The following is a 57,671-nucleotide window of genomic DNA, read 5'->3' as shown; positions in this document are numbered from 1 at the left end:
AATAAGTATTAGTGTTTGATTATATTTTTTAGCTGTAAACTTTAATAATTCCATAACATCTTTTGAATTTTTAGTATCAAGATTTCCAGTTGGTTCATCTGCAAGTATTATTGATGGTTTATTAAATACAGCCCTACCAATTGATACCCTTTGCTGTTGTCCCCCTGATAATTCCGATGGAAGATGATTTTTTCTCGCCTCTAGTCCAAGTACCTTGATTAAGTCCTCTAAATAAACTTTATCCACTTTATCATTGTCGAGTAGCGCAGGAAGAGCTATATTTTCTTCTACATCTAAAATAGGAAGTAGGTTATAGAACTGAAATACAAAACCTATTTTTCTACGTCTAAACACTGCAAGTTTTTCTTCCTTGTAATCATAAATACTTTCTCCATCAATAACTACATTTCCCGAAGTTGGTCTATCAAGTCCACCCAGCAAATGAAGAAGTGTACTTTTTCCAGAACCTGATGCCCCGACAATTGCTACAAATTCACCCTTATTTATTATTAAATTTATATTTTTAAGTGCCTCCACCTTATTTTCACCGGTGCCATAAGTTTTATTTAAATTTTCTACCTTTAAAATCTCCATTTATCTCTCTCCTTTTTTCTTTTCTGATTACCATAAACATATTATACAACTGGCACATCCTTCACTCCATATCACTTTACTTACAACTAAAAAATTAATCTTACAATCTAGTAAGATAACTGCTTAAAATAGCCGCTCGCACTATTGGTTATATTTAAAAAAATTAGTATAGATAATTTCCCTGAATTGTTTGTGTAATCCTTGTGATTATAATATAATATATGTAATTAGTCTTATTTGAAAATAGACTATAATAAAAGACTGTATAGAAAAAAGAGTATATAAAAAGGAAGTGATTAATTTAGTGAGTTATAGTACTTTTGTACTTTTGGTGCTTTAGTACCTTGCAAGCTAAAGATAATATATGAAAATTGTAGATGTGATAAATCAAATAAATAAAATAGGTGAAGAAACGAAAGATAAAACTGCTCCTTTTCAAGTATTAAAAACATTCAAAAGTGGTCGTTCTGAGGCCGGAGTATTTATGGTTGAATATGGACCTGCAAACCGCGTAGGTATTTTAAAGGTAACTAAAAGTAATGAAGGAAAGGTATTTCAGAAAGCTTATGAATTGGCATCAACTAACAATATGCAAAAATATATTGCCAAACTTATAGCTAGTTATAAAATTCAAGATAAAAACAAAGCTATATTATATGTTAACTTATATGACTTAGCAGGAGATGATATATACAATAGTGAGACATTTTTGGACAAAATTCTAAATGAAGATGAACTTAAAGATAGTATAATATCTTCAATAACTAAATTTTTATTTACTTGGAATAAAGAACATGTTAAAAAATTCATTTCCCCAATAGAAATCATTAAAAATGAACTTTCATATAGATACATGGATAACAAATATGTACAAGCTTTTAAATCAATTGGGATAAATAAAAACATAAAATGGATATCTTTAGATGGAACTGACGTTATACTCCCTAACCCCTATTATTATTTTAATAATGAAAATGTTTGGGGTGATTTAACGGTAACTTGTCTTACTGCATATGCACATGGAGATTTTCAAGGAGATAATATTATTATAACTGAAGATAAACCTGTTATAATTGATTTTTGTGATCTTATAGAAGATTGTAACGTTTTTCATGATCTTCGATATCTTGAGTCTATAACTCTTGGTGATTGTTTAGAAATTGATAAAGAATGCGATAGGGAATTATGGAGTAAAGTTTGTGAGAGTTTAAGTTTTGGAATAACAGATATAGACCTTCCTCAAGGACGTGGTATGAGTCTTATAAGGCAGCTTATGTCAAAGCTTAGACAAAACGTAAAATTAATTGTATCTGATAGTCGTAATAGTCTTTATGATCCATCATTTCATTTAGCTGGTACAGCTTCAGGGTTAATTAATATGAGAAAATACACAAGTGTTAATAAGAAAAAAGCTGCTTTCATATATACAGCATTTAATCTTAAAATGTTCTTAAAAGATGAAGCTGTTAATATGTATGATCCTAAATTAGATTCATGTGTAGTCTTTAATTGGAAAAATCAAAAATTAGGAAACAAACATGTTGTTTTAGAGCCTTGCTCTACTACAGTAAGCTAGATAAGATAATATAAATGAGCAATAATATTTCTTTAATTATTGCTCATTTTTTATTTAAAAGTTGCAAGTTTGTCAAAATATAATAAATTCATTATCAGTTGGAATATTTTTGTTAATTTGGCACATACTATACCTAGAGGCACAGCTATAATTATATGATTGTATCTCCAAACTAATAACTATTAAAATTAAAAGATATTCTAATTATTTTTCATAAAAGTTTACACATTAACTATAAATTACAATTTAAATATAAAAATATGTAACTTAAGCAGTTATTAGGTTATATTTGCACTAATCATTTTAATAAAATTAGTTGTTTTGGATTTAACTTTACTATATACTTGTTTTGTAGATTAATTTAAATTATGTATACCTTTACGGCGATCTTAAGACTTCATTATATTGGGATATGATAGGAGGGTTTATTATGAACTTAGATTCATTAAGTGAAAACGTTTTAGTATTTAGAAACCTAGACCTTTCAACTAGTACTGAAGTTTTAAATTTCTTGTCCTCAAAACTATATGAAAGAGGTTTTGTAAAAAAAGAATATCAAATAGCTATTCTAGAAAGAGAGAAAAAATATCCTACTGGGCTACCATCTATAGATATTAAAATAGCTATACCTCATGCAACTCATACTTTAGTAAATAAAGCAGCCTTATCTATAGGCATCCTTAAAACCCCCGTAGAATTTAAATCTATGGGTGATAGTAATATTAATTTAAATGTACAAATTATTATAATGCTAGCTCTAAAAGAACCTCACGGTCATATTGAAATGTTACAGAAGATAGTTAAACTTATTAAAAATCCCGAAGCATTAAAATCAATTGTTAATGCTTCCTCAATTGAGGAAGTTTTAAATACATTAAAGCCATATTTAATTAATAATAAAAAGTTATCATAACTTAGGAGGAATTTAAAATGAAAAAAATATTAGTAGCTTGTGGAACTGGAATAGCAACCTCAACGGTAGTTGCAGTTAAAATTAAAGAAATTTGTAAAAAGGAAGAGATCGATGTAATTATAACTCCCTGTAAACTTACAGATGTTCAATCAATAGTCCCAGATTATGATTTATTAGTAACTACAGGTACATTTGATGTCTCAGAAATGAATGTTCATATAATAGCAGCTATATCTCTTCTAACAGGCGTTGGTGAAGAAGATACACTTAATGAAATTATAAAAACATTAAAAGAACAATAATCAAACCATATATAATAAGCCGTACCCTAATTTATTTGGAGGGTACGGCTTATTTAAAAAGTAAACTGCTCTATAGATTTGTTTTAATTTTCGAGCAGCTACCTCTTTTTATAATTTTTGTTGGTATAACTACTTTTTTAGCTATTTCTCTTTCATCTTTTAATTGCTCAATTATTAACTCTACAGCAGTTTCTCCCATAAACTCCATATATATTTTTACTGTAGTTAAGGGAGGTACTATAAACTGTGATGTTATATTATCATTATATGATATTACACTTATATCTTCTGGTATTCGGAGGTTAGCTTCACTTATAGCTCTATAAGCTCCTATTGCCATAGAGTCATTAGCTACTATATAAGCAGTTATATCATTTTTATCTTCTAATGCCTTTTTCATGAGTTCATAACCACTTTGTGGTGTAAATTTACCTATATACAAATTAGTTTTGTAATCTATTCCTCTAAGTCGCATTTCTTCTTTATATGTTCTCTCACGCCTATCCACAAAAATATCTTTACCATCATTAACGTATTCTATTCCACTAATAAAGCCAATATTTTTATGTCCCAGCTCCTCTAAATAATTTAATATATTAATAGTTGCATACTTTAGATCACATACTACAGAATCATAAACATCACTTCGTGGTGATGAGTCAACAAATACTATGTTCTCTGATACTGTTCTAAGCTTTTCCAGTTCCATAATCCCAAATTTACCAATAGCTATAATTCCATCTACTTCTTTTAAACCTATATTAAAAAGTGGTGATAATTTTACCACTTCTATATTTTCACTAGCACATTTTTTCTCCACAGCTAGTCTTATAGATAAATAATAAGGATCAAGCACTTCCTCTTTTTCAGTATACCAATTTGCTATAGCTAGCTTAAATGTACTTTTCTTAATGTTTTTATCATTTTTTTTAACATAGTTTAATTCCTCAGCAACTTGAAATATTCTTTGTTTTGTAATATCAGTTACATTTAATTTTTCATCAAAGTTTAATACTCTGGACACAGTAGCAATTGATACTCCAGCGCTGTTTGCTATATCTTTTATTGTTACCATTAATTTCACACTCACTTGCCTTTTTGTTATTTTGACAATACTAAAATGTTATATCTCTATAAACTAACAATAAATTTATTAAAAGCTTGTTTTCCTTTAACATCCGGTTTAAATACTCCAGCCTGTTCTAGAACCTTTGAAAATACAATACCTATTTCTTTTTTTAATATTTCATCAACATTTTTTTCATTAATATCCGAATATTTTTGAGTAAGAGCTATCGCCCATTCTTTATGTTTTATAAGATCCTCTTTATTATCTAGTTCACTAAAGATATCTTTATCTTTATTATTTACTAAATAATAACTTAGCTCTTTTATCTCTGTTTTTAATCTTGCTGGTAAAACTGCAAGTCCCATAACCTCGATGAGTCCAATATTTTCTTTTTTTATGTGATGTAACTCAACATGCGGATGAAAAATTCCATCTGGATACTGATCTGATGTTCTATTATTTCTTAGAACTAAATCTATCTCATATGATTCTCCTCTTCTTCTGGCTATAGGTGTTATTGCGTTATGTGGGGCATCATCAGTAAATGCACTTATGTTCACGCTCTCATCAGAATAATTCTTCCAAGCTTTCAAAATATGATCAGCAAGTTTTATAAGTGTTTCCTTGTCTTTAGCATTTATTCTAACAACACTCATAGGCCACTTAACTCTACCAATTGTTACTCCCTCGTATCCTTTAACATTAAATTCTTCCTCTATAGGTGCCTTTGCCATAGCAAATTCATAATTTCCACCCTGGAAATGATCATGACTTAAGATTGACCCTCCAACTATAGGAAGATCTGCATTAGATCCTACGAAATAATGTGGATATTGCTCCACAAAATCTAGTAACCTTTTAAATGTTTCCTTACATATTTTCATTGGTACATGTTCACCATTTAATATTATACAATGTTCATTATAATAAACATAAGGAGAATATTGTAAAAACCATTTGTCTTTATCTAACATAACAGGTATAAGCCTATGATTTCCTCTAGCTGGATGATTTATTCTACCTGCGTAACCCTCATTTTCTTTACAAAGTAAACAGGAAGGGTAAGCACTTGATTTTAAATTTTTAGCTCTGGCAATTTCTTTTGGATCCTTTTCAGGTTTAGATAAATTAATAGTAATATCTATATCTCCATAACTTGTTTCTGCTTTCCATTTTAAATCCTTTTGCACTCTTTCCCATCTTATATAATTTGAACTTATACTTAATTTATAAAAATAATCCGTTGCTTTTTTCGGACTTTCCTTATAAAGCCTCCTAAATTCCTTTATTATTTCTGATGGTCTTCCTATTAAACAAGCCATTATTTTTGTGTCAAATAAATCCCTGGCAATTATGCCATCATCGTTTATTACTTTGTTCTCAAAAGCCCAAGTTGTTATATTATCCAAAATTTGTTGCACTTCATATTCTTTATCTTCAATATTTTCTTCCTTAATTTCATCTAAAGCTAAAGTTTCTAGAAGTCTGTTTTTTGTATATATTAAATCCTCTTGAGTTATTAATTGCTTATTTATTGCATAATAAAGTAATTTTTGAATTTCACTTGAAATGTTTACTGCCATATTATCATCTCCTTGGGTGCTGTTCATCTTCTTCGAAGCTGCATCATCTGTGAATCTGTTATAGTTTTCTTGCACCATCACCTATTTGAGCTACATAAAAGACTGCTTCGTATCCTATTTTCTTATTATATTTTTCTCCAACATTTTTAATGAAATCATCTACAAATTCATCTTTAACTATACTTACTGTGCATCCACCAAAACCAGCTCCTGTCATTCTTGACCCAACTACGCCTGGCATTTTCCATGCAATTTCAACTAAAGTATCCAGTTCTATTCCTGTAACTTCATAATCATCTCTTAGTGATATATGCGACTTATTCATTAACTCACCAAATAATTTTATATCTTTATTTTCAAGTGCTTTTACAGCTTTTAAAGTTCTTTGATTCTCATAAATTGCATGTTTTGCACGTCTTGCACAAACTTCATTTTTTATAAGATGTCTGTTTTTTTCAAATACATCTTCATTTATTTCACAAAGAGCATTAATTTTAAGTTCACTTTGTAAATCTTTAAGAGCAGTTTCACATTCTGATCTTCTTTCATTATATTTAGAATCAGCAAGACCACGTCTTTTATTCGTGTTTGATATTACTATAGATGCTCCGTCAAGCTTAATGCTTGAATATTGATATTTTAATGTATTTGTATCTAACAATATAGCATTATCTTTTTTACCCATACCTATAGCAAATTGATCCATAATACCACAATTTACACCTACAAATTGATTTTCTGCTTTTTGACTACACTTAACAATATCAATCATACTAATATCAAAATTATATAAATCCTTTAAAATAACACCAGTAAGTACTTCTATAGAAGCTGAAGAAGACAACCCTGCACCATTTGGTATATTTCCGTAAAATAATATATCAAATCCACTATCTATTTTCATTCCTATACTCTCAAAAGCCCAAATTACTCCCTTTGGATAATTTGCCCAATCGTGTTCTTTGTTATATTCCATTTCATCTATATTTATTTCCATTATTCCTAGTTCTTTAAAATTATCTGAATAAAATCTTATTGTTTTATCATTTCTTTTTTTTATTGATGCATAAGTTCCAAAAGTTAATGCACATGGGAAAACATTACCACCGTTATAATCTGTATGCTCTCCTATTAAATTTACTCTACCTGGAGCGAAAAAAACCTTTTCAGCCTCGCATTTATAAACCTCTTTAAACATATCTTTTAATTTATTAATCATAATTAAATTCCTCCTTATAATAAATAGTTTTCGTGTTTCTCTATATGTATAGGTTATCATTGTTTTAGTAAAATTTCAATAGTTTTAGTAAAATAATTATTTTTTATTATATCATTATTAAATTTCACAAAAAAAATCACCCCCTTAATGGATATCCAACTATTTTTTAGTTGTAACCATTCAATAGGATGATGTTATCTATATCTATAATCTTATGATTAAATTCTAATCTATTTTGTTATTATTGTTCCCGCTAATTCCCTTATAGCATCCTTAGCTTTTTCAAGAGATGTTATAATTGCTTTTCTACCCTCTTTTGCGGTATCCCGTTTATATGCAAAACATAGTTTGTTATATAATCTTTTAAAAAATCTTATTTGACTTTAAATTTGTTTATTTCTGTATCTAATCCCTCAGCTAATATTTGAAGTTCACTAAAATGTTTTGTAAATTCCTCCATAGTTGCTGTGATTTCTTCAGTTGAAGCTGTTACTTGCTCTGACGAGGCTGCTGTTTGTTCTGATATAGATGAAATATTCTCAATTTCTAGAACTGTAGATTCTTTTTTCTCATTTACATTAACAATCGATATTTTTACCTCATCAACTTTAGTAATCATTATATCAATTGATTCTAAAATTTTGCTGAATATATCTTTAGTTTCACCTACCGTCAAATCCTGTTCATTTACTACTGTTTGAGTAGATTTAATAGCATTTACAGCTGCAACAGATTTTTTCTGTATATTTGCTATAATTTTCTTTATTTCTTCTGTTGAATTCTTTGATTGTTCAGCAAGTTTTCTTATCTCTCCAGCAACTACTGAGAAACCTTTACCCGCTTCACCAGCACGTGCAGATTCTATACTTGCGTTTAGTGATAGAAGATTAGTTTGTTCTGTAATACTTACTAATGTTTCAGAAATAGCATTTATTTGCTTAGTGCTCTCATTCATATCTTGAATTATTCCATTAACTGATTTAGTAGATGATTTAGTTTTATTTGATTTTTCAATTAAAGTGCCTATCATAGACAGTCCTTTCGATCCTAAATCTTTAGTCCTACTTGAAATCTTATCCATTTCATTGGAGTTAGCGCTAATTTTACCTAACCTGTTTGATAAATCATCCATTGCCAATGCACCATCTTGAGCATTTTGAGCCTGTTGAGTTGCCCCTAATGACACTTGCTCAATTGCACTTGAAACTTCACTAATAGAAGCCGTTACCTCCTCCGACATACTTGCAAGAGTTATGGAGGTTTCCGATACCGTCTTTGATGAGTTTGTAACATTATTCATAATGCTTAATATATTTTTCATCATTAAATTAAACGATGTAGCTAAATCTTCAAATTCATCTTTTGTTGAAGCTTTAATAGATACCATTAAGTCTCCATTAGAAGCCTTAGCAAAAACCTCTTTTAACTTTTGAATATTATAAGCTATACCCTTACTTAATACTAATGACATAACTATAGAAATCAATCCCATTATTAATATTATTAATAATGTTGTATGTATTATAGATTTTGTGTCATTGGATAGTTCACTTTCATCTAAAGTAGCCACTAACTTCCAACCTGTTAATTCGTTTGTTTGATATACTCCAAACTTCTTTGAGCCTTTATCATCATAATTAACAAACCCACTATTCTGTACCCTTGCTGTATTCCAAAATGGTAACTTTGAAGCCGTATTTGTATTAATAAGCATCTTTACAGGGTGGGCTAAAACCTTACCTGATGCCTCCGAAATAAACACATACCCTGTATTCCCTAACTTTTTTGTGGATATTTGTTCTGCTAGTGTGTTTAATGTTAAATCTATTTCTACAACACCAACCACTTTCCCATTTTTTTCTACTGTTTTGGCAAGTGTAATAATGCTTTTTTTAGTTCCAGCATCTACATATTCAGGTGTTATTATAACTTGTCCTTTATGCTCTAAAGCTTGCATATACCAAGAACTTTTAGTTGCATCGTAACCTTTAGGCATTGTAGCATTAGGATATGTACTAAATTTGCCCGTGGTAGTTCCATAAGATATATCAAGTATATCTTTGTTACTTTCTGTTACGCCTTTTAATAAATCAGGTATATATTTAATATTATCACTTACATCAACATTAACAAAATTATAATTTTCAGATGTCATCGAAAGCATATTTGAAAATTCATTTAAATAATTTGATAATCCATGATTTATTTCCGTAAGTGTTTGTCTACTTGTTATTGTTAATTTATTATTAAGAATTGATTTCGACTGAGTATAAGAACCAACTCCAAGTATAATTAATGGAATTATACAAATTGCTACCAGACTAATAATTAATTTATTACGAATAGTGTTTAGTCTTAACTTTTGAATTTTAATTACCCCCAACCCATTATTATTTTAATTCCCTTACTACTTAATTATAGGTGCATACTTATTTCTCATATTCACTAATCATTTTTTTAACCTTTTGTATTATCTCTTTTGTATCTTCTTCTTTTCTAACTAAAATAAAAACAGTATTATCCCCAGCTACCGTTCCTACAATGCCATTGAATTTCAAAGAATCTAAAGCTTCTGCCGCTGCGGCTCCAGCTCCTGATATGGTCTTAAGTACTATAAACTTATCTACATGATCAACATACAGAACAGTTTGAGAAAAAATATTAGCTAATTTATTAGATAAAAAACTGTCACCCTGAGAACTAGTAACATATCTGTAAGTTCCATATGCATTCACAACCTTAATTAATTTTAGTTCGTTTATATCTCTAGAAACAGTTGCTTGAGTAATATCAAATCCATTGTTTTTTAATTCTTCTGCTAACTGTTCTTGAGTTTCAACCTCTTTAGCCTGTATGATCTCAATTATTTTTGCATGACGTGATATCTTCATCTTTCTCTCCCTCACAATCTGTTGTTTTAGAAATTATTTTTTCTCAAAATACCAACATAATTATAATCATAGAATTTAACTAATTTACATTCTTTGTCTGAAACTTTCACTAATATTTTGTTGAAACTATTTAGCATTTTTGTCATGCCTACTATTAATCTAAGTATACCATTCCTTCCAAATAAACACTTTCAATCTTAAAATATTAGAATTTTTTCCAAATACAATCATATTATATCATCTTCTTATAACTTTAATAATTGTTTAATTGTTTTTGCTGCTGCATTATCTTTTTTACTGAATTGTATCATATAAATCATCTCCATTTACTTTAGTAAATTAATGTCTATATTACTAATTCGAGATAAAAGTTTAAAATCATTTTTGTGAATTTTTATAAAACAAATGCAAATTTGTAAGTTTTTAATTTTGTATATCTAAATTACGAATTGAAGGTGATGCTTCATTAAATAGTGTAGCATCACCTCTTAATTATCATATCTAAATCATATTGTATACACAAAGCAATAGGACTACCACTTTTCTTGTCATATTCTTCAGGTGTATATCATTCAAACGCAACAAAGTCAGGTACTTCTTCTTCGAACCCACCTTTTTTACATTTAAAAAGTATCATTTTATAACTTTCTTGTGGTTGAAATGGTATACTATCCTTATTCAGTACTTTACGTTTAAAAATTCTTTTAATACGTTCCTATATCATATATATACCAATAATAACATAGCTTTTAAACGATACTCTATCCGAAAATGCTCCAGTAATTAATACTGGAGTGATAACAGCAAACATCTCTTGAAAAAGAAAAAAACTAAAGTAGCACTAAATAATACTAAGTCTGTATCACCTAAATTAATATATCTCATATAAAAAATTATTTTATATGCGCATTTGTAGCTATTTTGTCATCATATAATTTATATGTAAACTAGCTTATGATGACTGTTCCTGCTGCCCCACTTATTGCTTCTTTAGCTTTTTCAAGAGATGTTATAATTGCTTTTCTACCCTCTTTTGCTTCTACGAATATAAGAGCTGCTTTTATTTTCGGAAGCATAGAACCAGGAGCAAATTGACCTTCTTTTATATATGTTTTAGCTTCTTCTACAGTCATTCTTGAAAGATTCTTTTGGTTTGGTTTGCCAAAATTAATAGCAACCTGCTCAACTGCTGTAAGTACAACAAGAAGATCAGCATTTATTAATTCAGCTATTTTACAAGAAGCGAAATCTTTGTCTATTACAGCTGGTACTCCTTCGAGATTACCGTTTCCTTTGTCAATTACAGGTATACCGCCTCCACCAACAGTTATAACAATATGTCCAGCCTCAACTAATGTCATAATAATAGGCTCTTCTACTATATCAATTGGTAATGGTGAAGCCACAACTCGTCTCCAGCCTCTATTAGAATCTTCCTTCATTGTATATCCCTTTTCAGCTGTTAATTTCTCAGCCTGTTCCTGCGTAAAAAAAGAACCTACTGGTTTAGTTGGATTCTTAAATCCTGGATCCTTAGGATCTACTATTACTTGAGTAATCACAGTGGCAACTTCTTTATTTATTCCTCTTCTTCTCATCACTGCCCTAATACTTTGTTGTAGATGATATCCTATATAACCTTGGCTCATAGCACCACATTCAGGGAAAGGCATTACTGGACTATTTTCATTTATAGATGCTGCTGCTTCATAATTAGCTACAATTTGGCCTACTTGAGGTCCATTACCATGAGCAATAATTATCTCATGGCCTTCTTCGATTAAATCTACAATAGTCTCTGAAGTTTCTCTTGAAGTTATTAATTGTGCCTTTGCAGTAGTATCTTTTGGGTTTGCTTGAAGGGCATTCCCCCCAAGTGCAATTACTATTCTTGACATATTCATTTCTCCTTTTATATTTAATATGAAATGTAATATTTTAATAGAAAAATCATTTTAAATTTAGTTATTTATCAAACTTTCTTAAATAATCAGATAACTCTTTTAATCCATTTTTTAATATCTCTGTGTGTGTACAATATCCTAATCTAGCATGTCCAGGAACATCAAAACGATTGCCAGGTACTAACAGGACTCCTTTTTCTTTTAAAATATCTATACAAAATTGCTCAACATCAATAGGTATATCTAATTTAATAAATGATGTAGAAACATATTTTGGAAATACTAATGAAACACGAGGCTCATTTTTAACCCATTCCTTAACAATCTCTAAATTCGTATGAACAATTTTTTTATTTCTATTGTAGACTAATTCTTTATTTTTTAATATATGAACAGCTAGATAATCATCAAAAACACCTGCACAAATCATAGTGTAGTCACGATATTTTCTAAATAAGTCTGCTAATTCTTTATTGCTGGCAATCCAACCAACACGTATTCCTGGAACTGAATATGTTTTTGATAAACTATTTGTGGAAATTCCTTTATTGTATAAATCTACAATTGAAGAAACAGAACTAGTAGAATCTAAAGGTTTATATACTTCATCAACTAAAATATAAGCACCAACATTACTCGCAACTTTTACTATTTCTTTAAGAAAGTCATCATCAAATATTGTTCCAGTAGGATTATTTGCATTATTCAAACAAATTAATTTTGTATTTGGACGTATTAATTTTTTTAGTTCATCGAGCGTTGGTAGCCAATCATTCTCTTCATAAATTTCCCAAAAATCTACCTCTGCGCCAAAAGACTTTGGAATATCATATAATTGTTGATAGCTAGGATGCATGGAAATTACATGATCACCGGGCTCGATTAATGAGTATAATGCTAAAAGATTTGCACCTGTTGCTCCATTTGTTTGTAGAATATTTTCAGGTGGAACATTTTTATATAATTTGCTAACTTCTTTTTTAAACTCTGGCGAACCTTCTATCCACCCATAATTCATTTTTGTTTTTAATAATCTATCAAAAAATTCCTTTGGAGTTGTACCATCTATAGATATTATTTCTTCTAATGAAAATGATGCAATCGAGCTTCCTGCTATATCATAAATAGCATCATTTTCCCAAACATTTAACCATTCTTCAACGCCAAAACTTGCAATATTCATATTAAATCATCTCCTTTGCAGCTGCACATCTCTACACGAGATGCATTAACGACTTCAGAAGGAGATTTATATTCCCACTGAAGTTTTATTTTTACTAAGGTAGTTAGCTTCCACTTGTAAAAATGGGGAATTTTCCTTTTGAAATGTCATTAAAAACCTCTTTTCGATAATTTAAATAGCAACTTTTCCTATAGCTAATTGGTAAATGATATATATTGATCCTATAACAATTAAAGCAGTCAATATAGCTTGTCTCTTTGTTAGCAATTTCTTTTCACCGTTTTCTTTTCTAGCCATGGCAAAAAACACAATTCCAGGAATATAAGCTATAAGGCAGAGTAAAGTATAGTTTAGTCCTGAAACTACGATTGCCCATATTTCAAAAACCACAGTAATTAGCCCTACTAATATTTGTTTTATTTGTCCCTTTTCATGTCTGTTTAAATAAGATATTTTAAATTGGTACAATCCAACAAATAAGTAACATACGAGTATTGCAGCAGTACAAAGAGAATAAGCAAATTGATATGCCTTATCTGTAAATAAGAAAGTAAAAATAAATAATTGGGTTAAGGCCGCTGTGATAATCAAAGAAAAAGTAGGCGCACCAGCTTTATTTACTTTACCAAATATTTTTGGCAATAGTTTTGAACGAGCCATTAAAAGAGTTGTTTCAGATGGTAACATCGTCCAAGATAACCATGCACCTGAAATTGAGATTATTAAACCTACGTTTATAAATGCAGCTCCCCAAGGTCCAACAATATCTTTTAAGATATAAGCCATTGAAGGAGTAGCTAATTTCGCTAACTGATCTTTACTCATAACACCATAAGGAATCATGGAAGCAAGTATATAAATAATTAATAATCCTATCAACCCAAGAATAGTTGCTCTTCCAGCTTCAGATTTTTTATTAGCACGAGAAGATAACATAGAAGCTCCTTCTATACCAACAAAAACCCACATCATTACCATCATACAACTTTTAACTTGTGAGAATATATCTGATAGATTAAAATTAGTAGATATGTTTCCCCAAAAATGATTGGTGAATAAATCCACCTTAAAAGCTACAATACCTATTACTATGAATAAAAAGATAGGTATTAATTTAAATATGGTGACTACTGTATTTATAACAGCAGCTTCCTCAACGCCTCTATTAACTATATATGTAAGTGCCCACATAATAATACTAGCACCAATAATTGAGGCAACATTTTGACCGTTTCCAAATACAGGAAAAAAATAAGAAAGTGTACTCATAAGCATTGTAGCAAATGCTACATTACCAAGCCATGCGGATAACCAATACCCCCATCCACTAATGAACCCTCCAAATTTTCCAAAACCATCTTCTGCATAGCTAAATATACCATTCAATTCAGGTTTTTTTAATAATAAATTGTTAAAAGATAACGATAACATTAAAATACCAAAACCAACAATTATCCATGCAATAATTGCAGGTCCTGCAGCAGCACCTGAGGCTAAATCTCCAGATATATTGAATATACCAGCACCTATTGAGGAAGTAATAACAAGTGCTGTTAGTGAAAATACGCCTAATTTTTTATCCTTTTCCATCTTATACTCTCCTTCTAACCTACTAGCAATATTGAAATTTGGCGAGAATAATAATATTACCCTCACCAATTAGATTTATAATTATATTTATCTCAGGCTAGTTTCCAAGTGTAGCAACCATAACTGCTTTTATTGTATGCATCCTATTTTCTGCTTCATCAAATACAATAGAATGTTTACTTTCAAATACCTCATCTGTAACTTCTAAACCTTCAAGACCATATTTTTCAAATATTTCTTTTCCTACAATAGTCTTTAAGTCATGGAAGGCTGGTAGACAATGCATAAATTTAACATCTTTATTACCTGTCTTATTAAGCATTTCCATATTAACTTGGTATGGTTTTAATAATTTTATTCTTGATGCCCAAACTTCATCTGCTTCACCCATAGAAACCCATACATCTGTGTAGATTACATCTGCATTTTTAACGCCTGCATCCACGTTATCTGTAATAGTAATTTTTGCTCCTGTAACTTTCGCAATTTCATTACATTTTTGGACTAATACTGTTTCTGGGAATAAGCTCTTAGGTGATACAATTCTAAAGTCCATACCCATTTTAGCAGCACCTATCATCAATGCATTTGCCATGTTATTTCTTCCGTCACCAGCATATACAAACGAAATGTAACTTAATGGTTTATCAAAGTGTTCTCTTATAGTTAAGAAATCCGCAAGAATTTGTGTTGGATGATCCTCTGTTGTTAAGCCATTCCATACAGGTACTCCTGCATATTTAGCTAAATCTTCAACAACTTCTTGACCATATCCCCTATATTCTATTCCATCATACATTCTTCCAAGTACTCTCGCTGTGTCTGCTACAGATTCTTTCTTACCAATTTGAGTCCCTGTAGGTCCAAGGTAAGTTACATGTGCTCCTTGATCTAGTGCACCTACTTCAAAAGCACATCTTGTTCTTGTAGAACTCTTTTCAAATATTAGAGCAATGTTTTTACCTTTTAAGTTCTGCTGCTCAGTACCTGCATACTTAGCTTTTTTTAGATCTCTAGCTAAATCTAAAAAGTAGTTTATTTCCTTTGGAGTAAAGTCCATCAAAGTTAAAAAGTTTCTGTTTCTTAAGTTAAACATAATAAATTCCTCCTAATATTTTTAGTTTCGTCATTTTTATAAGTTATCTCTATTTAGTGGCATACTCATACATCTAGGGCCGCCTCGTCCTCTTGATAATTCAGCACTTGGCATTGTTATAACTGTTATACCACGTTTTGATAAAATTTCATTTGTAATATAATTTCGTTCATAAGTTATAACCTTTCCTGGTGCAATAGCTAGAGTATTTGATCCATCATTCCATTGTTCTCTTGCAGCTACTATAGAGTCGCCTCCACCGCATCTTATTAATTCAATTGAAGGTAGATTTAACGCATCTTTTAATACATTTTCTAATATATCCTTTTCTTGTTTAATATTTAATTCGCCGTTAAGACCTTTTGTAATTTCAAAAACATTAAGCGGTCCTTCTATCTCTGGGTGTATTGTAAATTTATCATAATCAACCATAGTAAATACAGTATCAAGATGCATAAATGCTCTACTAGACGGAATTTCTAATACTAATACTTTTTCAAAAGCAGTATGTTTTGCAAACAAATTTCTTGCTACTACCTCTATAGCCTCAGGTGAAGTTCTTTGACTACATCCTATTGCAAGCGTTGTAGCAGATAATATAAGCTCGTCTCCACCTTCTATATTGTTGGGAAGATTCCTATTATACCAAAGTGGTACTTCGTGTTGTTTGAAAGATTTATGATATTTATGAATAAATTCTAGGAACATAGTTTCTCGCCTTCTAGCTTCAGTTTGCATAGTATTTATAGTAATACCATTTCCAATTGAAGCACCTGGATCGCGAGTAAAATAAAGATTAGGCATAGGATCTAAATAGAATGGATAATTGTTTCCGATTAGTCCTCTTAGTGAATGCATCTCTTTAACATCAATATCATTTTTTCTAACTCCAGCCATAAGTATATCAATCATTTCTCTTGTAGGCTTTGACATTAAATAATCATAAAGAGATTTATATATTTCTTTATTACTAATGTGACTTTCTTGTAAAAACTGCTGTAAGAATATTTCTTTTACTTTATTATCTTCCAAAGCCTCTGTAGCAAGTTCTTCTAAATAAAGGACCTCTACATCATTTTCTTTTAAAAGCTTTGCAAATATATCGTGCTCTTTTCTCGCTACCTCTAAATAAGGAATGTCATCAAAAAGCAATCTTGCAAGAAGTTCCGGTGTTAAATTTTCTATTTCTCTACCTGGCCTGTGTAACATTACTTTATTAAGTTTTCCTATTTCGGAAGTTACATTTATAAATGATTCCATGATGTTTTATCCCCCTATCGTTTCTCTTAATATCTTCATTATAAAGTTTTCGATTTTATATTGAAACCTCCTTATTATACGATTATATCTAATATATCTTGTCTATTAAGCTTCATACTCTTTTATAACTCTGCTTATATCTTAAGCTTGATTTTTCACAGTAATTCTACGTATGTTACCACTTGAAAATTTGAAACAATAGATTAATTGTATATATATCCACAATATTCTAATTTATAATGTATAACATGAAAAATAGGGTATAAACATGCATAAAAGTTTTTTTTGGTTCTTTATGCCTATAAATGCATAATAATACTCAAACTAAATTCATATTACTTATGTGCTATTATTGTCATACTTATATTTATGCACTTATACTTGTTTTTTCCATTAATAATCACTGAAATCGTTGACAAAATCAGCATTGTTAACATTTTATTCATAATATTTAAATCTAAAAATCAGGAAAAATTTAATATAAAAAAATAATTTATTTTATATATTTAAATATTCTTAAATATCGTTAAAGTGACCTAAAAAAAATGATTTCTGTATTATACAGAAATCATTTTTCACTTTGTAATTACTTATTTATAGTATTCTATTCTCCATTAATTCATACATATTACTGTTCCCGCAACTTCATTTATTGCTTCCTTAGCTTTTTCAAGAGATGTTATAATTGCTTTTCTACCCTCTTTTGCTTCAACAAAAATAAGAGCAGCTTTTATTTTTGGAAGCATAGAACCAGGAGCAAATTGTCCTTCTTCTATATATGTTTTAGCTTCTTTTACAGTCATTCTTGAAAGATTTTTTTGGTTTGGTTTACCAAAGTTAATAGCAACCTGCTCAACTGCTGTAAGCACAACAAGAAGATCAGCATTTATCAATTCTGCTATTTTACAAGAAGCAAAATCTTTGTCTATTACAGCTGGTACTCCCTTAAGGTTACCGTTCCCTTCATCAATTACAGGTATACCACCTCCACCAACCGTTATAACAATATGTCCTGCTTCAACTAATGTCATAATAATAGGCTCTTCGACTATATCAATTGGTAAAGGCGATGCCACAACACGTCTCCATCCTCTATTAGAATCCTCCTTCATTGTATATCCTTTTTCAGCCGTTAATTTTTCAGCCTGCTCATGAGTAAAGAAAGAACCTACTGGTTTAGTTGGATTCTTGAATCCTGGGTCATTAGGATCTACTATTACCTGCGTAATTACAGTGGCAACTTCTTTATTTATTCCTCTTTTTCTCATCACTGCCCTAATACTTTGTTGTAGATGATATCCTATATAACCTTGACTCATAGCACCACATTCAGGGAAAGGCATTACTGGACTATTTTCATTTATAGATGCTGCTGCTTCATAATTAGCTACAATTTGGCCTACTTGAGGTCCATTACCATGAGCAACAATTACCTCATGACCTTCTTCGATTAAATCTACAATAGTCTCTGAAGTTTCTCTTGAAGTTATTAATTGTGCCTTTGCAGTAGTATCTTTTGGGTTTGCTTGGAGGGCATTCCCCCCAAGTGCTATCACTATTCTTGACATATTCATTTCTCCTTTTATATTATAAATAAGATATAATTTATTTTAGACTAGTTACCAAGTGTAGCAACCATAACTGCTTTGATTGTATGCATTCTGTTTTCTGCTTCATCAAATACAATAGAATGTTTACTCTCAAACACTTCATCTGTAACTTCTAGACCCTTAAGACCGTATTTTTCAAATATTTCTTTTCCTACAATAGTCTTTAAATCATGGAATGCTGGTAAACAGTGCATAAACTTAACGTTTTTATTTTCTGTTAATTTAATCATTTCCATATTTACTTGATATGGCTTTAAAATTTTAATTCTCTCTGCCCAAACTTCATCTGCCTCTCCCATAGATACCCATACATCTGTGTAAATCACATCTGCATCTTTAACGCCCTGTGCTACATTGTCTGTTAGTGTAATCTTTGCTCCTGTTTCTTTTGCAACTTCATTACATTTTTGAACTAATTCATCTTCTGGAAAGAGGTGCTTTGGAGATACAATTCTAAAGTCCATACCCATCTTTACCGCACCAATCATCAATGCATTTGCCATATTATTGCGTCCATCACCAGTATATACAAATACAATACTACTTAATGGCTTATCAAAGTGCTCTTTTATTGTTAAAAAATCAGCAAGAATTTGTGTTGGATGATCCTGCGTTGTTAAACCATTCCATACAGGTACTCCTGCATATTTAGCTAATTCTTCAACTATTTCTTGACCATATCCTCTATACTCTATTCCATCATACATTCTTCCAAGAACTCTTGCTGTATCTGCAACCGATTCCTTTTTACCAATTTGTGTTCCTGTAGGTCCAAGATAAGTTACATGTGCTCCTTGGTCAAGTGCACCTACTTCAAAAGCACATCTTGTTCTTGTTGAGTTTTTTTCGAATATTAAAGCAATATTTTTACCTTTTAATTTTTGCTGTTCTGTACCTGCATACTTAGCTTTCTTTAGGTCGCTAGCTAAATCTAAAAAGTAGTTTATTTCCTTTGGAGTAAAGTCCATCAAAGTTAAAAAGTTTCTGTTTCTTAAATTAAACATAATAAATTCCTCCTAATATTTTTATTTATATTGTTTTTATAATAAAATATCTTACTTTACTTTTATTATAAAACTTTAGTATCCTTTGTATTAGTATTATTCATCTTTCTAGAGAAGTATTTAAACGAAACATATAATATTATTATTGTTGGAACTCCTGTGATAACGGCTATTTTTTCTGTTGGATCAAATATCATAGCTATTACTATTATGCCATATAATATAAGCGCTAAAATTGGAGTTACTGGATAAAATGGCGTTCTATATTTTAAATCCTCAACCTTATTCCCTTCTGATATATAACGTTTTCGAAATCGCATTTGACATATACAATCTATTGAATAAATGAATATATCAATGCTTGCGAGAAGAGAGATTAAGAAGAGATAGACTGTATCAGCTGCTATAAAACTGGAAACTATTGCAAATGATGCAAACGCAATAGAAATAGCAAGTGAATATATTGGAACTTTATTCTTATTTAGTTTTGATAATATTTTGGGAGCTTGTTTATGTTTTGCAAGAGACCACAAAGTCCTTGTACTTGCATATAAAAAACCATTTGCTGATGACAGTGCTGAGGTAACAACAATTATATTTACTAAAAGTGCAGCTGAACTTATGCCGGCGCTTTTAAACATATAAGCAAAAGGACTACCTGCAAGGTTTGCTTCTCTCCAAGGAAGAACACACCCAATTAAAATAACACATACTACATAAATTAATGTTATAGAAATTACATATCCTTTTATGGCCTTTGGCATTTCAACTCCAGGGTTTTTACTCTCACCTGCTGCAGTTGCAATAAGGTCTGATCCACCAAATGCAAAGATAGCAGATAACATACATACAACAATGGCTTTAAACCCATTAGGAAATGCTCCTCCATCATTTACAAAATTCGTGAACCCAATAGATTTCCCTCCAATAACGCCTGTCATAATTCCAATTCCTACAATAACAAAGAGAGCTACAGCTATAATCTTAACACTTGCAAACCAAAATTCTGTTTCACCATAGTTCCTAGCTGGAAGTACATTAAGTAAAATTAATAAAATAGTAAAGGCAACAATCCAAACTAGTGAACTTACAGTAGGGAATATATTTTTCATTATAATCGCTGAAGCAACTAATTGAGCTGTCACTGTGACCGCACAACTTATCCACTTCATCCAACCAGATGTAAATCCTATTGCTGGACTAATAAATTCTGTTGCATAGGCTTGCACATTACCTGAAACGGGCATTGCCACTGTTAGCTCTCCAAGGCATGACATCATTAGATACATAATTAATGCACCAATCAAATATGCAACCACCGCACCCCCAGGCCCCGCATTGTGTATAACATAACCTGAGGCTAAAAATATGCCCGTACCTATAGTTGACCCAAGTGTATACATTTGAATGTGTCTACTTGATAAACTGCGTTCAAGTCCTTTAGATTTATCAAGTACCTCTTTTATTTCATTGTTATTTGATTCCATTCTACACTCCCCCTTTATTTAACTGTGGTAAGCATGTAAATTCAAAATCTAAACCTTGTTTCTAAATTAATTAAGTAATCGTTTTCTTCTTCTTTCATTATAAAATCATACTTTCAAAAACATTCAATTTACATCAAAAAAACAATTAAGATTATAAATATTTTTTATTTATAATCTTAATTGTTTTTTAAAACATAATCAATTACTCCAGCAATTAATTTTGGTGTTTGTCTTATTACATCATTCGTAAAGACCCTTTCCGTAAACTTATGCAGATCCTTTCCATAAGGACCTATATTTATGCTTGGAATAGCTAATTGTTTTATAGTTTCAAATGGAATATCATACATGTTTTCCCAAAGTGGCATATTAAATTCTATATGTGGTATTACGTTCTCACTTTCATTCAATGCCGCATAACTCATGTCAGAAATACCCATGAAATAATTTCTTTTACTATAAGTTTCAAAACACACTTCCCTTGCAATACGAACTACAGCATTGCTAATATCTGATACATTATTATCTAATTCTGTAAAATCATTAATTGATATGTGAGGGTAATACGGCGGAGAAAATGCTATAACCACCATTGGTGTTTTATCTGTAATATAGTCTAGTGTTTTACCAATTAGCGCTATATTACTCTCAGGCATACTAATGATGTTATTTTTTATGTCTGTCTTTAATTTTTCAATAGTTAAACGATAATCTAAAATGAATTTTTCTCCTGATTGTTCAATGGCGTCATTATATATTTGTGAAAAGGTTTTAACATTTGTCTTCCAAGGAAGCTTATGTTCGGACTCATTTTTCTTATTTAAATAATTACTATAGTTTTTATTCATTTGGCATATAACGTTTTCAAAAGCTTGTTTAGAAATTTTAAGTAATTGCTCAAGTATTATCTTTGGTGTTCGCTTAAGAGTTAAGACACTAAAATATCCACCTGCCGAATCAGGTATAGAAGCATCATAACATTTCTTACCATCTCTAAAATAGTTCCAAGAAGGTGGAGGTGATACTTCATCCTCTACAACATCTGAGAAATCCGAATTAAGTTCCGTTTCACTTACAATTTGAGATAATAAAAGGATTGGATTAAATCCCTGAAAGATGTCACCAATATGAGTTTTTTTACCTCTTACATACACAACAGGCATTAATTTTCCAACAGATCCTGTATAAAAAACACCTTCATTATTTTCCGTTTTTTGATGTGGCTCTGAATCAATTAAAATAGTATAATCCAAATCAAATTTATTCTTGATTTTTTTAAGTAGCTCTGCGCTATTTCTCATTCCCAGTGATAATGATTCCTCATCAGCAACTGATAAAAAGAGAACATTACCATTAAATTTTTGACGCTTTGAAAAAGCTTCAATAAGTGACAACTGAATTGCAATACCTGCCTTCATGTCTGCAGCTCCTCTTGCGAAAATCCATTCACCACTCATTAAATCCTCTTCAACATCCCTTGCTAATTCAACATTTTTGAGCATCTCTTTAAGTAATTCAGGGCAATAAGCATACGTTTTTAGAGTTTGATAATCATAAGCATCTACAACGTCATGATGATTAAGAAGAATAACTGTTTTCCTACCAACTCCTTTAATCAACCCCCATACAATAGCTCTTTCTAATGAATCGTTTTTAAGTGGATAACTTCCCAAGTTATTTGTATTAATTTTAAAATAATCTAATTTTTGTAACCAAACATATAGGTATTTTTCAACATCTTTCTCAAGTGTGGTCCCTGTATCACTTCGCACAGAAATTAATTCTATTAAAGTATCTTTTATTTTTTTTTCAGAATCTTCCATTAGAACACTAATCACATATAACACCTCCAAATATAATAACTATTTTCTAATTTATTTCACAATTAAGTAAAATTCCTTCAAAAAATTTATTTATAGAAATTTTGCCTCTTGTATTTTTTATACCTTTTATATGATCCATTTCAGCTTTAACACTTGAAAAATTAAAAAGAACATTTGAATAAGTACAAAAGGTTTCATTCATTGTATCTTCAATCCCTAAGTTTGCGATATTCTCCATCCCATCTTTAATTGCTCTTCTAATCCTTTGTTTTACAACCTCTGGATTATCTCCAAAACAAGCAAATAATTTTTCTAAATCGCATTCAAAAAATGATTTATTATTTTCAATAAGATATGTACATATTTTAATTATATCTATCGTTCCTTTTTCACCAAGCATTCCTAGTATACTTAAAATATGTTTTATTTCCTTTAAACTATCATTAATATCTTTACCATGATTTGTAGAACCCATTAGCATCTTTTTAATGTTAGCCAGCGTTATTTGCATATCTATTTTTTCTGCAACTTTTAAAATTACATTTTCTACTTCTATTTTATTTATAGGCTTTTTTATAAAAAATTCTATTCCTGATTTGTATGAATCTGCAACAAGTGCACTATCTAAAACCTGAGATATCATGATAAAACAAATATCTGGTCTTAATTTTTTGATTTCTTTAACAAGAGTATTTCCATCCATTTTTGGCATAAGAAGATCTACGAGTACAATGTCAGGGTTTAATAAAAGTATTTGATCAAAGCCTGTTTCACCATCATTTGAGCTACCAATAACTTCAAATAAATTATTCTCTTCTATTATATTTGCAAGTATTCTCACTATACTTATATCATCATCAACAATATAGTATCTCATACAGGTTCCCCTTCCATATTATCTTCTTTTATTTTTATAGTAAATTCAGTTCCTATTCCTGCTGTAGACTGTACCTCTATGGTACCACCAAATACATCATTAACAATGCCTTTTACATGGGCAAGTCCTATACCCCTACAAATATCACCTGTCTCTGTATTAAATTTAGTTGAAAATCCAGGATTAAAAATAAATTCAATATCTTTCTCTTTTATGCCTTTTCCATTATCAGATACAACAAGAATACAGTCATATTCGCTCCTCTTAATTAAAATTTTAATATATCCATTTTTCTTTTTATCCATAGATTCTATACTATTGTAAATAAGGTTTCGCAATATGCAAACTATATAAAAATGCTCTACTACGTTGAAATTATCCTCTAGCTTAAATTCTAAGGAAATGTTAAGTTTATTTGTTTTTATATATTTCAATACATCAGTTTTAATAATGTTTACAATATCTTTAATATTCATTTTAGCCATATCCACTTCTGCAGTATCTGTTTTTTTACCAACCATTTCTTCTAACCCTTTTATAACACTTATATAATCTTTTTTTATTTCGTGCACATCTTTTGCTATATCAAGCGAAAGATCTTTTAACTGCAATGGATAATTTTGCTCTGATATTATTTTATAAAGCAAATAGGCTTTTTTCATAACACCTTCGATATCTGCATTGTTTTTATTCATAAAATATATTTCACTTTTAACACTTGAAGTCATTAATATTAATCTTCTATATCTTTTTTCATGTTCTTCATTAATCAATAAGAACTTATAATATTTAAGTAACAATATAATACATATCATAATTACTGTTCTTATAAATGCTATTATTGCTAAATCTTGAAACATGATATAGCTATATCTTTTAAAATGGAGCATAATACTTATTTCTATTACATTTGAAATAAAATCACAAAAGAATACTGAAATAAATAAATCAGTAATTCCTGTCTTTTTCTTTCTCCAATACAATAGATAAAATAAAATACCATATGAAAAATAAAACAAAACATCTGCACCTATAAATCTAATTGTATTATGCAGATTGCCAGTACCAAAGTATAAAAACACACCCCTGTAAAGTGGAGAAATAATTCCAGTTACAAAGAGAATTTCTATTGGATTAAATTCTTTATAAAAATAAAGAAAAACAGGCAATATAACCACAGATAATGTTACTATAAACCCTGGAACAAAAAAATTAATATTAATTTGAGAGGCTATGGCAACCCCTATAGCAATGATAAAAATAGATTTTATTCTCTTCTTTTTATTAAATGTTTGTTCAAACAACACTTTTCTTAGTTTTCATAATATCTTTCTCCTTACAATTCTATATTTAAAATCTATCATATAACTTATGTAATTCTTTATCATGTCTGAATGTATAATAATAACAAATTCAGAAGGAAATTTCCTTCTGAATTGTTGTCAAATCATCTCCTGGATCGCCAATAAAACGCCACCGGAGATACATTAAATACTGTTAAAATGTCGTCAAATCATCTCCTGTGGAGCTGCATTAACGACTTCAGAAATGTCTTTAAACAGAAATTTTACCCATAGCTGCTGCTATTATCATAATAATAGCTACTATAATAATAGCTACCATAGCCAACTTTTCTTTATAAGTAATTGCTTCATTTTTTTCTTTTTTTGCTTTTAAATAAAAGCCTATACCTATTGCATAAATTACAACAGCTAACCCTAAGTATCCAATTCCTACTGCATATATAACATAAACTGAATAAATACCTGCAATTATTGCTATAATTTTTTCTTTAATATGTCCGCCTTCTTTTTTATATACTTTATATGCAAACATAGATGTTAATAAGTATGGGATTAAAATATTAGTTGTACACATGTGAGTTGCTACATAATAAGCCTTTTGTAATGCCGGTGATAACATAGCTAAAAGCCCTATTTGTGTTGCGAGCATTGAAAATAAAAGAGCATTTGTAGGTACATTTTTATTGTTATTCTTTTTAAACCACTTAGGCATTAACCCATCTTGCTCTGCTGGAACATATAGGATTTCTGTTGTTAGTAAAAGCCAACAAAGAAGTGCTCCTATAAGTGAAATTAATATTCCAACTTTAACAATCATAGCCCCTGCACTTCCTAGTGCTGTTTGTGCTAAAACAGCTGCTAGAGGCGTTTGTGCTGCAACTAAAGCTTTAGCTGGAAGAATACCCATTGATAATATAGATATTGATACATAAAGTGTTGCCGTTATAGCAAGTGAAATTATTGTCCCTTTACCAACTAGTATTTGAGATTCTGCTCTTTGAGACAAAACTACTAAGCCTTCAACACCAACAAAGCACCATAAAATTGTTCCCATAGCCCCACTTATTTGTTTCCCTAAATTAACATGGTCTCCACTTGATGCTAAAACCGTCTGCCAGTTATCTACATTAAATATACCTAGTTTAAACGCTGAAAATCCAAATATTATTACTAAAATCAGGGGTATAACTTTACCAATTGTAACTATTAAATTCAGTATACCTGCTTGCCTTATACCTCGTCTTATTATAAAATAATATGACCACAAAAGGATAGACGCAAGTATAAACGATAAAATTGGAGGCATTGAATATCCTTCTCCAATTAAACTATTTATAGTTTTAAAAATCAAAACAACAAATGCTATATTTCCAAGGAAAGAACTTGTAAAATAACCCCAAGCTGAATTGAAACCTACAAAGTCACCATATCCATCTTTTGCATAAGAATAAATGCCCCCCTGTAAATCAGGTCTTTTATTTGAAAGTAAGTAAAATACCAACCCTAGCATAATTACGCCAAAAACTCCAATACCCCATGAAATGAGAACTGCCATTGGATTTGTTGTTGATATTAGGTCCGTTGGGCTATTAAAAATACCTGAGGCAATCATAGTACCAATGCCTAAAGCGACAAGTAGCCCAAGTCCTAATTTTTTATTATCTTCTTCCATTATAAAAAACTCCCCCTTAATATTGGTTTATTTTACTTTACTTTACTTTACTAAATCCCTAACATCACCTATTATAGCTCTTGGAACTGGTAAATCAAGCATTGTTTTAAGTCCAGGCTGAGAATTCATTACAAGAGGAATCATATTAACACATATAGCTATTGTAGCAATTCCTCCTGGTATTTCTGGTTTTATTTGAAGGTTCAAGTTTGGAACTCCCTTAATTGTAATATAATCTCCAGTATCAACGTTTTCAAGTTCTGGTCTTATCTGTTGAGGATGCTCCATTGTAGCAAATACTTTGTCTCCTAAACTTGCATATCCCAATTGGCTACATCCAGCAACTTCTCCAGCTTTCACCGAAACGATATCCGTGCTACGTGGTACAGTTGTAACAATTGGTGATTTTTCTTGTCTAATATTATTGAACTTGATATTAAATGCTTCTTCAAACATTCCAAAAGATTGTAAAAACCCAACGTGTCCATCTACTGTATTGTCTTTAACTCCTTGTATAAATTGTTCTGGTTTTAAGCCAATACCTTGCTCAACCATAACTGCCTTGCCAAAACAAGCTAAATCATTTACTCTAGTAGCCTTTATGCTATCCACTGTATCAGAAACTCCTGTAAGCATTATAGCAACTAAATCCATTATAAACCCAGGATTCACTCCTGTTCCTAATATTGAGATATTATTGTCTTTAGCTATTTTATCCATATCATCTGATAATTTAGGATCCATTGCTCTTGGGTATGACATTTCTTCAGCTGTTGTTACAATATCCATACCAGCTTCTGCTGCCATTTTTATTAATGGAAATACAACTTTTGTAAAGGAAGCCGTTGCCATAAGACAAACATCTGCAAAACTCTTCTTTATAACATCCTGAGAATTTTTTGTAATGATACAAGAATTATCTTCATTTGCTTTTACACCTAACACTTCATAAAGTTTTTTGCCAACCTTACTAGGATCCATATCAATAGCTCCCACGATAGTAAATCCTTTTTTGCTGAGTACCATTTTAGCAATACCGCTTCCCATTGAACCTAATCCCCAAACAACAACTCTAATTTTATTTTTCATAATATGTTCCTCCTTAAAATTTTAGATTTAATTTTATATGATTTATACTGATTTTTAATTATTATAATACTTTTCAACATAGGTCGAAGTCATTGCCGCAAGTAAACATCCATAATCTATTTTAAACTCTACTATACTTCCCACTATTAATTGTTTTTTACAATCAGTCACATCTAAAATCAGATGATCACTACTTGCACCAAAAACACTTATGTCATTATCCATTGGAGTTAACCCTTCTACTCTTATATCTTGTCTACCAATTGCTACAATAGCTCTTTTTCTTATTCCTTTATTTTCAAAAGAAAGAATATTTCCAAAAGCATCCATTCCTATTGTGCCTGTTGGCACCGTCGGTTTGCTCTTTATTTCAACTATTTCACCTTTAAGTATAAAAGCATCATCATAGCAATTAGGTACTGTTTTTCCAAAAGAAGTTTCTCTACCTAAAACTATTGCTTCTCCCAATCGAAGCTGATTAACTCCTTTTGGTATAGTATCATTAATCACCATGTATAAACTACTAGAGTTTCCTCCTGAGATTACAGGTAATTTTAAATTAAACCCTTTTTCTATTTCTAATTTTAAATCTATAAGTTTGCCTAAGTTTTCACTATCCGGAATTACTCCACCATAACAAGTAACATTGGTACCTAGTCCAATTAACTTAATATTCTCTATTTTCACTATTTTACTAACAGTGGATACCACATCATTAGTCATGACTCCTTCTCTTAAATCACCTAAATCTACCATTAATATGATGTTATGAATTTTATTTAAACCCTTTGCAGCTTTTGATAAAGATCTAATAGTGTCTATTTCTGAGTTTAAACTACAATCACTATATTTAACAACTTCACTAGCTTCACTTATCATTGGAATTCTAAGAAGCATCTTTTTACAACTCAACTCTTTAAACTTTTTTAAATTTAGAATTCTAGAATCCGCAACCTGCGTAACTCCAGCTTTAAGTATAGCTTCTACAATCGGCATCTCGGCACAATATACTTTGGTTACCGCTGCAACATCTATATGCTTTTTATTACACATTGCTAGTATTGTTTTTGCATTGTGAGTCACCTTTTTTAAATTTACTTCCACACAAGGATACTTTTTTCCCATATAGATAATCTCCTTATTTTAAACTTAGTCAAATAATAATAACTAACAACTCAGAATTGTATTATTTGTTAAGTTCAACTCAATCATATCATCATTAATTTCCATATCCTTTGTTATGCCTAAACTTTGAATTAAAAGTGCTTTTGCTACTTCTTTATTTTCTCTACTTAACACTCCTGCACAAGCCATAATATAGTTTTTATCGATTAGTACTTTGGCACCCTTTTTAGGTAACATTGTAACTTCATCCTTTAAGTATCTTATTTTCAAAAGCAAATCTTCTTCCCCTGGAAGCCTTGTAAGTGCACCACCGGTGCCTATTATATATTTAACCTCAGATAAATCCTTACCATAGGCTACAAACCCACTATCACCATCGTATTTTCTTTTTATAAATCCAACATGTCTATCTACTGCAACAGATATAGCTTTCTTCGTTAACAAAATACTTGCAAATACATCCTCTTTATCTTTTGGTATAGGCTTTATATGCTCTCTTATATACTCAGTACTAAATTCACCCAAATCCCTATCATCAAGTAAATCGATTACATTTTTACTATTAATAAAAACTCCAAGATCTCCTTCTACAGTCCTTTTAGCCTTTGGTTCAGGATTTATTAGCATATCTAAGACTACACTACTTCCCTCTGTAACAGAATGTACATCAGTGGTAGCGCCTCCCACATCAAGAACTACTAAATCACCAATTATGTCATATAATACTTTTGAGCTTTCCATAACTGCTCCTGGAGTTGGCATTATACTTCCATTTACCATTTCTTTTATTTTACTCATTCCAGGTGCTTTTACAATATTTTTTTCAAAGGCTTCTTGTATTATTTTTCTTGCAGGTTCCACATTTAAAATATCAACACTTGGGTAAACATTATCTATTAGGTAAATTTCTTGCCCATCAAATATCTCACTAATTTCTTCTCTATTTTCAATGTTTCCACAGTATACAATAGGAATACTAAATTTTTCGGCACTTATAAGTTCTGCATTATAAAGAGCTGTTTCCCTCTCACCATAATCTGTACCTCCAGCAATCATTATCATATTAGGATTTATATCATATATCCTCTTTAAATCACTCTTTCTCATTTTTCCAGCAGTAACCATTTTTATTATGCCACCAGCGCCAAGAGCTGCTTCCCTTGCCGCTTTAACTGTCATATGCTCCATAAGTCCATGAACGGTTATCCGAAGTCCACCTGCAGCACTACTTGTAGCTAACATCTTTTCCCATGTAATTGATTGATGCACTTGATTTTCAATATCTTTAACTGCATTTTTGAGTCCTATAGTTACATCACCATCTGTTACAGTAGTACAACTACTACCTTGAAAAGGTATATCTACCATAATCTCTCCCATAGCATCATAGCATACGTTAAATGCTGTAACCAGAGTAGTGGTACTACCTATTTCAGCAACAAGATAATCTACCTTCACAAGAAATCACACTCCTTTTACTATTCCTCATCTTCGTTATCAGGGAGACCCATTAACCTTTTAATTATGAATGATGCAACAGATGTACCATTTGATCCACGTCCAAAACCAACATCCATTCCGTTTGCCTTAGCTATTTCATCAGTTACTTGAGTTCCACCTGAAACAAGTATAATCTTATCTCTTACTCCTTTTTCTATACAAAGATCACTAAGCTTTTTCATATTTTTTGTATGAACATCGTTATGACTAATTATTGTACTACAGAGTATAGCTTGAGCTTTTGACTCTATAGCTGCATCTACAAGTTTTTCTATCGGGCATGAAGTTCCAAGGAAAATTGCTTCTATACCAAATTTTTCAACTCCACCATGTTTAATATCAATAACTTCGCGAACTCCAACTGAATGTTCATCTTCTCCAACAGTTGCTGCAACAACCTTTATTGGATGCTCTTTTACATAATCTTTCATTTGTTGATCTGATAGTGATTTTCTTCTCTTTGGAAGAACTAACTCATCACGTTTTACAGGTGTAAAATCACATACTCCTTTTATTTCAACAAGAGTTCCCTCAGCCTTTTGCAAGACTTGTTTATGAACAATTTCTACATTTTTCAAATTCATTCTCTTTCCCATTTCAAGAGCTGCAGCTTCACTAATCTGTTCATTCTCGGGTATACATATGGTGATTTTTACATACCCATCTTTAGCCCATTGAACTTCAGGAATTATAGTACCATCTTCTTTAACTTTTTCCATTCTCTTAAACACATTATCATTATCATCTAATTCATCAATGTATATAATTTTGGAATGATTACACAATGTACATTCATTAATAGCATCACAAGGCTTTTTATAATCTTTTGGAACATTATTGTATCCAAAATGGCCACAAACCGGTGCAAAATAATCTGCCTCTCTCTTAACTATTGTTCCTACCGCATCTCCACCTAAAATTTTTCTTGCAATACCGTCATCATTTCTTTCTGGATACTGTCCTGAATCAATAAAAAATCCAGAATCTACAGCTTTAAAATATCCACCTACATCGATTATTTCTTCAAAGAATAAAACAGCTCTTTCCTTTATTTCTCTTGCCTTTTCTCTTAAATATCCAGTTTTCTTAAGCTCTATCATATCCATTAATCCATCCATACCTATAAATGCCTGTTTAGCTGTGTTTATAGCATGAATATTATTATAATGCCAAGGAACATTACGTCCTTCATCAGGAGTTATTGTACTTTGAATATCTGCTGATGTTAACTCAGATATTAAAAGATTCAAAGTATGTCCTACTGTTGCTTCTCTTTCACAAGATTCTATATATTTAGTATTCATTTGAGCTCTCATCTTATATTTTTTAAAAAATTCTCTTAGTGCAACTGCATAAGGCAAGTCATATCTCATACAAGGAGCAGGTGCTGATGTTGGAGGTACTGTTGATAAAGAAATATTTTCTGGTTTCATTCCAACTAGCTCAGAAAAGCAAGAATTTATAGCATGTTGTACCATAAGTTCTGGCATTACCTTATAACCCTTCATAGCTGTTGCATTAGCATTATGTGCACCATCTATTTGAAGCATTCCAGCATGTGCCATTATACCTTTTGCAACTGCAGCATCAACAAAAGATCTAACCATATTAATATTTCTATAAAGTACATTATATTGTGGATCTTGATGAGCTCCGTTAACCCCTTCTTCTGCAAACATAACTGCTACATCTGGACCTGCCACTCCAGATACATAGGAATGAAAATTAATCCTTCTGCCTACTTCTTCTTCTATTAAATCTATAGCTTTTCTTGTTGCTCTAATTTCTTTTCTAGTTATTGGTACCCCACCAAATCCTTCAGGACTTCCTTCAAGTAATCCATCAAAATGACTTTGTCCCATTGTTCTAATAACCATTAAATGATCTGCACCATGCCATGCTGCCATTCTCATTCTTCTTATATCATCTTCAAATCTTCCTGAAGCAATTTCTGTAGTAATAGTTGCTATTGGTTGTGGATCTATATTTCCAAAACTCCTTGCTGCTGGAAGAGGTTGGCTCTTCTTTAAAGGCTTTGATATTTCATGATATGTGAATTCACCAACCTTTCCAGTTTCATTTTTCTCTCTCCAGTGCCAACCCCTCCATTTAGGCTCATACTTATCTAGATCCTTTAATATTTCTTCTACATTAAGTTTTGTATTTTCTTCTAGTCTTTCCTGCATTAGTTGTCACTTCCCTTCATTTTTTCAGATACGACATCCCAGCCTACTCCTTTAGAAAGTTCCACTCCAGCTTTAATATAATCTATATTTTTAAGCTTTGCATAAGTTAAAATAACATTTCCTATGCCCCTACCAAGTAAATCCCATTTAGTTCCATAAGAAATTATAGGTTGTGCTTGCAAACTAGAAAAGCCCATTCTAAGTACTACAGAACGTTCAATAGCTGGAGATGTATGTGTGTAAGCTAAATCAACCATAGGTTTTACGACTTGGTTTGTAAGACTCCAAAACCTGTCATATAACTGATCATCTGTTAAATTTTTTAAATGTTCTCGTCTTTTCTCGAAATCATCTTCTCTTTTCATAAATTAATCCCCCCACTAACATATTTCTATATTATGTTGTTTTAATATTTCTATTATTTTTTCTTTGGGCAACTTTGTTTCTAAAGACAAATACTCAATGTCAACCTGCTGAGCTTTATTATCACCTAATTTCTTAATAACATTTTTCATGTAGGAGTTTTTTAACCCTTCCATATCAATATCGGTTACTTTCACCTTTGATGGATGAGACGGAATTACTATATTCTCACCTGGTATTTGCTCCTTTGGATTACCAACATAAACTTTAATTCCATTTTCTTTAGCAAAATTAAGTTGAGGTAATAAATGTTTCCCAGCTCCCGTATATTCAGTCTCTTGAACAACTATGATAGCATCATCATCATATTCCTGAGCAATTGCAAAAGCTGCTACTAAGGACACATTTCCTGCAGGTCCCCTTTCGAGTCCTTCAAGTTGTGCTAATATTTCAGTCATCCAGAATACATCACCTTGCGTAGTTGTTACATATCTATCTAAATACCTTAAAGGTCTAGCCGCACTTCTTGGTACATCTGACCTATCTGGATTCGTCATGAATGGGATTCCAAATCCTGTATGTCCTGTAGTAAACGATTTTTTATTGAAATCTATATCAGATGCCATATGAAGGCCCGAAAGATCAACAGATGCTCCTATTATCTTTGTTTGCAAAGCTCCAGCTCTAATAAGTCCTCTTGCAGTACCAGTGGTATTTCCTCCACCTGCGTGAGTTATAATAACAGCATCAGGATCTTTACCTAATTTTTCTCTGCACTGCTCTGCTATTTCGTATCCTAAAGTTTCAATTCCGGCAACTCCATATGATGAATATAAAGAAGCATTATAATAACCTGTATCTTCAAGTATTTTTAGGTAAGTATAAAATAATTCAGGTCCTACAGAAAGTCTAACAACCTCTGCTCCAAACCCTTCACATTTTCTTCCTTTTTCTAATATTTCTGGTTGACCTACTTTTCTAGAATCATAACATTCATTTGCTATTATGCATTTAAGTCCCCTGATATTTGCTTGAGATGCAACTGCGGCTCCATAATTACCCGAAGTAGCTGCTCCAACACCTGTGTAACCTCTCTTCATTGCATCATATACAGATACACATGCTCTTCTGTCTTTAAAACTTCCGGATGGATTAGCGCTCTCATCTTTTACAAATATTCTAGCTGCATGTCCAGTCTTCGACACTTTTCTTGCAAGTTTTGTTATATTTCTTAATTCTAGAAGTGGAGTATCTCCTACTCCTACCTCCTGTTGAATTTTTTTAACCTCTTCAAAAGAATATTCAACATCACTCAGCAAAGCCTCATAATCAAATGAAATCTTACCAGTTTCATATTTACTATAATCTATTCCTATGGATTTTAGAATTATATCATTCTTTCTAGCCATAAGCTTTTCATATTTATTCACGATGTATAACCTCCTATTAGAACTAGATTTAAATTCATTATTTTACTTTGATATCATTTCTCTAGCTTGCTTTCCTATATTACTTATTTCTTCAACATACTTACCATATGTATGGTAATATCCTGGCTCTATTTGAACGACTATTCCTTTAGCTATTCTACCTACATTAGTTTCAACTTCCACTTCATTTCCTAATTCACAATCACTAATACAATTTCCCCGTATCCAGCATTTAAGAGGGGTTTTTTTTGTCTCATCTGGAATATTTACAGCTCTATCTTTTGGCGTTAAAACGATTTCTTCTACTTCAACCCAGGTGCCCTTTTTAATCATAATTTTTACCTCCAAAAATCAAAATTATTATTAAACTACTTTATTAATATTCTTACTTTACTAGTAGCAATTACCATGCCAAATTTAAAACACATGTATTTAAGCCATTGCTTAAATACATGTGTTTTAAATATGCAAATTTTTTTGCATATATTATTGTACTAATATATAAAACCTTATAGTTTTAAATAATTTTAGTGTTTTGAGGGCTTATATGCTTGTGCAAAATATTTTGCATAAATAGCAAATAATTTTGCATATTTTTCTAATTTTATATAATTTTATGTATCTTTATTTTATATTGAAGATTTTGCCTTGATATACTAAGTTCTCTGGCAGTTTTACTAACATTAAAATTATTCTTTTTTAATATTTTTTTTATTATGTCTTTTTCAATATTAATCATATAACCTTCTAGATCAAATTTCCCATCTGAATTTGACAAAACATCACAAGAATTTTTCTTGTTTTCATATACAATTCTAGAATCAAAATAATTTTCTGTTAAAATCGAATTATTGTCTGCCATATTCATTGCAGCTTCAATGACATTTGTTAACTCACGAATATTTCCTGGCCAATTATATTCTTTAAGCTTTGTAACCACATCCTCATCTATACCTTTTATATTCTTACCTAAGATCTTATTATATTTTTCAATTAACTTCTCTACAAATAATATAATATCATCTTTTCTCTCTCTTAATGGAGGAATATCTATTCTCAGTACACTTACCCTATAATAAAAATCTTTTCTTAATTTACCACTTTCTATAAGTTTTTGTGGTTCCTCATTTAGCGTAGCTATTATTCTTACATCAATGTATATACTTTTAGTGCTTCCAATAGGTCTTATATAACCATCTTGAAGTACTCTTAGAAGTTTAGATTGAAGATACGGTTCTAGTGAATTAACTTCATCAAGCAAAATGGTTCCATGATTTGCTTCTTCAAATAATCCTTTTTTATTCTCAGCTCCCGTAAAACTTCCCTTTTCCGTACCAAAAAGCATTCCTTCTAACAATAAAGCAGGAATAGCTGCACAATTTATAGGTATAAATGGTTTATCTTTCCTAAGTCCACAATAATGAATACTTTGAGAAAAAACTTCTTTTCCTGAACCAGTCTCAGCATATAATAGTACAGATGAACTTGACATACTAGCTTTTCGGGCCTTCTCTATAATACTTTTCATAACAGGATTATCACCATAAATATCACTAAAAGTATAATGTGTATTGAGCTTTTTATCTAAATTTTGTAATTTGCAAATGTTTTCAGTTAACTCTTTTAACTGAGTCATGTCTTTAGCTATTTCAATCACTGCTATAACTTTATTTTCTAAAGTTACTGGAATAGTAGTATTTATAGTTGTCACTTTTTTCTTATATCCATTACCATAATGTTGTATTAAATCTACGATTTTTTGACCAGACTTTAATACATTCATAAGTGTAGACTCATCATCTTTTACATCCTCTAGATACTCATTAACCTTTTTTCCTATTACATCTCTAGGATCTACACCTTCTACTTTCCCCATAGCTTTATTATAGTATATCGTTTTACCTTCACAATCTATTACTTGAATTCCTTCCTCCAAATTTTCTAATAAACAGCCTAATATTTTCTCTTTATTTGGAAATTCATTATCCATTTTTTAAATTTAGTGAGCATTGTATCATAAGTATACAAACACACTAAATACTCACTTCCTTTCTAAAATGTAGTCAAAACTTTCTTCTTTAATAAATATCTTTTGATTTATCTTGAATTTAATATGTAAAGCATATCATACAAATTATAGAAATGATATATTCCATTAGAAGTAATACAAAAAAATCAAAAATGAATTTCACCTTAATATAGGATGAAATTCATTTTAATAAAAAAATATTCTTATCTTACTGAAAATCTATATATTGTTTCGTGCTCATAATTTTGTTTTGCTTTAAGTATTGGTGACGCAAAATTTTTAGTATTAATAGCATTAGGAAAATATTGAGTTTCAAGACATAAAGCATCTCTTTTATTATACATTGCGCCGCCTTTTCCCACATCTAGTCCTGTAAGAAAGTTTGCGGTATAAAACTGTACTCCTGGTTTAGTTGTATAAACTTCCATAACACGTCCACTTTTTTCATCATAAACCTCGGCTGCCTTTTCAAGTTTTTTACCAGTAGTATTAATTACATAATTATGATCATAACCATTACCAAACACAATTTGTTCATAACTACTTGATATATTCTCCCCAACATATGTTAATTTTCTAAAATCCATTGGAGTATTTTTCACATCGACTATCTCACCCGTAGGTATAGCATTTTTATTATTTTTTGTAAATTTATCAGCATTAATCATAACCTGATGTTTTAAAACATCACCTGAGCCCTGACCTGTTAGGTTAAAATAAGAATGATTAGTAAGATTTACTATAGTGTCCTTATCTGAAATAGCATTATACTCTATTTCTAATTCATTATCCTCGGTAACTGTAAACTTCACAGATACATTAAGATTTCCTGGATATCCTTCCTCGCCATCAACGCTAAGGTAAGATAATTCTATACTATTATTAGTATCTTTTAATCCAAGTTTTTCTTTCCAAACTTTTTTATCAAAACCACTCACACCACCATGTATATGATTTTCACCTTCATTTTTAGCTACATTATACTTAGTTCCATTGATTTCAAAACATGCATTTTCTATTCTATTAGCAACCCTACCAACTGTTGCTCCACAGAAATAGTTGTACTTTCTATAATCTTCTAATGTATCATATCCTAAAACTACATCATCAAACTTGCCATTACTTCCTTGAACTTTTAACGATACCAATGTTCCTCCGTAATTAGTAACTTCTGCAACCATACCCTTTGAGTTTTTAATGGTGAAAAGATATACTTCCTTTTCATCTATTATTCCAAAATTTCTTTTTATACTCATAGTTCACTCTTCCCTTCTTATATATTATATGAAACTCAAAATTCACTTTAATAATTTTAATTTACAATATATATTGTAATCGTTTCATTGAGCTTTTTCAAGTCATTTTAAAAATACCACAAAATTCTTAACAACTTAATTAATCTCTATTTATTGTTAATTTTTTAATTCATTTGTGTTATATTGTTTACATGAATAAATTCTAATTAAGGTGGTTAAAAATATGAATGAAACAATAAATTTATTGAAAAATCACAAATCTATAAGAAAATATAAGGCCCGACCTATAGAAACTGAAAAGTTAAAAACCATTATTGAATGTGCTCAATGTGCCTCAACTTCTAGTTTCATCCAGGCCTATACAATTATAAATGTAGTTGATATGGATAATAGAAAAAATATAGCACATCTTGCAGGGGATCAAAGTTATGTGGAGCAGTGCCCTTTATTTTTAGTTTTCTGTGCTGATTTAAGCCGTAGTAAAACATTATGTGAAATTAATGATAAAACTATGGCTGAGATAAATACTGAAACTTTTATTTTAGCAACCGCAGATGCATCTCTTGCCGCCCAGAATGCCTTGATTGCTGCAGAATCTCTTGGCCTAGGTGGAGTTTATATAGGTGGAATTCGAAATAATCCATCAGAAATATGTAAGATTTTAAACATTCCATCTGCTGTATACCCCGTATTTGGAATGTGCATTGGTTATCCTGATGATAATCCAGATAAAAAAGAAAGGTTACCTATGGATGTAGTATTTAAAACAGATGTATATAATATAGATGGTGATGCATCGCTCATAAAAAAATATGATTCTCATATTACTGATTATTATGAGAAAAGGACTAAAGGCAAAAGAGTAGATACATGGACAAATCAAGTGTCTAGCTTAATGAGCAAACCTCAAAGACCACATATGAAAGATTTTTTAGACAAACAAGGATTTGTTCTTAAATAACAGAAAATATCAAGTCTTTTATTATAATATACTCTATACAAAACATAAACTTCCTTATTTATAATTAATAACAAAAAATAAACATCCCATACATATGCATTTTCAAATAAGTTTGAAAATAAAGATGTATGGGATTAATATTGCATTCAATCATAATTATTTTATCATACCTGAAGTCAGATATTTCTTCAAATCATTTTTTAGCATCAAATAGTAACTAGGCAGTGCATATAGTAACACACCCAGTTTAAAGCTCTCAGGAACATATTTACCGAACAATACATCTAATCCATCACCAAAATAGTATGCACCAAGTCCAATTAAAAATATATTTAACATATAAAATACTACACTTATATTAATCATTGAAAATCCTCTAGCTACTACATAAACAATTAGTGCTGCACTGGCAAGTCCTAGCACAGATGAACCTATCAATAGAACAGGATCTCCCGCTCCTGCACTAGTTAATATAAACAACGTTACTTCTAGAAGTTCTCTAAAGAATGTTATGGCCGCAAGGATAAATACTCCTTTTTTGCTTAATGAAATAAATTGCTGATTTGCAGTTGTATTAAATGATTTATTCTTCCTTAAAAGTACTACACTGTATAATACAAGTGCAGCGAGTATTATACCTAAAAGGCCATCAAATAATTCTCCTGCAGGACCATTTAGTAAGGCAACTTGAGAGAATATTATTGACCCAACTATAGTTGCAATTAAAGTTCCTAAAGCACTACCTAGCACTGCACTCTTAGTCATTCCATATAGTTTGTTTTTGTTAAAATAAACTACTAGAGGAATAATAACCAAGAATATTTCTATGCCTTCTCTTAAGCATATTATAAAAGGTGCTAACACTATTAATCACCTCCATATCACATTTTGTAGACTTGTCTACATTATATAATATGCTGCTTTAAATATTGTGTTCACACTTTGTTTACATATTTCAATAAACCTTAATATATAATTTTAGTTACACATATTTATGAAATATTTATGAACTGCTAAGTTATCTGTAAGTTCTGGATGGAAAGCTGTAACAAACATATTATTTTGTTTTGCTGCTACAATTTTATCATCAACCTTGCATAATATTTTGACGTCACTTGCAGTTTCTGTAATAACTGGTCCACGTATAAAAACTAATGGCTGGGGTTCACTTGAAATCTCACTAATTATCACATTTCTTTTAAAACTATTAATCTGGCTTCCATAGGCATTCCTTTTTACTTTTATATCCATAATTTTAAGATGTCCATCTGTTTCGCCCTCGATAGATTTAGCAAGTAAAATCATACCCGCACAAGTTCCCCAAACAGGTAATCCTGAAAGTATTTTATCCCTTAAAGGTATAAGCATTTTTATCTCCCTTAAAAGTTTACCAATTGCTGTGCTCTCACCACCGGGCAGGATTATTCCATTTATTCCATTCATATCTTCAACTTTCTTAATTTCTATCCCAATATGACCAAGTTTTCTAATATGATTTATATGCTCGATTACATCTCCTTGAAGTGATAAAACACCTATTTTCAATTTTACCAACCTCTCTGTGCAAACTTCTCTTTAATTTCACTTATTTCAAGGCCACTCATTGCTTCGCCAAGGTTTTCTGAAACTTTTGCAACAACTTTAGGATCATTATAATATGTTGTTGCAAGTACTATTGCTTTTGCCCTAGCTTCTGGGTTTTCTGCTTTAAAAATCCCTGAACCTACAAAAACACCTTCTGCTCCAAGTTGCATCATGAGTGCTGCATCAGCTGGGGTTGCTATTCCACCTGCAGCAAAATTTACTACTGGAAGTTTACCGTTTTTCCATACATATTCTATTAAATTAATAGGTGCACCGAACTCTTTAGCAATTGTCATTAGCTCTTCTTTTGGAGCATTTTTAACTTTTCTTATTTCATCCATTATGCATCTCATGTGCCTAACAGCTTCTACTACATTTCCTGTTCCAGCTTCTCCTTTAGTTCTTATCATGGCAGCACCTTCTCCTATTCTTCTTAGTGCCTCCCCTAAATTTCTTGCGCCGCAAACATAAGGAACTTTAAAATCCCATTTATTTATATGATACTGCTCATCTGCTGGAGTCAAAACTTCGCTCTCATCTATAAAATCTACACCTATTTCCTGAAGAATTTGTGCTTCAACAAAATGACCTATTCTGCCTTTAGCCATTACTGGAATAGTTACTGCAGCCTTTATTTCCTTAATCATTTTAGGGTCAGACATTCTAGCTACTCCACCCTCTTTTCTAATATCGGAAGGTACTCTTTCTAGTGCCATTACTGCACATGCCCCTGCCTTTTCTGCAATTATTGCCTGTTCAACATTCACTACATCCATTATTACTCCACCCTTTAACATCTGAGCCAAGTTCTTATTTATTTCATATCTTTCCATAAAAAGCCTCCCTGAAAATTATTTATTAGGGCGAGTATATCATAAGTTTGCAAACTTTAAAAGTGTATACATACAGTTTAAAAGTTAGCTAAAAATAAAAAAGACTTTACAAAGGGTTATTTTACTCCTATACTTAAGTCAAATAATAATTAAATAATTTAAACAAGGGGAGCTCGCACCAAGAGCTGAGAAAGAGATATTATCGCTGACCCTCATAACCTGATTTGGGTAATTCCAACGTAGGGAGTTTATTACAACGTTTTTTGTTGCAAGCTCTTTATGAGCTTGCTTTTTTTTATTTCACAAATAATATAACTATAAAGGAGTCTATAAAATGATTTATACAACTCAAATGGATGCTGCAAAAAAAGGTATTATAACTAAAGAAATGAAGATAGTTGCAAAAAAAGAAAATATGCCAGAAGAAGTTTTAAGAGAAAAAATAGCAAGAGGTGTAGTTGCAATTCCTTCTAATCGTAATCATAAAATACTAAGCCCTGAAGGCGTTGGCGAAGGTTTAAAAACGAAAATAAATGTAAACTTAGGTATATCAAAAGATTGCTGTGACATCGATGAAGAAATGAAAAAGGTACAGTTATCTATAGATATGAAAGCTGAAGCTGTTATGGATTTAAGCTCATTTGGCAAAACTGAAGAGTTTAGAAAAAGACTTATTTCTGATTCTACGGCTATGATAGGTACTGTTCCAATTTATGACGCCTTAGGTTTTTACGATAAGGAGTTACAAGATATTACTTCTAAAGAATTAATAGATGTTGTAGAAAAGCATGCAAAAGATGGAGTTGATTTTGTAACAATACACGCTGGTTTAAACACCGCAACTGCAAATGTATTTAAAAGAAATAAGAGGATAACTAATATTGTATCTCGTGGAGGATCACTCCTATATGCTTGGATGGAATTAAACCATAAAGAAAATCCTTTTTATGAATATTTTGATGAGATATTAGAAATATGTCAAAAATATGACTTAACTTTAAGCCTTGGCGATGCATGTAGACCCGGCTGCATTAATGATGCAACTGATGCTTGTCAAATACATGAATTAATGGTACTTGGTGAATTAACCTTAAGAGCTTGGGAAAAGAATGTACAAGTTATAATAGAAGGTCCAGGTCATATGGCAATAAATGAAATTGAAGCGAATGTTTTACTTGCTAAAAAATTATGTCATGGTGCACCTTTTTATATATTAGGACCACTAGTTACAGATATTGCTCCAGGATATGACCATATTACAAGTGCCATAGGAGGTGCTTTGGCTGCAAGTTGTGGAGCTGATTTTCTTTGTTATGTAACTCCAGCAGAACATCTAAGACTTCCTAATGTTGATGATGTACGTGAAGGCATTATTGCATGTAAAATTGCAGCTCATGCTGGGGATATAGGCAAAAAAATTCCAGGTAGCCGTGACTGGGATAATGAAATGAGTAATGCTAGGCAAGCTCTTAATTGGAAGAGAATGTTTGAACTTGCAATTGACCCAGAAAAAGCCATAAGATATAGAAAAGAATCAATGCCAGAGAATGCTGACAGTTGTACAATGTGTGGTAAAATGTGCTCTGCAAGAACTATGAACAAGATAATGCAAGGAAAAGATCTTAATATATTGAGAGATGATTCATAAAATTTTATAACTTTATATTAAGTAAGATAAAGAGTATGTAGAAATTTTTTTTGCATACTCTTTATTATTACTAATCGATAATCTCCTCACACTTATCATTTTCGGCCAAATTAACACCATAAGATTCCTTTAATTTCGCTTTGTGAATATACATAGCTTTATCAGCTTTTACAAATGTAGAATTTATATTCTCATTTTTGTTTTTGTTGTAAAATGCATAACCATAAGCAATTACAATTTCAATGTACCTCTTTTGATTTATTTTAATTAATAGGTCATCTAAGTTAAATAACGCACTATCTAATATTTTTTTTGTAATGTCATTACAAATAACACAGAATTCATCGCCACCGATCCTGTAAGCCTTACCAATACCTATAAAACTTTCCTCTACAATTTTTGCAGCATGAAAAATCATTTCATCTCCAGCTTTATGTCCATATTTATCATTAGTCCTCTTTAAGTTATTTAAATCAAACATAATTATTGTTGCATTATTTTCTTCGTTTCCATATCGTTCCATTTCATTTTCAAATGCAACACGATTTTTAATTCCAGTTTGAGCATCATATTTGAATTGTAGCTCAAGCAAAAAAATATAATATATCAGCAAAGATATAGATGTACAGCCCCAAATCAGTATTAAATTTTTAAATATAATTTGAAGAATGATTCCTAGTATAGGTATAAAAAGAACAGGAATTAAAATTTTCTTATCTTCCATTTCATATTTAACGCTATTCTTGATTACAGCTATTACAAACAATACATAATAAAACATGCAAATTATAGTAGGCATTAAAAATAAATTCCCTCGTGTATATTGATTTTGTGCATTGACGAAAAAGATAAAGCCTGTTTTATAACTTAAAATACATATAAAAGCATTAAAACATAATGGCATTGTTAGAAAACAATTATGCAAAAAATTTTTTTCTTTATTACTATTAAAAAATAAAAGAATAACTGGAACTAGGGGGCTCAAAGAAAATCCTAATATATTAGCTATACGGTGAGGTATCATAAGTTTGTTATCATTTGAAAATTCCATTAAAATAGTCGTTATTTCTAGAATTAGCAAAATAATCGTAGTCACTGCTGCAAATATGTAAATTCTATTTTTTTTATTAGAAACTGCAACGTTCCGCTTAGCAAAACTTATTGTAAAACAAAGCGCAATGATTGCAAGAACATCCGTGCTAATCAATGATATCATAATAGTCATATCCCTTCCCCTTACTTTAATTCTTTATTTACTTTCACCTTATATAATATTTATTTAATTATACTATGGTTACTGTAAATTGGATATAATCAAAATTTAAAATACGTATAAACAAAATAAAAGCACCCCCTAGGATACTTTTGATTTTGTAATATTATATAAAATTATTAAACCCTTATCTTAATTTTCGTAAATACACTAAAGAATGTGTAATAGTTATTGTCTATTTTACTATATTTATAGGTCTTCCTTTTAGAAATTGGACCAAATTATCTACTGCTATATTCATAAGACGTTCTCTAGATTCTTTTGGTGCCCAAGCTATATGTGGTGTTATCAAACAATTTTTTGCGTTCATAAGTGGATTATCCATTTTAACTGGTTCCACTGACATAACATCTAATCCTGCACCTGCAACCTTACCACTATTTAGAGCATCCGCTAGGTCTTCTTCAACAATTAAAGGACCTCTCGAAGTATTTATTATAATAACTCCATCTTTCATTTTCTTAATAGATTTCTTATTAATTATCCCCTTGGTTTCCTCAAACAAAGGGCAATGTAAACTTATAACATCAGCCCCTTCATACAACTGATCTAGTTCAACATATTTAAAATCATCTGATATTAACGACTCCTTCTTAGATGGATTATATGCTAAAATACTCATACCAAAAGCTAAAGCAATTCTTGATGTAACAATACCAATCCGCCCCATACCAATAATGCCCATTGTTTTACCAGCAAGTTCCATCATCGGATAATTCCAAAAACAAAAATCCTTGCTGTTTGTCCAATCACCTTCATGAACGACTTCATTGTGTTCTCCTACATGATGGCAGATTTCGAGGAGAAGAGCAAAAACAAATTGTGCAACTGAATTCGTACCATAAGCTGGAGTATTGGTAACTATAATACCTAATTCCTTTGCGGCTTTTACATCAACCACATTATATCCTGTTGCAAGTACACCAATATATTTTATTTTAGGTAATTTATTTAACGTTTCCCTACTTAATGGTGTTTTATTAGTAAGAATTATATCAAAGTCATAAGCTCTATCTACAATTTCATCTAAGTTTGTTCTATCATAAACTGTAAGTTCACCTAATTTTTCAAACTCTTCCCAAGATAAATCTCCTGGATTTAAAGTAAAACCATCTAATACTACTATTTTCATGTATTCCTCCTATAAACACTATACCTCAAACATCATTTCAATACTTGCACCTGGCGGAACCATAGGAGACGCCATTTCATCTGGCGCAACCCTAAAATCAATTACAACAGGTCCATCCCAAGCTATTGCTTCTTTTAATGCGCCTACTACCTGGCCATTATGATCAACTCTTATCCCTTTAACTCCAAATCCCTCAGCTATTTTTACAAAATCAGTTTCCCTCTCAAGTGTTGTACTTGAAAATCTTTTTGAGTAAAAAACATTCTGCCATTGCCTTACCATACCTAAAACACCATTGTTTAATAATATTATTTTAACAGGTATATTATATCTAGCAGCAGTTCCTAGCTCATTAAGATTCATTCTAAAGCTACCATCCCCTGCAATATCAAAAACCATTTCTTTTTTTCCTATACTTGCGCCTATTGCAGCTCCAAAGCCATATCCCATAGTACCCAGGCCTCCAGAACTTATAAAAGTCCTTGGTTTAGTATAGGTAAATGCTTGAGTTGCCCAAATTTGATTTTGACCTACCTCAGTAGTTATTATAGCATTACCTTTTGTAATTTCATAAAGTTTTTTAATTACATAAAGAGGATTTACAGTTTCAAATTCATTTATTTTTATGACCTTTTCCTTATCCTTTTGAATTAGTTCCTTTGCACAAGTTGTCCATTCATTTTCTTCCCTAACTGAAAGCTTTTCTAGTAATTTTATTAATACATCGGCTACATTTCCAATTACGCAGCAATCTGCTTCAATATTTTTTGAAACTTCTACCTCATCTATATCTATATGAATAACTTTAGTATTTGCTGCAAATGTAGCAGGATCACTAATAACTCTATCGCTAAACCTGGCCCCAATTGCAATTATCAAATCACTTGCAGTAATACACCTATTGGAGGCAAATGTTCCATGCATACCAAGCATTCCTGTGTACATAGGGTGTAATCCACTAAAGGCGCCAAGCCCCATCATAGTACTACACACTGGACATTTTAATTTATCTTGAAATGATAATAATAATTCCTCAGCCTGTGATATATTACACCCACCACCAACTACAATTATCGGTTTTTTCGAGCTTTGAATAGCATCAATTGCATCATCAAGCTGTCTTTTTTTTACAACTACCTTTTCAATTATCTTTGGGATTTCAGGAAAGTATTCACACTCTATGCCGGTTATATCTTTAGGTATGTCTATAAGTACCGGTCCAGGTCTTCCCGTCATCGCAATTCTAAACGCTTTTCTTATGGTAGGTGCTAATTCCTTAATATCTTTTACTAGAAAATTATGTTTTGTAATAGGCATTGTTATACCAACAATATCTACTTCCTGAAAAGAATCCTTACCTATAAGAGACGTTGCTACCTGCCCAGTAATTGCAATCATAGGTACAGAATCCATATAAGCAGTTGCAATCCCTGTAACAAGATTTGTAGCTCCAGGTCCTGATGTTGCAAGACATACACCCACTTTTCCTGTTGCTCTAGCATATCCATCCGCGGCATGCGCTGCCCCTTGTTCATGAGAAACTAATATGTGATTTATCTCCTCAAAAGAATAAATTTCATCATATATATTGAGTACTGCGCCACCTGGATAACCAAATATAACATCAACCCCTTGCTCTTTAAGACACTCAAGCAAAATTTTTGCACCACTGCACTTCATTTTAATCCCTCCTTAATTCAGCTGATAAATCATCTCCTGTGGAGTTGCATAGTCATCTCTTTCAGAGCTGTATATTAAATACTTCAGAAGGAAAACCTCCTATTTATAGCCCTAGTAGGTTTTCCTTCTGAAGTGTAGTTAAAGAGAACCAAGTTCATTTTTAATTTTTTAGAACTTGGTTCTCTCATATAATATTAACAACTTTTATTTTCTTGCTCTATTTTAAAGATTAAATCTATCTTATTTTTTATTCCAAGACATCATTTTTCTAAGTTCTGCACCAACTTGTTCAATTTGATGTTCACTTTCTATTCTCTTTGTTGCATTAAAGAATGGTTTTCCAACTTGATTTTCAAGAAGCCAGTCTCTAGCAAAAACTCCTGATTGAATATCTGTGAGTACCCCTTTCATAGCTTTCTTTGTATCTGCAGTTATTATTTTGCTTCCTGTTATGTAATCACCATATTCTGCTGTATCACTTATTGAATATCTCATCATATTCAAGCCACCTGAGTTTATTAAATCTACGATAAGTTTCATTTCATGACAACACTCAAAGTATGCCATTTCTGGTTGATAACCAGCTTCTACAAGAGTTTCAAAACCTGCTTTTATAAGAGCTGTAACACCACCACAGAGAACTGCTTGCTCACCAAATAAATCTGTTTCAGTTTCTTCTTTAAATGAAGTTTCCATAACACCGGCTCTTGCTCCACCTATTCCTAAAGCGTAAGCTAAAGCTACTTCTTTTGCATGTCCTGATGCATCCTGATGTATAGCTATAAGACATGGTACGCCTTTTCCTTCTAAGAATTGACTTCTAACTGTGTGTCCTGGTCCTTTTGGTGCTATAAGGAACACATCTATATCTGCTGGAGGAAGAATTTGACCAAAATGAATTGCAAAACCATGAGCAAATACTAAAGCCTTATTTTTTGTAAGATTAGGTGCGATACTTTCTTTATATACTTGTGCTTGCTTTTCATCATTAACTAAAATCATTATAATATCTGCTGCTTTTGATGCTTCTGCTGCGGTCAAAACTGTGAGTCCAGCATCTTCAGCTTTTTTCCAAGACTTACTTCCTACATAAAGACCAACTACAACATCTACACCATTTTCTTTTAAGTTTAGTGCATGTGCATGTCCTTGACTACCATATCCTATTACTGCAACCTTTTTTCCTTTTAAATTATCTAAATTACAATCACTTTCATAATACATCTTTGCCATTATTAATTCCCCCTAGTTTTTATGTATATATTTTTTTAGATTACTGCGTCCGTTCCTCTTTGCATTGCAATAAATCCACTACCGACTATTTCTAAAATACCAAACGGTTTAATTAAATTTTCAAAAGCACACAACTTTCCGTTATCACCTAATATTTGAATAATTAATGTTGCCTCCGTTACATCTATAACAGAAACTCCAAAAATTTTTCCTATATTGATAATTTCTTGCCTATTACTACCTTCTGCTTTAACTTTTACAAACAACATTTGCTTACAAATAGAGTTTTCATTATCTAATTGTTCAACTTTATGAACATCCTCTAATTTCCTTATTTGCTTGATTATTTGGTCAATACCTTCATCATCCCGAACCTTAGTTAGTAAAGTTATTCGAGCTAATTTTTCATCTTCAGTGTGACCAGAAGAAACAGTATCAAGATTAAAACCTCGCCTATTAAATAATGAACATACTCTTGTTAATACTCCTGGGTTGTTGTCAACTAAAATTGACAATACATGTGAAATCAAAATATCGCCTCCTTTTCCACAAGTAAATAATTCCAAGTTAACTTGTAATTCGTACCAAACATTTTATGTATCGTAACATCTATAAATTGAATTGTCAACCAAATTCAGAATATTTTTTTTATTGAATCATTGACATATTTTATTATTCGTAGTATATTATGTTTCAAGCATATTTTTAGAAAGATGCTCTATTTATAAATCTTGCTAATATAATAATAGTCATTTATATATTCTATAAGAGCTTAAAATATTGACAAGCAGTCTTTTGTTTGATAAGATTACTGCTAATATAATAAAAACTTTGACAGGGACAAATAGACATCCAGATGTTTTACAGAGAAGGGATAAAGCTGAGAACCCTAAATAATCATATGTTGAAACTTACCCTCGAGTTGTGAACTTAAACTAAGTTACACTTTTAAGTGTATTTACACTTAAAAGTGTATTCATACTTAAAGGTATGCTTATTAGTAGGTTTTACCGGTGCATGCCGTTATCTTAAAATAAGTTATAAATATGGGTGGTACCGCGACAGACTCTTCGCCCCAAGTGAAGATGTCTGTTTTTTTGTACCCTTTTTTTATTTAGCTTTTATCAAAACATTCTGTTAATACATTTTTAGAATGTTATTCAAGATAAATAATATATTTATATTACAATTTTAAAAATATCTTTAACTTTTATGAAGGAGGTTCAATTATATGGGGATGACGATGACACAGAAAATACTAGCATCACACGCTGGTTTAAACGAGGTAAAATCCGGCCAATTAGTTATGGCAAATCTTGATTTAGTTTTAGGTAATGATATAACAACACCTGTGGCAATAAATGAGTTTAACAAAATGGGGGTTAATGAAGTATTCGATAAAAAGAAAATTGCAATAGTTCCAGATCATTTTGCTCCAAATAAAGATATAAAATCTGCCCAGCAATGCAAGTGTACCCGTGAATTTGTATATGAAAAGGGAATTGAAAACTACTTTGAGGTAGGACAAATGGGCATAGAGCATGCACTCCTACCAGAAAAAGGACTTGTAGTAAGTGGAGATGTTGTAATCGGAGCTGATTCTCACACATGTACTTATGGTGCTTTAGGTGCTTTTTCAACTGGAGTTGGATCCACAGACATGGCAGCTGGAATGGTGAGTGGAAAATGTTGGTTTAAGATTCCAGAAGCAATACAATTCGTTTTAACTGGCAAAATGCAAAAATGGGTTTGTGGTAAAGATGTAATACTCCACATCATTGGAATGATTGGAGTAGATGGTGCTCTGTACCAATCAATGGAATATACAGGATCTGGCGTTGCAAGCCTTTCTATGGATGACAGATTTACAATATCTAATATGGCCATTGAAGCGGGCGCAAAAAATGGAATATTCGAAGTTGATGATAAAACTTTAGAATATGTAAAAGAGCATTCAACTAAAGTGCCTGTAATATTTAAGGCTGACGCTGATGCAACATATTCAAGGATAATAAAGATTGATTTAAGTACTATAAGACCAACAATAGCATTCCCTCACCTTCCAGATAATACTAGAACTATTGATGAAGTTGGCGAAGTTAAGATCGATCAAGTAGTTATAGGTTCTTGTACTAACGGAAGAATAGAAGACCTTAGAATGGCAGCAAGCATCTTCAAAGGCAAAAAAGTCGATTCTAAAATAAGAACACTAATATTTCCTGCTACTCAAAAAATTTACCTTCAAGCACTTCGTGAAGGTTTAATTGAAATATTTATAGAAGCTGGAGTCGCAGTAAGCACTCCAACTTGTGGGCCTTGCCTTGGTGGATATATGGGAGTACTTGCAGATGGCGAGAGGGCTTTGTCTACTACAAACAGAAATTTCGTTGGCAGAATGGGTCATCCTGGAAGTGAAGTATATCTTTGCAGTCCAGCAATAGCAGCAGCATCAGCAATAACAGGAAAAATTTCGTCTCCAGAGGAGGTAATGTAATGTTTAAAGGAAAAGCTATAAAATATGGTAATAATGTAGATACAGATGTTATAATTCCTGCAAGATATCTTAATACCTCAGATGCAAAGGAACTTGCATCTCATTGCATGGAGGATATAGACAAAGATTTTACTATCAAAGTTAAAACTGGTGACATAATGGTTGCTGGTAAAAACTTCGGTTGTGGATCTTCAAGGGAGCATGCCCCTCTTGCTATAAAAACTTCAGGGATTAGTTGCATAATCGCCGAGAATTTTGCAAGAATATTCTATAGAAATTCAATTAATATAGGTTTACCAATACTAGAATGTACCCAGGCTGCCCTAGATATTGAAGAAGGAAATGAAATAACAGTTGATGTTATTTCTGGAATTATAACTAATAACACAAAAGCGAAAACTTATCTTGCAACACCCTTTCCAGAATTTATGCAAGATATCATAGCTTCGCAGGGACTTATCAATTATCTTAAAGAAAGGACTGAAGTTAAATGAAAAAAATAGCAGTAATTCGAGGAGATGGAATTGGGCCAGAGATTGTTAATGGTGCAATTAAGGTATTAGATGTAATATCTAAAAAATATAATACGCCCTTTGTTTATACAAATCTTTTAATGGGTGGAGTAGCTATAGATGAGTTAGGCGTACCTCTTCCAAAAGAAACAATAGACACTTGCATGCATAGTGATGCAGTTTTACTTGGTTCTGTTGGTGGTCCTAAGTGGGATAAGCTTCCTGGTGATCAAAGACCAGAAGCCGGACTACTTGGAATTAGAAAAGCTCTTGAAGTTTTTGCAAACTTAAGACCTGCTATTCTTTTTCCACAATTAAAGGAAGCTTCAGCTCTTAAACCAGAAATTCTTAAAGGTAACATTGATATTATGGTTATACGTGAATTAACAGGTGGTATATATTTCGGTGAAAAATCTAGAATAGACCTACCAGAAGGTGGCCAAAAGGCATGTGATACAATGGCTTACTCAACTTATGAAATAGAGAGAATAGCCTCTGTTGGTTTTGAAACTGCAAGAAAAAGAAGTAAAAAGCTTACATTAGTTGATAAAGCAAATGTGCTCGAAACCTCAAGACTTTGGAGAGAAATTGTTACAAAAATGTCCACTGATTACTCAGATGTAACTCTTGAAGTACAATTAGTTGATAGTTGTGCAATGCAGCTTATAAAGAATCCAGGACAATTTGATACTATTCTAACTGAAAATATGTTCGGTGATATCCTAAGTGATGAGGCTTCAATGCTTACTGGATCACTTGGAATGCTCCCTTCTGCAAGTTTAGGTAATGGAACTCTTGGTATATATGAACCAATACATGGCTCAGCTCCAGATATTGCAGGCAAAGACATCGCTAATCCAATTGCAACTATAATGAGCGCAGCAATGATGCTTAGATATAGCTTTAATATGGAAGGTGCAGCAAAAGATATTGAAGATGCGGTATCTAATGTTTTAGATAATAACTATAGAACAATCGACATTATGGGCGCAGGCATGAAATGTGTTGGAACTATAGAAATGTCTAAACTTATTGCAAATGAAATTAAATAGACATGTATATTTTAAGATTTTAAAGGGGATGTTTAAATTGTCATATAAAAACTATAAACCTTATGGTAGTATAAATATTAAAAATCGTCAGTGGCCTAATAAATTAATTGAAAAAGCACCAACTTGGTGTAGCGTTGATTTAAGAGATGGTAATCAATCTCTTCCAATTCCAATGAACGTCGATGAAAAAGTTAAATTATTTAAGTTACTTGTAAATATTGGTTTTAAAGAAATAGAGGTTGGTTTCCCTTCTGCCTCACATACGGAATATCAATTTTTAAGAACACTTATAGAAGATGATCTTATTCCGTCAGATGTAACTATTCAAGTTTTAACACAATCAAGAGAACATTTAATCAAGAAAACTTTTGAGGCTCTTAAAGGAGCAAAAAAAGCAATTGTTCACCTTTATAACTCAACTTCAGTATTACAACGAAGAGTTGTTTTTCATAAGAGCAAACAAGAGATTATTGATATTGGGGTATCTGGTGCAAAACTTCTAATGAAATACAAGGATAAATACCCAGAAACAGATTTTTCTTTTGAATATTCTCCTGAAAGCTTCACTGGAACAGAGCTTGATTACTCGCTTCAAATTTGCGAAGCTATACTAGACATCTGGAAGCCAACACCTTCAAAAAAAGTTATTTTGAACTTACCATCAACAGTCGAGATGGCAACCCCTAATATTTATGCAGATCAAATTGAATGGTTCTGCAGAAATGTTAAAAATAGAGAAAACATTATTATAAGTCTTCATACTCATAATGATAGAGGTACTTGTACTGCGGCCTCAGAGCTTGGTATTCTTGCAGGAGCTGATAGAATTGAGGGCACACTATTTGGTAATGGTGAACGAACTGGAAATCTTGACCTTATGACTATGGCTTTAAATATGCATGTTCAAGGAATAGATTCTAAATTAGATTTTTCAAACCTTTATGAGATTGTAAACGTCTATGAATTATGTACTAGAATGAAGGTACATGAACGTCATCCATATGCGGGTAAGCTTGTATTCACCGCATTTTCTGGTTCACACCAGGACGCAATCAAAAAAGGTTTTAAAGCCCGAAAAGATGAGAGAAATAATTTTTGGGAGATTCCATATCTTCCAATTGACCCACACGATGTCGGCCGAGATTACGAGGAAGTTATTCGTATTAACAGTCAATCTGGTAAAGGTGGTGCCGCATTTATATTGGAAAACGAATTTGGCTTTATTTTACCAAAGGCTATGCAAGCTGATTTCGGCAATATAGTAAAAATTAAAACAGACCTACTTGGCACAGAATTATTAGGAAATCAAATTTATGATTTATTTGAAAAAGAATACTTAAATTTAAAAACTCCAAATTTATTGAAAAATTATACCATTCAATCAGTACAAAATGTTGAAACAGATGAAAATATAGTAAACATTAAAGCTCTAATTTCTGTAAGTGGGAAAGAAATGAATATTTCCGGCGTAGGTAACGGGCCAGTAGATGCCTTCTTCAATGCGCTACACAAATCAAATATCAATGGTTATAACTTTATATCCTACGATGAACATGCTCTAGGTAGTGGCTCAAACTCAAAAGCTGCCACTTATATACAAATAGAATATAATGACAAAAATTATTTTGGAGTTGGTGTTTCTGCAAATATTGATACGGCTTCACTAAATGCTTTATTTAGTGCTATTAATAGAAAAGGTTAATTACCCTATTCTTGTCACAGTAACAAAGGGAGCTTGAATATTTCACTCAAACTCCCTTTGTTATTATTTTATAAGGTACTCTTTAAAATTCTCTATACCCTGACTATCAAATGCACTTACTTTGAAAATCCTTTCAACACCTGCATTCAATAAAAATTCTTCTGCTATTTTTATCTTGTTTTCATCAAGACACAAATCAACTTTAGTGATAATTCCAATAACTGGTTTTGCAAATCTACTAGCAAAACTTGGTGGAAAAACACTATTTTCCTCCATACAATCTTGAACCATAGCGATCACATCGCTATCTACCGATGTAACTATAAGTGCATTGTAAAAAAATCTGCTTTCAATATACTCACCTGGGGTATCTATAATGCTATCAATAATTTCAACTGTCTGCGTCTTTTTATAAAAAGAACTTTTTTCATTTAGCGCTTGAGTAAGTGTAGTCTTACCACAACTTGTTTTTCCTATTAACATTAACTTTTTCATATACCCCTCCTAAGATTTAGTTATACTACACTCAGCAAAATTAAGAACATTCGTAAGAAGTTTTAAAACCTGCATAAGTGCTGACTCTACACTACCTACATCCCCAATTATAACCAATGTACCACTAAATCTATCTACAAAACCAATTGTTACATCAGCTGCCTTAGTTGCTACATCTGCGGCTATAATAGCAGCTTCCCCAGGTGTTATTGTAAGTATTCCAAGTGCTCCCATATTATCTGATATAAGCCCTAGTTTTTTATATAAATCTTTGTTTGGGTTTGCAATTAAATGTGCTAATGTAACTTGCTTTCCCGGAACATATTCCTGTATTACCCTTTGCTTATCTTCCATAATATTCTTTCACCGCCTTATTAATTATTATAAACCTTATCAAATAGAGCTATTATTTCTTCTAGACTTGCTACCCTAGGATTAGTTTGCGTACATCTATCCTCTATAGCAGTCCTCGCCATCTCGTTAACTTCCATTTTAAAATCTTTTTCACTTATTCCGACTTCTTTTAGTGATGTAGGAATATTTAATTCCTTTAGGATCAAATTTATAGCTATTATTAAACTTTTGACTCCTTCGTAAACATTTGATGACGGTAATCCTAATATTTTAGCTATTTCTGAATATCTTTTAGCCGCATATGTATATTCACTTGAATTACAATCTTTTATATCTGCATTATATTCTATTACATAAGGAAGTAATATAGCATTTGCTCTTCCATGCGATACATGGAATTTTGCACCAATGATATGTGCCATTCCATGATTTAATCCTAAAGACGCATTGTTAAATGCTATACCTGCAATGCAAGAAGCATTGTGCATTTTCGTTCTTGCTTCTAAATCGCTACCATCTCTATATGCATTTATTAAGTTTTGAAAAACTAATTTTATGGATTTTTCAGCTAAAGCATCTGTATAATCCGTTGCCCTAGTTGACACAAACGCTTCTATATCATGAGTTAATACATCCATTCCTGTATCCGCTGTTATAAAATCAGGTACTGTACTAACAAGTTCTGCAACTAATATAGCCTCATCTGGTTGTAACTCCTCTGATATTAAAGGATATTTTATATTCTTATTTTTATCTGTAATTACAGAAATGCTCGTAACCTCAGATCCCGTACCACTAGTTGTAGGTATAGCTATAAGCTTAATTTTTTTATTACTTTCCATATTAGAGCCCATATTAGCTTTTAGTTTTAAATTAAAATCACATATAGCCTTTGCTGCATCTATTGCCGAACCTCCGCCTAAGGCTATAACTACATCTGGATTAAATTTCATCATAACTTCAATACCTTTTGCAACAATTTCAACTGACGGATCTGGTATTATATCTGAAAAAACAACATACTCAACATTACCTTTTGAAATCTCATCAGTAATTTTATTTATAACACCTGACTTTACCATAAAAGGATCAGTTACTATAAATGCCTTTTGACAATTAAGTTGGCTTAATCTTTTTAATGAACCTTCTCCAAAAAATACTTGTGTTTTAAAATTAAAACTCTCCATTATTATCATCCTCTCACAATAAAATCTTAATATTAACGATTACATAGTTTAATTCATTCTATCACTTTTTGTATAAAAAAGAAAAGTAGAACAAAAATATATATTGTTATATATTCTACTTTTTACTTAATCTATAATTTTTTAAAACCATATCCATAATTCTATTTGTTCGTGCACCACTAATTCCTGTACTTTCACATACCCCCAAACCATTAAGTTCATTTACTATACTTTGAATTAATTGTGTCTGAATATGAATGGGTTTTTTAATATTAAATGAAGTAGTGCCCTCAATCGTTGTCAATAAAACTGGTTCCTCTTCAAAAGTTGAAAAAGATATCTTCCCTAAACTTCCAACAATCTCATTCATATCATACTTAGAAAAACTTGAGAAACACCAAGTACCTGTTCCCTTGACACCAGACTTGAACGCTAATGAAGCAGTAACAACATCTTCTGCCTCGTATAATTTGGCTTGATTGTCCGCATAACCACAGGCTTCCTCAATTGGTCCTAGAATATAATCTAAAACATCCAAGGTATGGGAAGCTAAATCCATAAATTCTCCCCCACCTGCAATCTCGGGGATAACTCTCCATGGAAGTTTAGCAGACTCTGAATTTATTTTTACTAATTTTTTGTATAATACAACTGTAACGAACCTTACTTCCCCTATTTCTCCTGATTCAATTAATTCTTTAACTTTATTAAAACGATCCAAAGCTCTTCTATAATATGCAACAAATAATGGAACACCAGCATTCTCGCATGCTTCAATCATAGCAGTACATTCTTCAAAATTACGAGCCATAGGTTTTTCAACATAAACTGGCTTTCCAGCCTCTGCACATTTTAATGTGTATTCTTTATGAAATGCAGGTGGAGTAGCTATATAAACTGCATCAACATCAGGGTCATTTATTAATTCTTCTTCATTATCATACCACTTTGGCACGTTGTGACGAATAGCATAATCCTTAGCAAGTTCGCCATTACGCCTCATAACAGCTACTAATTGTGAATTATTTGCAAGTTGAAATCCAGGACCACTTTTAACCTCAGTAACATTTCCACATCCAATGATTCCCCAACGTATTGTCTTCATCTAACATGTCTCCTCTTTTTTAAAACCTCAATTACATTTATTCAAGTTTTATTCTTTAGCTATTTTAATATAATTATATCAAAAGTATGCTGCATTAGTAAAGATTTTAAATAACAATGTTTTTCACTATTAAAATATATGTATGATATAGTATTTCTTATAATGACAACGCAAAAAACACTAAGATAAACTTAGTGTTTTTTTATTACCTGGCGACAACTTACTCTTCCACAAAGTTACCCCTGCAGTACCATGGTTGCATTGAAGCTTAACCGACCTTTTTGGTATGGGAACGGGTGTTACCTTCAGGCTATAATCACTTGATGAGAATATAAATATTATAATCAACTTAAACTTTATTTAAATTGGGACAAAACAAAGGGGCTGTCTCAAAATAGAAAGTAATTTCTATTACGAGATGGCTCTTTTTTTTTCTGCAAATACAAAAGTGGATTCCGAGGAATCCACTTTTGGTGTATAATTTAAGCATG

48 protein-coding genes, 1 rRNA gene and 1 riboswitch (1 of these 50 running past the window's edge) are annotated in these 57,671 nt (G+C 31.4%); of the genes, 9 read left to right on the top strand and 40 right to left on the bottom strand.

What is annotated here, in order from left to right; all coding sequences use genetic code 11:
- A protein-coding gene (locus KPL37_RS08005; RefSeq protein ID WP_216147660.1) for an ABC transporter ATP-binding protein crosses the window boundary here: on the bottom strand, positions 1-594 show its 5' portion. 93 nt of this gene lie to the left of the window's left edge; the window shows 594 of its 687 coding nt (coding positions 1-594); it begins with the start codon at positions 592-594; its stop codon lies off the left edge, out of view.
- Between the two features lie 364 nt (positions 595-958).
- Between KPL37_RS08005 and KPL37_RS08000 the strand changes: the two genes are divergently transcribed.
- The 3 genes from KPL37_RS08000 to KPL37_RS07990 all read left to right on the top strand — a co-directional run bounded on the left by KPL37_RS08000 (position 959) and on the right by KPL37_RS07990 (position 3,385).
- Complete coding sequence (locus KPL37_RS08000; RefSeq protein WP_216147657.1) at positions 959-2,170, top strand: hypothetical protein; 1,212 nt, start codon at positions 959-961, stop codon at positions 2,168-2,170.
- Between the two features lie 430 nt (positions 2,171-2,600).
- Positions 2,601-3,083: a PTS sugar transporter subunit IIA gene (locus KPL37_RS07995; protein WP_216147654.1), complete on the top strand. Its 483-nt coding sequence runs from the start codon at positions 2,601-2,603 to the stop codon at positions 3,081-3,083.
- Between the two features lie 17 nt (positions 3,084-3,100).
- Positions 3,101-3,385, top strand: a complete 285-nt coding sequence (locus tag KPL37_RS07990) for a PTS sugar transporter subunit IIB (protein ID WP_216147651.1) — start codon at positions 3,101-3,103, stop codon at positions 3,383-3,385.
- Between the two features lie 70 nt (positions 3,386-3,455).
- On the opposite strand, the gene KPL37_RS07985 is transcribed toward KPL37_RS07990, so the two are convergent.
- The 26 genes from KPL37_RS07985 to KPL37_RS07860 form a co-directional block, all read right to left on the bottom strand.
- Positions 3,456-4,460, bottom strand: a complete 1,005-nt coding sequence (locus tag KPL37_RS07985) for a LacI family DNA-binding transcriptional regulator (protein ID WP_216147648.1) — start codon at positions 4,458-4,460, stop codon at positions 3,456-3,458.
- A gap of 56 nt (positions 4,461-4,516) precedes the next feature.
- Positions 4,517-6,037: a UDP-glucose--hexose-1-phosphate uridylyltransferase gene (gene galT, locus KPL37_RS07980; protein WP_216147646.1), complete on the bottom strand. Its 1,521-nt coding sequence runs from the start codon at positions 6,035-6,037 to the stop codon at positions 4,517-4,519.
- A 58-nt stretch (positions 6,038-6,095) separates the two neighbouring features.
- Positions 6,096-7,256: a galactokinase gene (locus tag KPL37_RS07975; protein WP_216147642.1), complete on the bottom strand. Its 1,161-nt coding sequence runs from the start codon at positions 7,254-7,256 to the stop codon at positions 6,096-6,098.
- Positions 7,257-7,629: 373 nt separating this feature from the next.
- Positions 7,630-9,630: a methyl-accepting chemotaxis protein gene (locus tag KPL37_RS07970; protein WP_216147718.1), complete on the bottom strand. Its 2,001-nt coding sequence runs from the start codon at positions 9,628-9,630 to the stop codon at positions 7,630-7,632.
- Positions 9,631-9,685: 55 nt separating this feature from the next.
- Positions 9,686-10,147, bottom strand: coding sequence for an arginine repressor (locus KPL37_RS07965; RefSeq protein ID WP_216147639.1), 462 nt, complete (start codon positions 10,145-10,147; stop codon positions 9,686-9,688).
- A 947-nt stretch (positions 10,148-11,094) separates the two neighbouring features.
- On the bottom strand, positions 11,095-12,045 hold the full coding sequence (gene arcC / locus KPL37_RS07960) for a carbamate kinase (protein WP_216147636.1): 951 nt from the start codon (positions 12,043-12,045) through the stop codon (positions 11,095-11,097).
- A 67-nt stretch (positions 12,046-12,112) separates the two neighbouring features.
- Complete coding sequence (locus tag KPL37_RS07955) at positions 12,113-13,234, bottom strand: aminotransferase (RefSeq protein WP_216147633.1); 1,122 nt, start codon at positions 13,232-13,234, stop codon at positions 12,113-12,115.
- A gap of 171 nt (positions 13,235-13,405) precedes the next feature.
- Entirely contained in the window at positions 13,406-14,824 is a 1,419-nt protein-coding gene (arcD, locus tag KPL37_RS07950) for an arginine-ornithine antiporter (protein ID WP_216147630.1), read from the bottom strand.
- Between the two features lie 97 nt (positions 14,825-14,921).
- The gene (gene argF, locus KPL37_RS07945) at positions 14,922-15,920 is read right to left on the bottom strand and encodes an ornithine carbamoyltransferase (protein WP_246578179.1); all 999 of its coding nucleotides are present in this window, start codon (positions 15,918-15,920) and stop codon (positions 14,922-14,924) included.
- 36 nt (positions 15,921-15,956) lie between these two features.
- Positions 15,957-17,180, bottom strand: coding sequence for an arginine deiminase (gene arcA / locus KPL37_RS07940; RefSeq protein ID WP_216147627.1), 1,224 nt, complete (start codon positions 17,178-17,180; stop codon positions 15,957-15,959).
- 614 nt (positions 17,181-17,794) lie between these two features.
- A complete protein-coding gene (gene arcC, locus KPL37_RS07935) occupies positions 17,795-18,748 on the bottom strand; it encodes a carbamate kinase (protein WP_216147624.1) in 954 nt (317 codons plus the stop codon).
- 47 nt (positions 18,749-18,795) lie between these two features.
- The gene (gene argF / locus KPL37_RS07930) at positions 18,796-19,794 is read right to left on the bottom strand and encodes an ornithine carbamoyltransferase (protein ID WP_246578178.1); all 999 of its coding nucleotides are present in this window, start codon (positions 19,792-19,794) and stop codon (positions 18,796-18,798) included.
- Between the two features lie 65 nt (positions 19,795-19,859).
- The gene (locus tag KPL37_RS07925; protein WP_216147620.1) at positions 19,860-21,281 is read right to left on the bottom strand and encodes an amino acid permease; all 1,422 of its coding nucleotides are present in this window, start codon (positions 21,279-21,281) and stop codon (positions 19,860-19,862) included.
- Positions 21,282-21,457: 176 nt separating this feature from the next.
- Positions 21,458-23,119, bottom strand: a complete 1,662-nt coding sequence (locus KPL37_RS07920) for a M20/M25/M40 family metallo-hydrolase (RefSeq protein WP_216147617.1) — start codon at positions 23,117-23,119, stop codon at positions 21,458-21,460.
- A 31-nt stretch (positions 23,120-23,150) separates the two neighbouring features.
- The gene (locus KPL37_RS07915; RefSeq protein ID WP_216147614.1) at positions 23,151-23,981 is read right to left on the bottom strand and encodes a DNA-binding domain-containing protein; all 831 of its coding nucleotides are present in this window, start codon (positions 23,979-23,981) and stop codon (positions 23,151-23,153) included.
- The gene (locus tag KPL37_RS07910) at positions 23,978-25,285 is read right to left on the bottom strand and encodes a sensor histidine kinase (protein ID WP_216147611.1); all 1,308 of its coding nucleotides are present in this window, start codon (positions 25,283-25,285) and stop codon (positions 23,978-23,980) included. The genes KPL37_RS07915 and KPL37_RS07910 overlap by 4 nt, the downstream gene beginning before the upstream one ends.
- 250 nt (positions 25,286-25,535) lie before the next feature.
- Complete coding sequence (locus tag KPL37_RS07905; RefSeq protein WP_216147609.1) at positions 25,536-26,957, bottom strand: amino acid permease; 1,422 nt, start codon at positions 26,955-26,957, stop codon at positions 25,536-25,538.
- Positions 26,958-26,999: 42 nt separating this feature from the next.
- Entirely contained in the window at positions 27,000-28,046 is a 1,047-nt protein-coding gene (ord, locus tag KPL37_RS07900) for a 2,4-diaminopentanoate dehydrogenase (RefSeq protein WP_216147606.1), read from the bottom strand.
- A gap of 54 nt (positions 28,047-28,100) precedes the next feature.
- Positions 28,101-29,171 (bottom strand): ornithine racemase Orr, encoded by a 1,071-nt coding sequence (orr, locus tag KPL37_RS07895; RefSeq protein ID WP_216147603.1) that lies wholly within the window; start codon positions 29,169-29,171, stop codon positions 28,101-28,103.
- Positions 29,172-29,213: 42 nt separating this feature from the next.
- The gene (locus KPL37_RS07890; protein ID WP_216147600.1) at positions 29,214-30,629 is read right to left on the bottom strand and encodes a GlmL-related ornithine degradation protein; all 1,416 of its coding nucleotides are present in this window, start codon (positions 30,627-30,629) and stop codon (positions 29,214-29,216) included.
- Positions 30,630-30,649: 20 nt separating this feature from the next.
- The gene (oraE, locus tag KPL37_RS07885) at positions 30,650-32,857 is read right to left on the bottom strand and encodes a D-ornithine 4,5-aminomutase subunit OraE (protein WP_216147597.1); all 2,208 of its coding nucleotides are present in this window, start codon (positions 32,855-32,857) and stop codon (positions 30,650-30,652) included.
- Positions 32,857-33,222 carry an ornithine aminomutase subunit alpha gene (locus KPL37_RS07880; RefSeq protein ID WP_216147594.1) on the bottom strand — a complete coding sequence of 122 codons (366 nt, stop codon included), beginning with the start codon at positions 33,220-33,222 and terminating at the stop codon, positions 32,857-32,859. The genes oraE and KPL37_RS07880 overlap by 1 nt, the downstream gene beginning before the upstream one ends.
- Before the next feature lie 15 nt (positions 33,223-33,237).
- Positions 33,238-34,650, bottom strand: a complete 1,413-nt coding sequence (gene ortB / locus KPL37_RS07875) for a 2-amino-4-oxopentanoate thiolase subunit OrtB (protein ID WP_216147591.1) — start codon at positions 34,648-34,650, stop codon at positions 33,238-33,240.
- A 42-nt stretch (positions 34,651-34,692) separates the two neighbouring features.
- Positions 34,693-34,983 (bottom strand): 2-amino-4-oxopentanoate thiolase subunit OrtA, encoded by a 291-nt coding sequence (ortA, locus tag KPL37_RS07870; protein ID WP_216147588.1) that lies wholly within the window; start codon positions 34,981-34,983, stop codon positions 34,693-34,695.
- Between the two features lie 271 nt (positions 34,984-35,254).
- Positions 35,255-36,640: a sigma-54 interaction domain-containing protein gene (locus KPL37_RS07865; RefSeq protein ID WP_216147585.1), complete on the bottom strand. Its 1,386-nt coding sequence runs from the start codon at positions 36,638-36,640 to the stop codon at positions 35,255-35,257.
- Between the two features lie 242 nt (positions 36,641-36,882).
- On the bottom strand, positions 36,883-37,935 hold the full coding sequence (locus tag KPL37_RS07860; protein WP_216147583.1) for an aldose epimerase family protein: 1,053 nt from the start codon (positions 37,933-37,935) through the stop codon (positions 36,883-36,885).
- Positions 37,936-38,158: 223 nt separating this feature from the next.
- Between KPL37_RS07860 and nfsA the strand changes: the two genes are divergently transcribed.
- Positions 38,159-38,896 (top strand): oxygen-insensitive NADPH nitroreductase, encoded by a 738-nt coding sequence (gene nfsA, locus KPL37_RS07855; RefSeq protein WP_216147581.1) that lies wholly within the window; start codon positions 38,159-38,161, stop codon positions 38,894-38,896.
- Positions 38,897-39,052: 156 nt separating this feature from the next.
- On the opposite strand, the gene KPL37_RS07850 is transcribed toward nfsA, so the two are convergent.
- From KPL37_RS07850 to pdxS, 3 genes are all read right to left on the bottom strand, one after another.
- Positions 39,053-39,760 carry an FTR1 family protein gene (locus KPL37_RS07850; RefSeq protein WP_216147579.1) on the bottom strand — a complete coding sequence of 236 codons (708 nt, stop codon included), beginning with the start codon at positions 39,758-39,760 and terminating at the stop codon, positions 39,053-39,055.
- A gap of 114 nt (positions 39,761-39,874) precedes the next feature.
- Positions 39,875-40,441, bottom strand: coding sequence for a pyridoxal 5'-phosphate synthase glutaminase subunit PdxT (gene pdxT / locus KPL37_RS07845; RefSeq protein WP_216147578.1), 567 nt, complete (start codon positions 40,439-40,441; stop codon positions 39,875-39,877).
- A 2-nt stretch (positions 40,442-40,443) separates the two neighbouring features.
- Positions 40,444-41,313 carry a pyridoxal 5'-phosphate synthase lyase subunit PdxS gene (gene pdxS / locus KPL37_RS07840; RefSeq protein WP_216147576.1) on the bottom strand — a complete coding sequence of 290 codons (870 nt, stop codon included), beginning with the start codon at positions 41,311-41,313 and terminating at the stop codon, positions 40,444-40,446.
- 155 nt (positions 41,314-41,468) lie between these two features.
- Positions 41,469-41,575, top strand: a riboswitch (TPP riboswitch).
- A gap of 72 nt (positions 41,576-41,647) precedes the next feature.
- Between pdxS and thiC the strand changes: the two genes are divergently transcribed.
- On the top strand, positions 41,648-42,961 hold the full coding sequence (gene thiC / locus KPL37_RS07835; RefSeq protein WP_216147574.1) for a phosphomethylpyrimidine synthase ThiC: 1,314 nt from the start codon (positions 41,648-41,650) through the stop codon (positions 42,959-42,961).
- 70 nt (positions 42,962-43,031) lie between these two features.
- On the opposite strand, the gene KPL37_RS07830 is transcribed toward thiC, so the two are convergent.
- The 5 genes from KPL37_RS07830 to ilvN all read right to left on the bottom strand — a co-directional run bounded on the left by KPL37_RS07830 (position 43,032) and on the right by ilvN (position 48,809).
- Positions 43,032-44,186: a GGDEF domain-containing protein gene (locus tag KPL37_RS07830; RefSeq protein WP_216147572.1), complete on the bottom strand. Its 1,155-nt coding sequence runs from the start codon at positions 44,184-44,186 to the stop codon at positions 43,032-43,034.
- A gap of 223 nt (positions 44,187-44,409) precedes the next feature.
- A complete protein-coding gene (locus KPL37_RS07825; RefSeq protein ID WP_216147570.1) occupies positions 44,410-45,366 on the bottom strand; it encodes a D-2-hydroxyacid dehydrogenase in 957 nt (318 codons plus the stop codon).
- A gap of 18 nt (positions 45,367-45,384) precedes the next feature.
- A complete protein-coding gene (ilvB, locus tag KPL37_RS07820) occupies positions 45,385-47,046 on the bottom strand; it encodes a biosynthetic-type acetolactate synthase large subunit (RefSeq protein WP_216147568.1) in 1,662 nt (553 codons plus the stop codon).
- Positions 47,047-47,286: 240 nt separating this feature from the next.
- The gene (gene ilvC, locus KPL37_RS07815) at positions 47,287-48,279 is read right to left on the bottom strand and encodes a ketol-acid reductoisomerase (RefSeq protein ID WP_216147567.1); all 993 of its coding nucleotides are present in this window, start codon (positions 48,277-48,279) and stop codon (positions 47,287-47,289) included.
- 35 nt (positions 48,280-48,314) lie between these two features.
- Positions 48,315-48,809, bottom strand: a complete 495-nt coding sequence (ilvN, locus tag KPL37_RS07810) for an acetolactate synthase small subunit (protein WP_216147566.1) — start codon at positions 48,807-48,809, stop codon at positions 48,315-48,317.
- 701 nt (positions 48,810-49,510) lie between these two features.
- On the opposite strand from ilvN, the gene leuC reads away from it, so the two are divergent.
- The 4 genes from leuC to leuA are packed head-to-tail and all read left to right on the top strand — an operon-like array spanning position 49,511 to position 54,039.
- Complete coding sequence (gene leuC, locus KPL37_RS07805) at positions 49,511-50,773, top strand: 3-isopropylmalate dehydratase large subunit (protein ID WP_216147565.1); 1,263 nt, start codon at positions 49,511-49,513, stop codon at positions 50,771-50,773.
- A complete protein-coding gene (gene leuD / locus KPL37_RS07800) occupies positions 50,773-51,267 on the top strand; it encodes a 3-isopropylmalate dehydratase small subunit (RefSeq protein WP_216147564.1) in 495 nt (164 codons plus the stop codon). Before leuC ends, leuD begins: the two co-directional genes overlap by 1 nt.
- Entirely contained in the window at positions 51,264-52,337 is a 1,074-nt protein-coding gene (gene leuB / locus KPL37_RS07795; RefSeq protein WP_216147563.1) for a 3-isopropylmalate dehydrogenase, read from the top strand. The genes leuD and leuB overlap by 4 nt, the downstream gene beginning before the upstream one ends.
- Positions 52,338-52,374: 37 nt before the next feature.
- Positions 52,375-54,039: a 2-isopropylmalate synthase gene (leuA, locus tag KPL37_RS07790; RefSeq protein WP_425514032.1), complete on the top strand. Its 1,665-nt coding sequence runs from the start codon at positions 52,375-52,377 to the stop codon at positions 54,037-54,039.
- A 63-nt stretch (positions 54,040-54,102) separates the two neighbouring features.
- On the opposite strand, the gene KPL37_RS07785 is transcribed toward leuA, so the two are convergent.
- The 5 genes from KPL37_RS07785 to rrf form a co-directional block, all read right to left on the bottom strand.
- Entirely contained in the window at positions 54,103-54,534 is a 432-nt protein-coding gene (locus tag KPL37_RS07785; RefSeq protein WP_216147562.1) for a EutP/PduV family microcompartment system protein, read from the bottom strand.
- Between the two features lie 9 nt (positions 54,535-54,543).
- Complete coding sequence (gene eutS / locus KPL37_RS07780) at positions 54,544-54,888, bottom strand: ethanolamine utilization microcompartment protein EutS (protein ID WP_216147555.1); 345 nt, start codon at positions 54,886-54,888, stop codon at positions 54,544-54,546.
- Between the two features lie 20 nt (positions 54,889-54,908).
- On the bottom strand, positions 54,909-56,075 hold the full coding sequence (locus KPL37_RS07775; RefSeq protein ID WP_216147552.1) for a 1-propanol dehydrogenase PduQ: 1,167 nt from the start codon (positions 56,073-56,075) through the stop codon (positions 54,909-54,911).
- A 115-nt stretch (positions 56,076-56,190) separates the two neighbouring features.
- Positions 56,191-57,180 (bottom strand): Gfo/Idh/MocA family protein, encoded by a 990-nt coding sequence (locus tag KPL37_RS07770; RefSeq protein ID WP_216147549.1) that lies wholly within the window; start codon positions 57,178-57,180, stop codon positions 56,191-56,193.
- A gap of 207 nt (positions 57,181-57,387) precedes the next feature.
- Positions 57,388-57,504, bottom strand: a 5S ribosomal RNA gene (gene rrf / locus KPL37_RS07765).
- Positions 57,505-57,671 lie beyond the last annotated feature (167 nt).

It is taken from the genome of Clostridium frigoris (assembly GCF_018861865.1).
Lineage (GTDB): Bacteria > Bacillota > Clostridia > Clostridiales > Clostridiaceae > Clostridium_AD > Clostridium_AD frigoris.
The sequence above is the reverse complement of the archived record's forward strand: the minus strand, read 5'-3'. Positions and strand labels throughout refer to the sequence as shown.

Excerpts from the sequence above, each read along its gene's own strand:
- arcA (WP_216147627.1), bottom strand. The coding sequence starts at position 17,180 with ATGGAATCATTTATAAATGTAACTTCCGAAATAGGAAAACTTAATAAA.
- KPL37_RS07825 (WP_216147570.1), bottom strand. The coding sequence starts at position 45,366 with ATGAAAATAGTAGTATTAGATGGTTTTACTTTAAATCCAGGAGATTTA.
- KPL37_RS07770 (WP_216147549.1), bottom strand. The coding sequence starts at position 57,180 with ATGAAGACAATACGTTGGGGAATCATTGGATGTGGAAATGTTACTGAG.
- KPL37_RS07905 (WP_216147609.1), bottom strand. The coding sequence starts at position 26,957 with ATGGAAGAAGATAATAAAAAATTAGGACTTGGGCTACTTGTCGCTTTA.
- KPL37_RS07990 (WP_216147651.1), top strand. The coding sequence starts at position 3,101 with ATGAAAAAAATATTAGTAGCTTGTGGAACTGGAATAGCAACCTCAACG.
- nfsA (WP_216147581.1), top strand. The coding sequence starts at position 38,159 with ATGAATGAAACAATAAATTTATTGAAAAATCACAAATCTATAAGAAAA.
- leuB (WP_216147563.1), top strand. The coding sequence starts at position 51,264 with ATGAAAAAAATAGCAGTAATTCGAGGAGATGGAATTGGGCCAGAGATT.
- KPL37_RS07995 (WP_216147654.1), top strand. The coding sequence starts at position 2,601 with ATGAACTTAGATTCATTAAGTGAAAACGTTTTAGTATTTAGAAACCTA.
- leuD (WP_216147564.1), top strand. The coding sequence starts at position 50,773 with ATGTTTAAAGGAAAAGCTATAAAATATGGTAATAATGTAGATACAGAT.
- eutS (WP_216147555.1), bottom strand. The coding sequence starts at position 54,888 with ATGGAAGATAAGCAAAGGGTAATACAGGAATATGTTCCGGGAAAGCAA.
- KPL37_RS07915 (WP_216147614.1), bottom strand. The coding sequence starts at position 23,981 with ATGAGATACTATATTGTTGATGATGATATAAGTATAGTGAGAATACTT.
- thiC (WP_216147574.1), top strand. The coding sequence starts at position 41,648 with ATGATTTATACAACTCAAATGGATGCTGCAAAAAAAGGTATTATAACT.
- ord (WP_216147606.1), bottom strand. The coding sequence starts at position 28,046 with ATGAAAAATAAAATTAGAGTTGTTGTTTGGGGATTAGGTTCAATGGGA.
- KPL37_RS07775 (WP_216147552.1), bottom strand. The coding sequence starts at position 56,075 with ATGGAGAGTTTTAATTTTAAAACACAAGTATTTTTTGGAGAAGGTTCA.
- KPL37_RS07925 (WP_216147620.1), bottom strand. The coding sequence starts at position 21,281 with ATGGAATCAAATAACAATGAAATAAAAGAGGTACTTGATAAATCTAAA.
- ilvC (WP_216147567.1), bottom strand. The coding sequence starts at position 48,279 with ATGGCAAAGATGTATTATGAAAGTGATTGTAATTTAGATAATTTAAAA.
- KPL37_RS07965 (WP_216147639.1), bottom strand. The coding sequence starts at position 10,147 with ATGAAGATATCACGTCATGCAAAAATAATTGAGATCATACAGGCTAAA.
- KPL37_RS07955 (WP_216147633.1), bottom strand. The coding sequence starts at position 13,234 with ATGAATATTGCAAGTTTTGGCGTTGAAGAATGGTTAAATGTTTGGGAA.
- ilvB (WP_216147568.1), bottom strand. The coding sequence starts at position 47,046 with ATGAAGTGCAGTGGTGCAAAAATTTTGCTTGAGTGTCTTAAAGAGCAA.
- KPL37_RS07985 (WP_216147648.1), bottom strand. The coding sequence starts at position 4,460 with ATGGTAACAATAAAAGATATAGCAAACAGCGCTGGAGTATCAATTGCT.
- orr (WP_216147603.1), bottom strand. The coding sequence starts at position 29,171 with ATGGGAAAAAAGTATCCTTGTGTGGAAGTAAATTTAAAAAAGGTGACT.
- argF (WP_246578178.1), bottom strand. The coding sequence starts at position 19,794 with ATGTTTAATTTAAGAAACAGAAACTTTTTAACTTTGATGGACTTTACT.
- KPL37_RS07865 (WP_216147585.1), bottom strand. The coding sequence starts at position 36,640 with ATGGATAATGAATTTCCAAATAAAGAGAAAATATTAGGCTGTTTATTA.
- ortA (WP_216147588.1), bottom strand. The coding sequence starts at position 34,983 with ATGATTAAAAAGGGCACCTGGGTTGAAGTAGAAGAAATCGTTTTAACG.
- arcC (WP_216147624.1), bottom strand. The coding sequence starts at position 18,748 with ATGTCAAGAATAGTGATAGCACTTGGGGGGAATGCCCTCCAAGCAAAC.
- KPL37_RS08000 (WP_216147657.1), top strand. The coding sequence starts at position 959 with ATGAAAATTGTAGATGTGATAAATCAAATAAATAAAATAGGTGAAGAA.
- arcC (WP_216147636.1), bottom strand. The coding sequence starts at position 12,045 with ATGTCAAGAATAGTAATTGCACTTGGGGGGAATGCCCTTCAAGCAAAC.
- arcD (WP_216147630.1), bottom strand. The coding sequence starts at position 14,824 with ATGGAAAAGGATAAAAAATTAGGCGTATTTTCACTAACAGCACTTGTT.
- oraE (WP_216147597.1), bottom strand. The coding sequence starts at position 32,857 with ATGCAGGAAAGACTAGAAGAAAATACAAAACTTAATGTAGAAGAAATA.
- argF (WP_246578179.1), bottom strand. The coding sequence starts at position 15,920 with ATGTTTAACTTAAGAAACAGAAACTTTTTAACTTTGATGGACTTTACT.
- KPL37_RS07860 (WP_216147583.1), bottom strand. The coding sequence starts at position 37,935 with ATGAGTATAAAAAGAAATTTTGGAATAATAGATGAAAAGGAAGTATAT.
- leuC (WP_216147565.1), top strand. The coding sequence starts at position 49,511 with ATGGGGATGACGATGACACAGAAAATACTAGCATCACACGCTGGTTTA.
- KPL37_RS07880 (WP_216147594.1), bottom strand. The coding sequence starts at position 33,222 with ATGAAAAGAGAAGATGATTTCGAGAAAAGACGAGAACATTTAAAAAAT.
- KPL37_RS07830 (WP_216147572.1), bottom strand. The coding sequence starts at position 44,186 with ATGACTATTATGATATCATTGATTAGCACGGATGTTCTTGCAATCATT.
- KPL37_RS07785 (WP_216147562.1), bottom strand. The coding sequence starts at position 54,534 with ATGAAAAAGTTAATGTTAATAGGAAAAACAAGTTGTGGTAAGACTACA.
- galT (WP_216147646.1), bottom strand. The coding sequence starts at position 6,037 with ATGGCAGTAAACATTTCAAGTGAAATTCAAAAATTACTTTATTATGCA.
- KPL37_RS07975 (WP_216147642.1), bottom strand. The coding sequence starts at position 7,256 with ATGATTAATAAATTAAAAGATATGTTTAAAGAGGTTTATAAATGCGAG.
- pdxS (WP_216147576.1), bottom strand. The coding sequence starts at position 41,313 with ATGGAAAGATATGAAATAAATAAGAACTTGGCTCAGATGTTAAAGGGT.